The 57,671-nt window shown below is 67.4% G+C and carries 44 protein-coding genes, 1 tRNA gene and 1 pseudogene (2 of these 46 cut by a window edge); 22 read left to right on the top strand and 24 right to left on the bottom strand.

The window, feature by feature from the left end; translation table 11 throughout:
* Positions 1–664, bottom strand: the 5' portion of a protein-coding gene (locus LO787_RS20725) for a S41 family peptidase (RefSeq protein ID WP_232492871.1). 440 nt of this gene lie to the left of the window's left edge; the window shows 664 of its 1,104 coding nt (coding positions 1–664); the start codon lies at positions 662–664; its stop codon lies off the left edge, out of view.
* 143 nt (positions 665–807) lie between these two features.
* Here LO787_RS20725 and ispG point away from each other — a divergent pair, with 143 nt between their 5' ends.
* On the top strand, positions 808–1,938 hold the full coding sequence (gene ispG, locus LO787_RS20720; protein WP_232492870.1) for a flavodoxin-dependent (E)-4-hydroxy-3-methylbut-2-enyl-diphosphate synthase: 1,131 nt from the start codon (positions 808–810) through the stop codon (positions 1,936–1,938).
* A 76-nt stretch (positions 1,939–2,014) separates the two neighbouring features.
* Here the strand turns inward: ispG and LO787_RS20715 are convergent, their stop codons facing one another.
* From LO787_RS20715 to rpoB, 3 genes are all read right to left on the bottom strand, one after another.
* The gene (locus LO787_RS20715) at positions 2,015–2,584 is read right to left on the bottom strand and encodes an opacity protein (protein ID WP_232492869.1); all 570 of its coding nucleotides are present in this window, start codon (positions 2,582–2,584) and stop codon (positions 2,015–2,017) included.
* Between the two features lie 404 nt (positions 2,585–2,988).
* Positions 2,989–7,275: a DNA-directed RNA polymerase subunit beta' gene (gene rpoC / locus LO787_RS20710; RefSeq protein WP_232492868.1), complete on the bottom strand. Its 4,287-nt coding sequence runs from the start codon at positions 7,273–7,275 to the stop codon at positions 2,989–2,991.
* A gap of 77 nt (positions 7,276–7,352) precedes the next feature.
* Positions 7,353–11,519 carry a DNA-directed RNA polymerase subunit beta gene (gene rpoB, locus LO787_RS20705; RefSeq protein ID WP_232492867.1) on the bottom strand — a complete coding sequence of 1,389 codons (4,167 nt, stop codon included), beginning with the start codon at positions 11,517–11,519 and terminating at the stop codon, positions 7,353–7,355.
* 495 nt (positions 11,520–12,014) lie between these two features.
* Between rpoB and LO787_RS20700 the strand changes: the two genes are divergently transcribed.
* From LO787_RS20700 to LO787_RS20685, 4 genes are all read left to right on the top strand, one after another.
* A complete protein-coding gene (locus LO787_RS20700; protein ID WP_232492866.1) occupies positions 12,015–13,217 on the top strand; it encodes a hypothetical protein in 1,203 nt (400 codons plus the stop codon).
* A 223-nt stretch (positions 13,218–13,440) separates the two neighbouring features.
* Positions 13,441–13,602 (top strand): hypothetical protein, encoded by a 162-nt coding sequence (locus LO787_RS20695; RefSeq protein ID WP_232492865.1) that lies wholly within the window; start codon positions 13,441–13,443, stop codon positions 13,600–13,602.
* Between the two features lie 11 nt (positions 13,603–13,613).
* Entirely contained in the window at positions 13,614–14,147 is a 534-nt protein-coding gene (locus LO787_RS20690) for a DUF2975 domain-containing protein (protein ID WP_232492864.1), read from the top strand.
* Positions 14,147–14,383 carry a helix-turn-helix domain-containing protein gene (locus LO787_RS20685; protein WP_232492863.1) on the top strand — a complete coding sequence of 79 codons (237 nt, stop codon included), beginning with the start codon at positions 14,147–14,149 and terminating at the stop codon, positions 14,381–14,383. The genes LO787_RS20690 and LO787_RS20685 overlap by 1 nt, the downstream gene beginning before the upstream one ends.
* Before the next feature lie 31 nt (positions 14,384–14,414).
* Here the strand turns inward: LO787_RS20685 and LO787_RS20680 are convergent, their stop codons facing one another.
* The 5 genes from LO787_RS20680 to gluQRS form a co-directional block, all read right to left on the bottom strand.
* Complete coding sequence (locus LO787_RS20680; protein ID WP_232492862.1) at positions 14,415–14,729, bottom strand: hypothetical protein; 315 nt, start codon at positions 14,727–14,729, stop codon at positions 14,415–14,417.
* Positions 14,730–14,974: 245 nt separating this feature from the next.
* Entirely contained in the window at positions 14,975–15,844 is an 870-nt protein-coding gene (locus tag LO787_RS20675) for a 3-hydroxyacyl-CoA dehydrogenase family protein (protein ID WP_232492861.1), read from the bottom strand.
* Between the two features lie 60 nt (positions 15,845–15,904).
* Entirely contained in the window at positions 15,905–16,507 is a 603-nt protein-coding gene (locus LO787_RS20670; protein WP_232492860.1) for a cob(I)yrinic acid a,c-diamide adenosyltransferase, read from the bottom strand.
* A gap of 3 nt (positions 16,508–16,510) precedes the next feature.
* Complete coding sequence (locus LO787_RS20665) at positions 16,511–16,744, bottom strand: HIG1 domain-containing protein (protein ID WP_232492859.1); 234 nt, start codon at positions 16,742–16,744, stop codon at positions 16,511–16,513.
* Entirely contained in the window at positions 16,741–17,583 is an 843-nt protein-coding gene (gene gluQRS, locus LO787_RS20660; RefSeq protein WP_232492858.1) for a tRNA glutamyl-Q(34) synthetase GluQRS, read from the bottom strand. Before gluQRS ends, LO787_RS20665 begins: the two co-directional genes overlap by 4 nt.
* Positions 17,584–17,739: 156 nt before the next feature.
* Here gluQRS and LO787_RS20655 point away from each other — a divergent pair, with 156 nt between their 5' ends.
* A complete protein-coding gene (locus tag LO787_RS20655) occupies positions 17,740–18,348 on the top strand; it encodes an HNH endonuclease (protein WP_232492857.1) in 609 nt (202 codons plus the stop codon).
* 3 nt (positions 18,349–18,351) lie between these two features.
* On the opposite strand, the gene LO787_RS20650 is transcribed toward LO787_RS20655, so the two are convergent.
* Together LO787_RS20650 and LO787_RS20645 are read right to left on the bottom strand one after the other, a co-directional pair.
* Entirely contained in the window at positions 18,352–18,846 is a 495-nt protein-coding gene (locus LO787_RS20650; RefSeq protein ID WP_232492856.1) for a flavin reductase family protein, read from the bottom strand.
* Positions 18,847–19,031: 185 nt separating this feature from the next.
* Positions 19,032–20,324: a dicarboxylate/amino acid:cation symporter gene (locus LO787_RS20645; RefSeq protein ID WP_232492855.1), complete on the bottom strand. Its 1,293-nt coding sequence runs from the start codon at positions 20,322–20,324 to the stop codon at positions 19,032–19,034.
* Positions 20,325–20,513: 189 nt separating this feature from the next.
* Here LO787_RS20645 and glmM point away from each other — a divergent pair, with 189 nt between their 5' ends.
* The 3 genes from glmM to thiD are packed head-to-tail and all read left to right on the top strand — an operon-like array spanning position 20,514 to position 22,894.
* Entirely contained in the window at positions 20,514–21,857 is a 1,344-nt protein-coding gene (glmM, locus tag LO787_RS20640; RefSeq protein ID WP_232492854.1) for a phosphoglucosamine mutase, read from the top strand.
* Positions 21,857–22,084, top strand: coding sequence for a DUF1272 domain-containing protein (locus tag LO787_RS20635; RefSeq protein ID WP_232492853.1), 228 nt, complete (start codon positions 21,857–21,859; stop codon positions 22,082–22,084). Before glmM ends, LO787_RS20635 begins: the two co-directional genes overlap by 1 nt.
* A gap of 60 nt (positions 22,085–22,144) precedes the next feature.
* Entirely contained in the window at positions 22,145–22,894 is a 750-nt protein-coding gene (thiD, locus tag LO787_RS20630; protein ID WP_232492852.1) for a bifunctional hydroxymethylpyrimidine kinase/phosphomethylpyrimidine kinase, read from the top strand.
* A gap of 118 nt (positions 22,895–23,012) precedes the next feature.
* Here the strand turns inward: thiD and LO787_RS20625 are convergent, their stop codons facing one another.
* Together LO787_RS20625 and LO787_RS20620 are read right to left on the bottom strand one after the other, a co-directional pair.
* Positions 23,013–23,180, bottom strand: coding sequence for a hypothetical protein (locus tag LO787_RS20625; protein ID WP_232492851.1), 168 nt, complete (start codon positions 23,178–23,180; stop codon positions 23,013–23,015).
* Between the two features lie 239 nt (positions 23,181–23,419).
* Positions 23,420–24,295, bottom strand: coding sequence for an LOG family protein (locus tag LO787_RS20620; protein ID WP_232492850.1), 876 nt, complete (start codon positions 24,293–24,295; stop codon positions 23,420–23,422).
* Between the two features lie 92 nt (positions 24,296–24,387).
* Here LO787_RS20620 and LO787_RS20615 point away from each other — a divergent pair, with 92 nt between their 5' ends.
* Positions 24,388–25,452, top strand: coding sequence for a S66 peptidase family protein (locus LO787_RS20615; protein ID WP_232492849.1), 1,065 nt, complete (start codon positions 24,388–24,390; stop codon positions 25,450–25,452).
* Here LO787_RS20615 and LO787_RS20610 read toward each other — a convergent pair.
* Positions 25,449–25,805 (bottom strand): hypothetical protein, encoded by a 357-nt coding sequence (locus LO787_RS20610; RefSeq protein ID WP_232492848.1) that lies wholly within the window; start codon positions 25,803–25,805, stop codon positions 25,449–25,451. The two genes, LO787_RS20615 and LO787_RS20610, sit on opposite strands and share 4 nt — an antisense overlap.
* A gap of 370 nt (positions 25,806–26,175) precedes the next feature.
* Between LO787_RS20610 and LO787_RS20605 the strand changes: the two genes are divergently transcribed.
* The 6 genes from LO787_RS20605 to LO787_RS20580 are packed head-to-tail and all read left to right on the top strand — an operon-like array spanning position 26,176 to position 36,792.
* Positions 26,176–26,535, top strand: coding sequence for a hypothetical protein (locus LO787_RS20605; RefSeq protein ID WP_232492847.1), 360 nt, complete (start codon positions 26,176–26,178; stop codon positions 26,533–26,535).
* Positions 26,535–27,290 (top strand): cellulose synthase operon protein YhjQ/BcsQ, encoded by a 756-nt coding sequence (locus tag LO787_RS20600; protein WP_232492846.1) that lies wholly within the window; start codon positions 26,535–26,537, stop codon positions 27,288–27,290. The genes LO787_RS20605 and LO787_RS20600 overlap by 1 nt, the downstream gene beginning before the upstream one ends.
* Complete coding sequence (gene bcsA, locus LO787_RS20595; protein WP_232492845.1) at positions 27,287–31,756, top strand: UDP-forming cellulose synthase catalytic subunit; 4,470 nt, start codon at positions 27,287–27,289, stop codon at positions 31,754–31,756. The genes LO787_RS20600 and bcsA overlap by 4 nt, the downstream gene beginning before the upstream one ends.
* Positions 31,753–35,313 carry a cellulose synthase subunit BcsC-related outer membrane protein gene (locus LO787_RS20590; protein ID WP_232492844.1) on the top strand — a complete coding sequence of 1,187 codons (3,561 nt, stop codon included), beginning with the start codon at positions 31,753–31,755 and terminating at the stop codon, positions 35,311–35,313. Before bcsA ends, LO787_RS20590 begins: the two co-directional genes overlap by 4 nt.
* Positions 35,310–35,771: a cellulose biosynthesis protein BcsD gene (gene bcsD, locus LO787_RS20585; RefSeq protein ID WP_232492843.1), complete on the top strand. Its 462-nt coding sequence runs from the start codon at positions 35,310–35,312 to the stop codon at positions 35,769–35,771. The genes LO787_RS20590 and bcsD overlap by 4 nt, the downstream gene beginning before the upstream one ends.
* Positions 35,761–36,792 (top strand): family 8 glycosyl hydrolase, encoded by a 1,032-nt coding sequence (locus tag LO787_RS20580; protein WP_232492842.1) that lies wholly within the window; start codon positions 35,761–35,763, stop codon positions 36,790–36,792. The genes bcsD and LO787_RS20580 overlap by 11 nt, the downstream gene beginning before the upstream one ends.
* 42 nt (positions 36,793–36,834) lie before the next feature.
* Here LO787_RS20580 and LO787_RS20575 read toward each other — a convergent pair whose 3' ends face one another.
* The 4 genes from LO787_RS20575 to LO787_RS20560 all read right to left on the bottom strand — a co-directional run bounded on the left by LO787_RS20575 (position 36,835) and on the right by LO787_RS20560 (position 42,411).
* Positions 36,835–38,094 carry an MFS transporter gene (locus tag LO787_RS20575; protein WP_232492841.1) on the bottom strand — a complete coding sequence of 420 codons (1,260 nt, stop codon included), beginning with the start codon at positions 38,092–38,094 and terminating at the stop codon, positions 36,835–36,837.
* A 138-nt stretch (positions 38,095–38,232) separates the two neighbouring features.
* A complete protein-coding gene (locus LO787_RS20570) occupies positions 38,233–40,221 on the bottom strand; it encodes a TonB-dependent receptor domain-containing protein (protein WP_232492840.1) in 1,989 nt (662 codons plus the stop codon).
* Between the two features lie 95 nt (positions 40,222–40,316).
* Positions 40,317–41,222 carry a LysR family transcriptional regulator gene (locus LO787_RS20565; protein WP_232492839.1) on the bottom strand — a complete coding sequence of 302 codons (906 nt, stop codon included), beginning with the start codon at positions 41,220–41,222 and terminating at the stop codon, positions 40,317–40,319.
* Between the two features lie 76 nt (positions 41,223–41,298).
* Positions 41,299–42,411 carry an ROK family transcriptional regulator gene (locus LO787_RS20560; RefSeq protein ID WP_232492838.1) on the bottom strand — a complete coding sequence of 371 codons (1,113 nt, stop codon included), beginning with the start codon at positions 42,409–42,411 and terminating at the stop codon, positions 41,299–41,301.
* A 117-nt stretch (positions 42,412–42,528) separates the two neighbouring features.
* Here LO787_RS20560 and LO787_RS20555 point away from each other — a divergent pair, with 117 nt between their 5' ends.
* From LO787_RS20555 to LO787_RS20545, 3 genes are read left to right on the top strand one after another with little or no spacing between them, the layout of a single operon-like run.
* Positions 42,529–45,024, top strand: coding sequence for a TonB-dependent receptor (locus LO787_RS20555; protein WP_232492837.1), 2,496 nt, complete (start codon positions 42,529–42,531; stop codon positions 45,022–45,024).
* 22 nt (positions 45,025–45,046) lie between these two features.
* Positions 45,047–46,204, top strand: a complete 1,158-nt coding sequence (locus LO787_RS20550; protein WP_338045435.1) for a YdcF family protein — start codon at positions 45,047–45,049, stop codon at positions 46,202–46,204.
* A gap of 14 nt (positions 46,205–46,218) precedes the next feature.
* Positions 46,219–47,202 carry a phospholipase C/P1 nuclease family protein gene (locus LO787_RS20545; RefSeq protein ID WP_232492835.1) on the top strand — a complete coding sequence of 328 codons (984 nt, stop codon included), beginning with the start codon at positions 46,219–46,221 and terminating at the stop codon, positions 47,200–47,202.
* 113 nt (positions 47,203–47,315) lie between these two features.
* On the opposite strand, the pseudogene LO787_RS20540 reads toward LO787_RS20545, so the two are convergent.
* Positions 47,316–48,434 (bottom strand): annotated as a pseudogene (locus LO787_RS20540) (MFS transporter); the annotation flags it as partial.
* Between the two features lie 239 nt (positions 48,435–48,673).
* Positions 48,674–48,747 (bottom strand) — tRNA-Gln (locus tag LO787_RS20535).
* Positions 48,748–48,901: 154 nt separating this feature from the next.
* On the opposite strand from LO787_RS20535, the gene LO787_RS20530 reads away from it, so the two are divergent.
* Together LO787_RS20530 and LO787_RS20525 are read left to right on the top strand one after the other, a co-directional pair.
* Positions 48,902–50,266, top strand: coding sequence for a Ppx/GppA phosphatase family protein (locus tag LO787_RS20530; RefSeq protein WP_232492834.1), 1,365 nt, complete (start codon positions 48,902–48,904; stop codon positions 50,264–50,266).
* Positions 50,263–50,937, top strand: a complete 675-nt coding sequence (locus LO787_RS20525; RefSeq protein ID WP_232492833.1) for an RlmE family RNA methyltransferase — start codon at positions 50,263–50,265, stop codon at positions 50,935–50,937. The genes LO787_RS20530 and LO787_RS20525 overlap by 4 nt, the downstream gene beginning before the upstream one ends.
* Before the next feature lie 261 nt (positions 50,938–51,198).
* Here the strand turns inward: LO787_RS20525 and rplL are convergent, their stop codons facing one another.
* From rplL to mutS, 4 genes are all read right to left on the bottom strand, one after another.
* Positions 51,199–51,576 carry a 50S ribosomal protein L7/L12 gene (gene rplL, locus LO787_RS20520; protein WP_232492832.1) on the bottom strand — a complete coding sequence of 126 codons (378 nt, stop codon included), beginning with the start codon at positions 51,574–51,576 and terminating at the stop codon, positions 51,199–51,201.
* A gap of 86 nt (positions 51,577–51,662) precedes the next feature.
* Entirely contained in the window at positions 51,663–52,175 is a 513-nt protein-coding gene (gene rplJ / locus LO787_RS20515; protein ID WP_232492831.1) for a 50S ribosomal protein L10, read from the bottom strand.
* Positions 52,176–52,476: 301 nt separating this feature from the next.
* A complete protein-coding gene (locus LO787_RS20510) occupies positions 52,477–52,668 on the bottom strand; it encodes a hypothetical protein (protein ID WP_232492830.1) in 192 nt (63 codons plus the stop codon).
* 150 nt (positions 52,669–52,818) lie between these two features.
* Complete coding sequence (mutS, locus tag LO787_RS20505) at positions 52,819–55,437, bottom strand: DNA mismatch repair protein MutS (RefSeq protein ID WP_232492829.1); 2,619 nt, start codon at positions 55,435–55,437, stop codon at positions 52,819–52,821.
* A gap of 115 nt (positions 55,438–55,552) precedes the next feature.
* Between mutS and LO787_RS20500 the strand changes: the two genes are divergently transcribed.
* Positions 55,553–57,671 carry the 5' portion of an NADP-dependent malic enzyme gene (locus tag LO787_RS20500; protein WP_232492828.1) on the top strand. 143 nt of this gene lie beyond the right edge of the window, so 2,119 of the gene's 2,262 nt are visible here — the first part of the coding sequence; its start codon is at positions 55,553–55,555; its stop codon lies off the right edge, out of view.

Genomic DNA, 57,671 nt, shown 5'->3' with positions numbered 1-57,671 from the left:
ACGGTATCTCGGCAGCCGGGGAAGCCTCTTCCCGCTCGGTCGCCTGTGTCGTCTCCATGGTGACGAGGCGCGTCGGCCTGGCGAAAAGCCAGGGCAGGATCACGTCCATCTGCTCCAGCCCGCCGCCGTGGTGCGAACGCAGGTCGAAGATCAGCGCGCGGGCGGTGGCATGCTCGCGCATGAAGGCGGCGACCTTCCCGGTCACTGCCGCATCGTCGGGGAACTCGTTGAGCCGCACGTAGGCGATGCCGGGCGCGATCCAGCCGGGCTGCTCGATCGGCGGGTATTCCGGCGGTTGCGGAGCGGCGCCCTCCGGCGGGTGGGGGCGCGGGACGAAGACGCGCAGGTGGCCGTCGGGCGCGCTCGCCTGAAGGTCGCGCGTCATCGCAGCGGCGGCGTCCTCCCTCGGCAGCGCGGCGTAGCGGCCCGAGGCCACACCCTCGCGCAGAGCCTCGGCATAGCGCCTGCCCTGCTCAGGATAGATGTAAAGCCGCTCCAGCTTGTCGGCCAGTTCGCAGGCGGCGGCATCGCTGCCCTCGGGCGCGGGCTTGGCGCAGGAGCGATCCGCCGCGAGCGCCGGAACCGCCACCGTCGCCGCTCCCGCAGCCAGTGCGGCGACGATGGCCATGGGGCTGAGGACGGTCTGGGCGAAGCTCTGGGGCACGGTCGGGATCTCTCTCGTTGTCTCGGCCAGTCTATTGCCCGAATGCGGCGCGACGGGCCAATGCGCCCGCCGATCCGCCGATGACGTTCGTCGAGATGGAAAGCGGCTTCAAACCGTCACTCCAAGCGCCTATAGAGGCACGCATGTCCTCCGTACGTCCCTGGCGCGATATCGAGCGCCGCAAGAGCCGCCAGATCATGGTCGGCAGCGTCCCCGTCGGCGGCGATGCGCCGATCACGGTCCAGACCATGACCAACACCCTGACGTCCGACGCGAAGGCGACGATCGAGCAGATCCGCCGCTGCGAGGATGCCGGGGCCGACCTCATCCGCGTCTCCTGCCCCGATGTGGAGAGCACGGCGGCGTTCCGCGAGATCGCACGGGAAGCCCGCGTGCCGCTGATCGCGGACATCCATTTCCACTACAAGCGCGCGCTCGAAGCAGCGGACGCGGGCGCGGCGTGCCTGCGCATCAATCCCGGCAACATCGGCTCGTCCGACCGCGTCGCCGAAGTGGTGCGCGCCGCCAAGGCCAACGGCTGCGCGATCCGCATCGGCGTCAACGCGGGCAGCCTCGAAAGGCACCTCCTCGAAAAGTACGGCGAGCCCTGCCCCGAGGCGCTGGTCGAATCGGCGATGGATCACATCAAGCTGCTGCAGGACCACGACTTCCACGAATACAAGGTCGCGGTGAAGGCCAGCGACGTGTTCCTCGCCGTCGCCGCCTATCAGGGGCTGGCGGACGCGGTGGACTGTCCGCTGCACCTCGGCATCACCGAGGCGGGCGGCCTGATCGGCGGCACGGTCAAGTCCTCGATCGGCATGGGCATGCTGCTGTGGTCGGGCATCGGCGACACCCTGCGCGTCTCGCTCTCGGCCGAACCGGAAGAGGAAGTGCGCGTCGGGTTCGAGATGCTCAAGGCCCTCGGCCTGCGCACCCGCGGCGTGCGCGTCGTCTCCTGCCCGAGCTGCGCACGTCAGGGCTTCGACGTGATCCGCACGGTAGAGGCGCTGGAAGAGCGCCTGCAGCACATCAAGACGCCGCTCTCGCTCTCGGTGCTGGGCTGCGTCGTCAACGGGCCGGGCGAAGCGCGCGAGACCGATATCGGCCTCACCGGCGGCGGCAACGGCAAGCACATGGTCTACCTCTCGGGCGTGACCGATCACACCGTGCAGAGCGAAGCCATGCTCGACCACATCGTATCGCTGGTGGAAGCCAAGGCGGCCGAGATCGAGGCCGCCAACGAGGCACAGGCCGCCGTCGCGGCAGAGTAACGCCGCACCATCCGCGCACGAAAAAGCGCCTCCGGATCGCTCCGGGGGCGCTTTTCTTTTTGCTATCGACCGTCGATCAGAAGTGGACGACCGCGCCCGCCATCGGACGGATGCTGTCGAAGTCGTAGGTGTCGACCTCGAAGCGCAGGCGCACGCCGCTGTTGCCGGTCACGCCACCAAGGCCGATGTCCTTCGGGCCGACTTCCACACCGACGCCGTAGATCCAGTCCTTCTGGTCCGAATAGGCGCGCTTGCCGTTGACCCATTCGTACCCGCCGGAAGCGTAGATCATGCCGCTTTCACCGGCACGGGCGCCGACGCGGCCCTTCACGCCGTATTCCCAGTCGATATCGCCGAAGCCCTTGGCGACGTTGCCCTCGACGCCGACGAAGGCCGGGCCGATCGGCACGTTCACGCCCGCGACGCCCTGGATCAGCGCGCCGTTCATCTTGCCGCCACGGGGGGAGCCGAACTCGCTGCGCTTGTCGTAGCTGTCATAGCCGCCCATGATGCCGATGTAGGGCTCGATGCCGAATGCACGGGTGCCGTCGGGCGCGGTGGCCTCGGTGCTGTCTGCCTCCTGCGCGAAGCTGGCGGCGGGGATGGCGGCGATCAGGGCTGCCGCGCAGAGTGCAATCTTCTTCATTTCCGTACTCCAATCATGACGGGCCGGGGGGAGGCGCCGCCAGTTCCTTGCGAGCGATCGGGAGGCGCGGCATCGGTGCCGTGTCCGCAAGGGACAGGCACGCGGCACCGCAGCGCCGTGCGGCAACGAGGACTGTGCATGTCGGGGATCACGACATGGGAGGGCGGCTGTCGCGCTGCCGATCCGCCTTGGCGGAAAAGACCCATGCTCCTGATTAACAACAGTTCGTTTGTGTCAGCTACCTTCGATCATCTCATGCAGGGAACCCGGCACGGACAGGTGCGGTTCCGCTCAACTCGTCGATGCCGACCGATGTGTGACATTCATGCAACGAATAGCGGATGCAAAAAGGCCCCGCCGGATCGCTCCGACGGGGCCTTTTTCGTCAGCCGGGATGGCGAGGCTTATTCGGCCTCGTCGCCCTTCAGCAGGTAGTCGCCGGCGTCCGCGTCGGTGCCGTGGGTCTCGCCCTCGACTGCCGCGAGCGGGCTGTCGCCGAGGTCGTCGCGCACGTCGCGGGCCAGTTCGGCCTTGTGCTCTTCCTCGGCCGTGTTGGCGAGGATCATGGCCTCCTGCATGCGGCGGGTCGCCGCACGGAGGGCCGCGTCACGGCTGGAAGCCGCAACACGCACGCGGTTCATGCCCGCGCCGGTACCCGCCGGGATGAGGCGGCCGACGATGACGTTTTCCTTCAGGCCGATCAGCGAGTCCTTCTTTCCTTCGACCGCCGCCTGCGTGAGCACGCGGGTGGTTTCCTGGAACGAGGCCGCCGAGATGAACGAGCGGGTCTGGAGCGACGCCTTGGTAATGCCCAGCAGCACCGGCTTACCGACGGCGGGGCGCTTGCCCTCCGGCAGCTTGCCGTTGATCTCGGCCATCTCCTCGTAGTCGACCTGCTCGGCCGCCAGCAGCGTGGTGTCGCCGCCATCGGTGATCTCGACCTTCTGCAGCATCTGGCGAACGATCACCTCGATGTGCTTGTCGTTGATCTTCACGCCCTGCAAGCGGTAGACTTCCTGGATTTCCGCCACCAGGTACTCCGCCAGCGCTTCCACGCCGAGGACTTCCAGGATGTCGTGCGGATCGGGCGAGCCCGAAACCAGGTTGTCGCCCTTCTTGACCCAGTCGCCTTCCTGAACGTCGACGACCTTCGACTTCGGGATCAGGTACTCCACCGGATCACCCTCTTCCGGGATGATCGCGATCTTGCGCTTGGCCTTGTAGTCACGGACGAACTCGACGCGGCCCGAGACCTTGGCGATGACCGCGTTATCCTTCGGCTTGCGGGCCTCGAACAGTTCGGCGACGCGCGGCAGACCACCGGTGATGTCGCGGGTCTTGGCGGCTTCGCGGCTGGCACGAGCAACGATGTCGCCCGCTTCGACCGCCTGGCCGTCCTCGACCGAGAGCGTGGTGCCTGGCGCCAGCATGTAGCGCGCGGCTTCGCCCGATGCGTCGTCGAGAAGGGTGATGCGCGGACGCAGGTCTTCCTTCTTCTTGGCGCGGGCCGTCGAGCGGTCCTCGGTGACGACGCGGCTGGTCATGCCGGTGGCGTCATCGACGTGCTCGGTCAGCGTGCGGGTGTCGATCAGGTCCTGATACTTCACGATACCGGAAGTTTCGGTGATGATCGGCAGCGTGAACGGATCCCACTCGGCCAGGCGTTCGCCCTGCTCGACCTTGGCGCCGTTCTTGTGCAGCAGCACCGTACCGTAAGGCACGCGGTGCAGAGCGCGTTCGCGGCCCTCGGTGTCGAACAGCACGATCTCGCCGTTGCGCGCCAGCGACAGCAGGCGGCCACGCTTGTCGACGATCGTCGGGATGTCGCGATATTCGACATGGCCCGCGCTGATCGCTTCGAGGTGCGAGGTTTCGTTCAGCTGCGCCGCACCACCGATGTGGAAGGTACGCATGGTCAGCTGCGTGCCCGGCTCACCGATCGACTGCGCGGCGATGACGCCGACAGCTTCACCGATGTTCACCGGCGTACCGCGGGCGAGGTCACGCCCGTAGCACTTGCCGCAGACGCCCTGCGTCGCTTCGCAGACCAGCGGCGAGCGGATGCGCGCGTTCTGCAGGCCGGTGGCCTCGATCGCGGCAACCGCCGGTTCGTCGAGGAGCTGGCCCTTGACGGCGATGGTGTTGCCTTCCTTGTCGACGATGTCCTCGGCCAGGGTACGGCCCAGGATACGCTCGCCGAGCGAGGCGATGGTCGAACCACCCTGCACGATCGAACGCATTTCCAGCGCGCGCTCGGTGCCGCAGTCATCGACGACGATGACGCAGTCCTGCGACACGTCGACCAGACGGCGGGTCAGGTAACCCGAGTTCGCCGTCTTGAGCGCGGTGTCGGCCAGACCCTTGCGGGCGCCGTGAGTCGAGTTGAAGTACTCAAGGACGGTCAGACCTTCCTTGAAGTTCGAGATGATCGGCGTTTCGATGATCTCGCCCGACGGCTTGGCCATGAGGCCGCGCATACCGGCAAGCTGCTTCATCTGGGCCGGGCTACCACGCGCACCCGAGTGGCTCATCATGTAGATCGAGTTGATCTGCGCCATGCGGCCGGTTTCGGGATCGACGGGCTGGGCCTTGATCTCGTCCATCATGGCGTTCGCGACCTGGTCGCCGCAACGGCTCCAGGCGTCGATCACCTTGTTGTACTTCTCCTGCTGGGTGATGAGACCGTCCTGGTACTGCTGCTCGTAGTCGGCAACCAGTTCCTTGGTCTCGGCCACCAGAGCCACCTTCGAGTCCGGGATGATCATGTCATCCTTGCCGAAGGAGATGCCCGCCTTGAACGCGTTGCGGAAGCCGAGCGACATGATCGCGTCGGCGAACAGCACCGTGTCCTTCTGGCCGGTGTGACGGTACACCTGGTCGATGACGTCACCGATTTCCTTCTTGGTGAGAAGGCGGTTGACGACGTCGAAGGGCACCGTGTGCGACTTGGGCAGGCACTCGCCCAGCAGCATGCGGCCCGGAGTGGTCTCGAAGCGCTTCATGTACTGCTGGCCGTTCTCGTCGGTCTGCGGCACGCGGGCCTCGATCTTCGAGTGGAGCGTCACCGCGCCGACATGCAGCGCCTGGTGAACTTCGGCCATGTCGGCGAACTTCATGCCCTCGCCCGGCTCGCCGGTGCGATCCAGCGACAGGTAGTACAGGCCGAGCACCATGTCCTGCGAAGGCACGATGATCGGCTTGCCGTTTGCCGGCGAGAGGATGTTGTTGGTCGACATCATCAGCACGCGCGCTTCCAGCTGGGCTTCCAGCGAGAGCGGCACGTGGACGGCCATCTGGTCACCGTCGAAGTCGGCGTTGAACGCCGAGCAGACGAGCGGGTGCAGCTGGATCGCCTTGCCTTCGATGAGGACCGGCTCGAACGCCTGGATGCCCAGACGGTGCAGCGTCGGCGCGCGGTTCAGCATGACCGGGTGCTCGCGAATGACTTCGTCGAGGATGTCCCAGACTTCCTTGCGCTCCTTCTCGACCCACTTCTTGGCCTGCTTCAGGGTCATGGACAGACCCTTGGCGTCGAGGCGGGCGTAGATGAAGGGCTTGAACAGTTCGAGCGCCATCTTCTTGGGCAGGCCGCACTGGTGCAGCTTGAGCTCCGGACCGGTCACGATGACCGAACGGCCCGAGTAGTCGACGCGCTTGCCCAGAAGGTTCTGGCGGAAGCGGCCCTGCTTGCCCTTGAGCATGTCGGACAGCGACTTCAGCGGACGCTTGTTGGCGCCGGTGATGACGCGGCCGCGGCGGCCGTTGTCGAACAGCGCGTCAACGGCTTCCTGCAGCATGCGCTTTTCGTTGCGGACGATGATGTCCGGCGCGCGCAGCTCGATCAGGCGCTTGAGGCGGTTGTTGCGGTTGATGACGCGACGGTAGAGGTCGTTGAGGTCCGAGGTCGCGAAGCGACCGCCGTCCAGCGGAACCAGCGGGCGCAGTTCCGGCGGAATGACCGGCACGACGTCGAGGATCATCCACTCGGGGCGGTTGCCCGAATCGATGAACGATTCCACGACCTTGAGGCGCTTGATGATCTTCTTCGGCTTGAGTTCCGACTTGGTCGTCTCAAGTTCCTGAAGCAGGTCCGCACGCTCCTGCTCGAGGTCGAGCGCGATGAGCATCTGCTTGACCGCTTCCGCACCGATGCCGGCCGAGAAGGCGTCTTCGCCATACTCGTCCTGCGCGTCGAGCATCTCGTCTTCGGTCAGGAGCTGGTACTTCTCGAGCGGGGTCAGGCCCGGCTCGATGACGATGTAGCTCTCGAAGTACAGGACGCGCTCAAGCAGCTTGAGCTGCATGTCGAGCAGCAGGCCGATGCGCGAGGGCAGCGACTTGAGGAACCAGATGTGCGCGACCGGGGCGGCCAGCTCGATGTGGCCCATGCGCTCGCGGCGCACCTTGGTGACGGTGACTTCGACGCCGCACTTTTCGCAGACGACGCCCTTGTACTTCATGCGCTTGTACTTGCCGCAAAGGCACTCGTAGTCCTTCACGGGGCCGAAGATGCGGGCGCAGAACAGGCCGTCACGCTCGGGCTTGAACGTGCGGTAGTTGATGGTTTCCGGCTTCTTGATCTCGCCGAAGGACCAGGAGCGGATGCGCTCGGGGCTCGCCAGACCGATCTGGATCTGGTCGAACGTCTCGGGCTTGGCCATCTGGTTCGTGAACTTGGTCAGGTCGTTCATAGTTTTATCCCTCTAGAGGGTGAATTCTTCTGCGGGCGGGGAGGAACGGGCAAGGCCGAAGCCCCGCCCGAAATCCCTTACTCCGCCGCGAGCGCCACGCCGTCGTCGTCCTCGTCGTTGTCGAGCGAGGAGAGTTCGACGTTGAGACCCAGCGAGCGCATTTCCTTGACGAGAACGTTGAAGCTCTCGGGAATGCCGGCCTCGAAGGTGTCGTCGCCCTTGACGATCGCTTCGTAGACCTTGGTGCGGCCGACCACGTCGTCCGACTTCACCGTCAGCATTTCCTGCAGGGTATACGCCGCGCCGTAGGCCTGGAGAGCCCAGACCTCCATCTCACCGAAGCGCTGGCCACCGAACTGCGCCTTACCGCCCAGCGGCTGCTGGGTGACGAGCGAGTACGGACCGATCGAACGGGCGTGGATCTTGTCGTCGACAAGGTGGTGCAGCTTGAGCACGTACTTCATGCCCACCGTGACCTTGCGGTCGAAGCGGTCGCCGGTGCGGCCGTCGAACAGGTCAACCTGACCCGATTCGTCGAGGCCCGCCAGCTTGAGCATGTCGGACACGTCCTTTTCCACCGCGCCGTCGAACACCGGCGAGCCCATCGGCACGCCCTTGCGGACGGAGTCGGCGAACTCGACGATCTGGTCGTCGGTACGGCTGGCGATGTCGGCCGCGTAGTTGTCACCGTAGATCTCGGTGAGCATCTCGCGGACGGCCTCGGGCGGCTGGCCTGCGACCGGGTTCGGATTGGCGGCACGCCATGCGTCCAGCGCCTCGCCGATGCGCTTGCCCAGACCGCGTGCGGCCCAGCCAAGGTGCGTCTCGAAGATCTGGCCCACGTTCATGCGCGAAGGCACGCCCAGCGGGTTCATGACGAAGTCGACGGGGGTGCCGTCTTCCAGGAAGGGCATGTCCTCCAGCGGCAGGATGCGGCTGATGATACCCTTGTTGCCGTGACGGCCGGCCATCTTGTCGCCCGGCTGCAGCTTGCGCTTCACCGCGACGAAGACCTTGACCATCTTGAGCACGCCCGGAGCCAGCTCGTCGCCGCGCTCCAGCTTCTCCTTGCGGTCCTCGAACTTCTCCTGGATCGCCTTGACGGTCAGGTCGTACTGGGTCTTGACCGCTTCGAGCTGGCCCTGAACGTGGTCGTCGGCGACCGCGAACTTCCACCACTCGTGACGCTCGACCTCGTCCAGCACCTCGTCCGTGATCTCGACGCCCTTCTTGAGGCCCTTGGGCGCGGCAGTCGCGACCTGGCCGAGGAGCATGTCCTTCAGACGGTTGTAGGTGGCGCGGTTGAGGATCGCGCGCTCGTCCTCACGGTCCTTGGCGAGGCGTTCGATTTCCTCGTTCTGGATCGCGCGGGTACGGTCGTCGACCTCGATGCCGTGACGGTTGAAGACGCGCACGTCGACGATGGTGCCCGAAACGCCCGGCGGCAGGCGCAGCGAGGTGTCGCGGACGTCCGAAGCCTTCTCGCCGAAGATGGCGCGCAGGAGCTTCTCTTCCGGCGTCATCGGGCTTTCGCCCTTCGGCGTGATCTTGCCGACGAGGATGTCACCCGGGTGCACTTCGGCGCCCACGTAGACGATGCCCGCTTCGTCGAGGTTGCGCAGGGCTTCCTCGCCGACGTTCGGGATGTCGCGGGTGATGTCTTCCGGCCCGAGCTTGGTGTCGCGGGCCATCACCTCGAACTCGTCGATGTGGATCGACGTGAACACGTCGTCCTTCACGATGCGCTCGGAGATGAGGATGGAGTCTTCGTAGTTGTAGCCGTTCCAGGGCATGAACGCGACGAGCACGTTGCGGCCCAGCGCCAGCTCGCCGAACTCGGTCGACGGGCCGTCGGCGATGATCGTGCCGGCCTCGACCAGTTCGCCCACCTTCACCAGCGGACGCTGGTTGATGCAGGTCGACTGGTTCGAACGCTCGAACTTCTGCAGGCGGTAGATGTCGACGCCCGACTTGCCGGGCTCGATGTCGCCCGAGGCGCGGATGACGATACGGGTCGCGTCGACCTGGTCGACGATGCCCGCACGCAGGGCCGAGATCGCGGCGCCCGAATCGCGGGCCACGGTCTCTTCCATGCCGGTGCCGACGTAAGGCGCATCGGCCTTGACGAGCGGCACGGCCTGACGCTGCATGTTCGAGCCCATGAGAGCGCGGTTGGCGTCGTCGTTTTCCAGGAACGGAATGAGCGAGGCGGCGACCGAAACGAGCTGCTTGGGCGAAACGTCCATCAGCGTGATCTGGTCGCGCGGGCTCATCACGAATTCGCCGTTCTGGCGAGCCGAGACGAGTTCCTCGACGAACGAGCCGTCACCGGTCAGTTCGGCCGAAGCCTGCGCGACGGTGTGCTTCTGCTCTTCCATCGCCGAGAGGTAGACGACGTCCTTGGTCACCTTGCCGTCGATCACCTTGCGGTACGGCGTCTCGATGAAGCCGTACTTGTTGACGCGGGCGAAGGTCGACAGCGAGTTGATCAGACCGATGTTCGGGCCTTCCGGCGTCTCGATCGGGCAGATGCGGCCGTAGTGGGTCGGGTGAACGTCGCGGACTTCGAAGCCGGCACGCTCACGGGTGAGACCGCCCGGCCCGAGCGCCGAGACGCGGCGCTTGTGGGTGACTTCCGAGAGCGGGTTGGTCTGGTCCATGAACTGCGAGAGCTGCGAGGAACCGAAGAACTCACGCACTGCGGCCACGGCGGGCTTGGCGTTGATGAGGTCGTTCGGCATGACCGTCGACACGTCCACCGACGACATGCGCTCTTTCACGGCGCGCTCCATGCGGAGCAGGCCGACGCGGTACTGGTTCTCCAGCAGCTCGCCCACCGAACGCACGCGACGGTTGCCGAGGTTGTCGATGTCGTCGATCTCGCCCTTGCCGTCCTTCAGGCCGACAAGCTCCTTCACCACGGCGAGGATGTCCTCGACGCGCAGGGTGGTGACGGTGTCCTCGGCGTCGAGGCCGAGGCGCATGTTCATCTTGACGCGGCCCACGGCCGAGAGGTCGTAGCGGTCGGCGTCGAAGAACAGGCCGTCGAACAGGGACTCGGCGGTCTCCTTCGTCGGCGGTTCGCCCGGACGCATGACCTTGTAGATCGCTTCCAGACCCATGTCGCGACCTTCGGCCTTGTCGGCCTTCATGGTGTTGCGGATCCAGGGACCGGTGTTGACCTCGTCGATGTCGAGCAGTTCGATCTGGTCGAAGCCCGCCTTGTCGAGCGCCTCGAGGTTCTCGGGCGACACTTCGTCGCCGGCCTCGATGTAGATGCGGCCGGTCGACTCGTCGATCAGGTCGCGCGCCGAGTAGCGGCCGAAGATTTCCTCGGTCGGGAGCAGCAGCTCTTCCAGACCGTCCTTCTGCGCCTTGTTGGCGGCGCGGGGGCTGATCTTGGTGCCGGCGGGGAACACGACCTCGCCCGACTTGGCGTCGACGATGTCGAAAGTCGGCTTCGCACCGCGCCATGCCTCGGCGGCGTAGGGCAGCTGCCAGCCGCCGCTGCCGCGCTTCCACGACATCGTCGAGTAGAAGTGGTTGAGGATCGCCTCGCTGTCGAGACCCAGCGCGTAGAGCAGCGAGGTCACGGGCAGCTTGCGCTTGCGGTCGATGCGGACGTTGACGATGTCCTTGGCGTCGAACTCGAAGTCCAGCCACGAACCGCGGTACGGGATCACGCGGGCGGCGAAGAGGTACTTGCCCGAGGCGTGGGTCTTGCCGCGGTCATGGTCGAACAGGACGCCCGGCGAGCGGTGCATCTGCGAGACGATGACGCGCTCGGTGCCGTTGATGAAGAAGGTGCCGTTCTCCGTCATCAGGGGCATGTCGCCCATGTAGACGTCCTGCTCCTTGATATCGAGGACCGAGCGGGTCTCGGTCTCGGCGTCGACCTCGAACACGATGAGGCGCAGCGTGACCTTCATCGGCGCGGCGTAGGTGATGCCGCGCTGGCGGCATTCGGTCACGTCGTACTTGGGCTCTTCCAGCTCGTAGTGAACGAAGTCCAGCTCGCTGGTGCCCGCGAAGTCGCGGATCGGGAACACCGAGCGCAGGGTCTTCTCGAGGCCCGAGACGTAGCCCGTCGAGGGATCCGAGCGGAGGAACTGCTCGTAGCTCTCACGCTGGACTTCGATCAGGTTGGGCATCTGGACGACTTCGTGGATGTCGCCGAAGATCTTGCGGATGCGCTTCTTCGCAGTGCGCACCAGCGGAGCGGTGTCGATGGGCTTGGTGGCCATGAGCTGGTCTTTGCCTCTTCGTGTGAGGACCGATTCGCGGACGGAATCGACCCCGTAAAAATTCGTCGTCGCGAGTGACGTCGCCCGTCGTGAAACGGACCATCCGGAACGCAGTAAAGGCCGCTGGCGCGCGGATTCCCGATACCGAGAGCCCATGCGGCCTGCAGCCTGCCACGTCGGATGATATCCCGACCGCTTCCTTCCCGGGCGTGTCCCCGCGCATGGACCCGCCTTGCTCGAAGCGATCGAGCGAGGCCGCCATATAGGAGCCCGCCCCCATGATGTCAAAGGGCCTGTCGAACGCATGTACGGCATGCCGCCGACCAGCGCTGCCGGAGCACCCTTCGGCGAGCGGCCCCACGTTAATCTGGCGTAAATCTCCAGAATACCGCGCTAAACTAGGCAAGCATCAACTCGTCGCAAACTTGCAGTCGACTTGTCCTGTATTTCGCAGGTGCGAAATGACCTTCGGGCTTCGGGCGCATTGCTTCTCGCATGATGAACGTAGCTGTCCCCCGCCCGCCCCGCGCCCTTACGGCGATTGCCGCCGTTCTCGCGCTTTCCGCAATCCCCGCTGCGGCCCCTGCCGTCGCGCAGGAAGTCCAGCCCGCGACGACGCCCTCGCTTTCGCTGCCGCAGGACGTCAACACCGGCTCGCCCGCGACTGCGCAAAACAGCACCACGCCCGCGACGCCGACCGTGACGCTGCCGCCGGAGTCCACCGCGCCGGTCAATACGCCGACCGACACCGCGACGACCGCAGGCACTTCGCCGCAGTCGACCCCTGCCGCCCCGGCGATCCCGGCTGCCGCGCCGACCGCACAGCAGGCTCCGACGACGCAGCAGACCGTCGTGCTGCCCGATGCCGCGCCGCCCGCAACGCCCGATGAGGCGGTGAGCGAACCCGCGCCCGCCCGCACCGCGAGCCGCACGCAGGCCGCACCGCGCGCCGAGCGTAGCCCCGTTCGCCCGAGCGTGCCCACCGCGCAGGACGCCGGAACCGCCGCCGATGGCGCGCTGGCCCGTGGCGCCGTGCCGCCCGCTAGCCCGGCCCCGGCCCGCGCCGAGGCTCCGCTCGCAAACCCCACCGCTCCGCCGCCGCCCCCGGCGCCCGCAACGTCTGACGACGGCAACCTGCCCGTCGCCGAGATCGCCGGCATCCTTGCCGCGCTCGGCATCGCGGGTGTCGGCGTCGTCGCCATGACGCGTCGTCGCCGCAACGATCCAGTCTACGAGGAAGCGGCCTACGCGCCGACGCCGGTCGAGCCGGTCGGCGCAATGGAGCCGGTGCCGCCGCCCGCCCCGGTGGTCGAGGCCGTGGAACCGGCCATGCCCGAACCCGCAGTGGTCGAACGCGCTCCGGCAGCTCGACCGGCCACCCCCGCGCCTTTGGCCGGAACCGGCATGGGCGCCACCGCGATCCTCGCCGCCGCGCCGCTGCCCGAGACGCCCGAGGAGCGCTACGAGCTGCTCGACCGCATGGCCGCCGCCGAGCCGGACGAAGGCAATCCGTTCACCTCGCGCAAGGGCCGTCTGCGTCGCGCCCGCCTGCAGCTCCAGCATCGCGAGCATATGGAGGCGGAGCGTCCGCAGGCAACGACCGACCGCTCCTTCGACTTCCGCACTTACAAGCCCACTACCAAGCAGGCTCCCGGGTCTTCCACCCCTGCAACCGACCGGGAGCTAACCAAGGCCTGAACTGCCGGCCGTCACGCCCGGCGATAGCTCAGGCCCAATTGGGGGCGGTTCCACAAGGAGCCGCCCCCTTTTTTATGCGCGGCGCCCAGAGCACCGCGCTGCGCACCATACCAGGCACCGCCCTGCCTCCATCGGCGACATATCGTTTTTCGATATTATCGATTGACGATAAGGCGAATCGCATTTATTGAATTTCGATATGACGCATATCGGAGAACGACAAATGCAACGAGCCTTACGGATTTCCAGTTCACGCGTCGCCGGTATCGCTGCCGGTCTTGCCGTGATGGCCCTCATCCCCGCCCTGCCCGCACTCGACGTGCAGGCGGCCCGCAGTCCCGCAGCGGTCGTGCTGGTCGTCGGCCACGCGCCGGCGATGATGTGAGGAGAGCGACGATGCGTTCGATCACCCGCGATCCCCTGCTCGCCATCGCCCGTGGCGTGGTTTTCTTCTCCATGGGCCTATGCGTGCTCGTCGGTGCGATCATGACGGTCCTGGCCCCGTTCATGGTCTTCGGCCGGTTCGACATCATGGCCAAGGCCTCGGGCGACGTGGAGGGGCTCACCAGCCAGACCTTCCTCGCCATCGGCGCGGTCATGCTGCTCGTCGCGGTCGGCGCGGTGCTGGGGTTCCTGTTCCTGCGCCACCTGCTGCGGATCATCGACTCCGTCGGCCTCGGCGACCCGTTCGTGCCGATCAACGCCACGCGGCTTGCGGCGATGGCCTGGCTGACGCTTGCCATAGAAGCACTCACCTTCCCGATCGGCGGTCTGGCGCTGTGGATCGCGCGCGCCTTCCCCGAAGGCCATTCCGACCTTCAGGTGGGCTTTTCGATGAGCGGCCTGCTGCTGGCGGTGATCCTGTTCATCCTCGCCCGCGTCTTCCGCAAGGGTGCGGAAATGCGCGCCGACCTGGAAGGCATGGTGTGATGGGCGACGAAACCGAAGGAGCCAATATCGTGGTCCGTCTCGACGATCTTCTGCACCAGCGCCGCATGACGCTGACCGAACTGGCCGAGCGCATCGGCATCACCCTCGCCAACCTGTCGATCCTCAAGACCGGCAAGGCCAAGGCGATCCGCTTCTCGACGCTGGAAGCGATCTGCCGCGAGCTTGAGTGCCAGCCCGGCGATCTGCTGGGGTACGAGGCCGGGGCGGGTCAATAGCCCGCCTCTCGCCATCCTTCACGAACCGGCGTCAGGAATCGTCGTCGGAGAATTCATCGTCAGCGGCGTTGTCTTCGCCGTAGCGGTTCTCAAGGTCGTCCATCGTCTCCTCGCCGTCGTAGGCGGACATATCGATGGTGCCGCTCGAATCCATCTGGTTCATGCGGTCGACCAGATCGACGACATCGTCCTCGTCGCGAATGCCGCCCTTGACCTTCTCGGTATCCTGCAGCCCGAACCCGGTGGACGAGCGGCCCTGCGCCAGTTCGGCGAAAGTCTGGGCCTGCTCCTCCTCGTCGTCCTGTTCAGGATTTTCCGTTTCGGCGTCTTCGGGGCGGTCGATCATCGGGGTATCTCCTATGCCGGGTGAACGGCCGGAGAGAGTGACGGGTTCCGCCGCGCTTACCCTTTCATCATCATCCTGCCCTTTCGTCATTGCGACCCCGGCGCAGGCCGGGGGAAGCAATCCACGGTGGGCCCGTGACGCTGGATTGCTTCGCTGCGCTCGCAATGACGAGAGGAAAGGGCGCAGGAGGCCTGTGCGCTCCTGCGCCCCTGTATCTTGCCGCTGTATCTCTCCCCGCTATCTCGTCAGCGGCTCGGGACCGGCGTCTCGCCCGAGTAGTCGTAGAAGCCCTTGCCGCTCTTGCGGCCGTACCAGCCCGCCTCGACGTACTTCTGGAGCAGCGGCGCGGGGCGGTACTTGGGATCGCCGGTGGTCGAGTGGAACACCTTCATGATCTCCAGCAGGGTGTCGAGGCCGACGAAGTCCGCCAGCGTCAGCGGGCCCATCGGGTGATTGAGGCCGATCTTGCAGCCCGCGTCGATATCCTCGACCGAGCCGATGCCCGCGCCGAGGACGAAGATCGCCTCGTTCAGCATCGGGCACAGGATGCGGTTGACGACGAAGCCGGGCTCGTCGCCCGCCAGCACCACGGTCTTGCCCAGCTTCTCGCCGAACGCCTTCATCCTCTCGATCGTGTCCTGCGAGGTGGCGAGGCCGGGGATCACTTCGACGAGGCCCATGAGCGGCACCGGGTTGAAGAAGTGCAGCCCGCAGAAGCGCGCCGCATCGGGCGAGCTGGCAGCCATGCGGGTGATCGGGATCGAGCTGGTGTTCGACGCCATGATGGCATTGGCGCCCAGCACCTTACCGGCGGCCTCGAAGATCTTGTGCTTGATGTCCTCGCGCTCGGTCGCGGCCTCGATGATGAGGTCGCAGCCGGACATCGCGGTGTAGTCGGCGGCGGGGGTGATGCGGGCGAGCAGCGCGTCGGCATCGGCCTGCGAGATCTTCTCCTTGGCGACCAGCTTCGCCAGCCCCTTGGCGATCCCGGCCTTGCCCTTCTCCGCATTCTCCAGGCTGACGTCCGTGAGGATCACGTCCATGCCCTTGCTCGCCACGGTCTGCGCGATGCCCGAACCCATGATGCCCGCGCCGATGATGCCGACTGACTGCACTGCCAAACTCCCTTCGATGATTTAACCGAGCGCTTAACATCTCGGCATCGGGGAGGGAACCTAGCGATTCTGTCCCGGCACCCAAAGCACGTCGTCGGCGCCGTCACGATTGAGCGCCCGGGCGAGGACGAAGAGGTAATCGCTCAGCCGGTTGAGGTAGGCGAGCGCGGCGGGGTTGACCGCATCGGTGGCGGCGAGCGCGGTGGCGCGGCGCTCGGCCGCCCGGGCGGAGGCGCGGGCGACATGGACGCGCGCCGCCGCCTCGCTCCCGCCGGGCAGGATGAAGCTGCGCAGGGGGGAGAGGTTGTCGTTGATCGCGTCGATCGCGTGCTCGAGCCATTCGGCCTGCGAGGGGACGATGCGCAGGGTCATTTCGCCGGGCGCGAAGTCCTCGTCCTCCCCTGCGGGCGTCGCGAGGTCGGCTCCGAGGTCGAAGAGGTCGTTCTGGATGCGCACAAGCACTGCTCGGTGTCGCCCGGTGCCGTTCGGTGCGTGCTCTGTGCCGTTCAGTGCGCATGCGGCGAGGCCGATCGCGCTGTTCGTCTCGTCCACGGCACCGATCGCCTCCATGCGGGCGGCGTATTTCGGCAGTCGCGATCCGTCGACGAGGCCGGTGGTGCCGTCATCACCCGTGCGGGTGTAGATCTTGTTTAGCTTTACCAAGACCTAGCGCGCCATTGCCAGAAGAAGAGCACAGACGAGTACGGCGGCCGCCTGGTACTTGATACGGTTGAACATCATCTTGTTCTGCAGGATCTGGTTCGGCGAAGGCCCCGTTTCATTGGGATCGCGATGCAGATCGTCCCGCGTACTGTTCATGAACGCGATGATACCACGCACAAGACTGACGATGACCATGACCACCAGCACGATGATAACGGGAACGAGAATATAGCTCATGCCCCGTGGTCTACGCCCTGCGACAGCGAAAGGCCAGCGGGCAAGCGCCCTTCGCGCAATGCCTCGGCGATGGCGCGCCCGTCCTCCCCGGCCCGGCGACGGTCGCTAAGTGACGGAGAACCGCGCCTTTTCGCCAGCTTCCGCCCGTCCGCCTCGACCAGCAGCGGGTGATGCAACCAGGTCGGCACCGACAGGCCGAGCAGCGCCTGGAGCAGCCGGTGGACGTGGCTTGCGGGGAACAGGTCCATGCCCCGCGTGACCAGAGTGATCCCGTCCGTGGCATCGTCCAGCGTCGCCGCGAGGTGGTAGCTGGCGGGCAAGTCCTTGCGCAGCAGCACGACATCGCCGAAAATCTGCGGGTTTGCGACCTGCGGACCCGCATGCTCGTCCACCCATTCGAGCGGCCCGGCAAGGTCCATGGCCTTGCCCACGTCCAGCCGCCACGCCGCATTGACGGGATCGACCGCGCGATGGCGGCAGGTGCCGGGATAGACCGGCCCGTCCGGCCCGAACGCGGTTGCAGCGGCGGTGATCTCGGCCCGGGTGCAGATGCAGGGATAGAGCAGACCCATGGATTTCAGCCGTTCTCCAGCCGCCGCATGGCTCTCCAGCCGGTGCGACTGGAACACCGGCTCCCCGTCCCATTCGAGCCCCAGCCATTCGAGATCGCGGAAGAACTCCTCGACGAATTCCGCTCGGCTGCGCTCGCCGTCGATATCCTCGATCCGCAGGATGAACTCCCCGCCCCGTGCCCGCGCCGTGTCGTGGGCGACAATGGCCGCGTAGGCGTGACCGAGGTGCAGCGGGCCGTTGGGACTGGGGGCGAAGCGGGTGCGCATCGGCCACGTCCTAGCGCCGGCAAGCCCATCCGCAAACACGCCTGTGGATTGCGCATGTGCCTTGCGAATCCCATATCTTGACGCAGACTCGCTCAAGTGCTGGAAATAGCGCATGGACTGCCATCAAACCGCAATCCCGGCCTGCGACAGGAGGCCATGCTCAAGTCGGAGCTGATCGAGCGCGCGGCCCGGTTCCGCAGCGCGGAGGGTGATCCCTCCCGAAGTCTTTCAGACTGCCCTGCCCTTGTCCTGAACGCGGACTATACGCCGCTTTCCTACTACCCCCTCAGCCTCTGGCCCTGGCAGACCGCCATAAAGGCCGTGGTTCTGGAGCGGGTGGACATCATCTCCAGCTACGAACGCGCGGTGCATTCGCCGAACTGGACGATGCAGATTCCCTCGGTGATCGCGCTGCGCCAGTACGTGAAGCCGAGCGAGTTTCCCGCCTTCACGCGCTTCAACCTGTTCCTGCGAGACAGGTTTTCCTGCCAGTACTGCGGCAGCCCGCACAACCTGACGTTCGACCATGTCGTCCCGCGCCGCCTCGGCGGGCGGACAAGCTGGGAAAACATCCTCACCGCCTGCGCGCCCTGCAATCTGCGCAAGGGCGGGCGCACGCCGAAGCAGGCGAACATGCCTCCTCTCGTCCCGCCGATCCGGCCGACGAGCTGGCAGTTGCAGGAACGCGGGCGCGGCTTCCCGCCCAACTACCTGCACGAAACTTGGCGCGACTGGCTCTACTGGGACATCGAGCTGGAGGAATAGGGCTCAGAAGCCCAGCATTTCCGGGCGAAACAGGCGACGGCGCGACACACGCCTGCCTGAGTGCATGAACACTCCATCCCCCACATAATGAAGGAAGTCAGGCTCTCCCGGCTCGAAACGGGCGCTGATGTGCATGACTTCGAGGATGAACAGGTTGTAGCGATCGACCGCCCGGTCGTCCCGCATGCGGCACTCGATATGGGCATGGCACTGCGGCAGGATCGCCGCATCCACCTCCTCGGCTTCGGCGCGGTCAAGGCCGAGTTCAGCGAACTTGTCGATCTGCTCGCCCGAGCAATTGCCCGCACGCGCGACGGTGTCGAGCATGTCCGCCGTTGGCACGTTCAGGACACACTCGCCCGTGGCGCAGAGCATTTCGAAACTGCGACTTCCACGTGAAACAACGCAGGACACAAGCGACGGGCTGCTCTCCAGAACCTGATGCCAACCCAGCGTCATCACGTTGTCGTTGCCCGCGTCGCGGGTCGTCAGGAGCACTACCGGCCCGGGTTCAAGGAACCGTCGAGCGTGCGAAACGGGGAGGCTTCGCAACGCTTCCGGCTGGGCGAAAGCGTCGTGGGCGAGCGATGCCGATGTGACCAAGGCGGGGGGCTCCTCTGGCTGGCTTACACCCTGTCAGCGAATTACATCCGATCCGGTTGCATCTCTGTGCGACGAAGCGTTCAGTGAATAGTTTCAGTCGTTTCCGCCGCATTGTGTCCTTCAGCATCGACGCTTGCATCGACTGCCGTCGTCACTGCGACGTCCATCGTGACGTTGCCCACGGTGCGCATGAGATCGGGCAGCACCTCCACGGCGACGAGGATGCCCAAAGGCCACAGCGGCACGCCCATGGCTGCGGCAATCGGTCCGATGGACGACACGAAACTGATCGTGCCGGGAAGCGATACCGCGCCGAACGTGGTGGCAAATGCTACGAACGCGCCGGCGGCAAGCGCGCCAGTGGTTAACTCGAAACCGGCAAGCTTCGCCGCATAGACCGCCACCGCCATGTTCATCGCCGGTCCGGTGGCACGGAAAAGCGTGACGGCGAGCGGCAGGACGAACTCCGCCGTTGTGGAGCTCACGCCCAGCTTGCGGCTTGAAGCCAGCATCGCGGGAACCGTCGCGATCGAGGACTGGGTGGAGATCGCCACCACCTGCGCCGGCAGGATCGCGGCGGCGAAGGCGGGCAGGCTGCGCTTGCCGCCGAAAACCGCAATCAAGTAGCCCGCGATCATCACCACGGTGCCCACGGCGACAACCAGGACGATGTAATGCGCCAGCGCCCCCAGCGCCGCGCCGCCGCTGCGCACGCCCAGCGTCAGGCCGAGCGCGAAGACGCCGATCGGCGCGAGCATCAGCACCCAGCCGATCACCACCATCATCGCGCCCGCCAGCCCCTCGAACAGCACCGCCAGCGCGCGGCGCGGTTCGTCGGCGAGGCGGGTGGAGGCGAGCGCGAAGAGGCCGACGAAGACGATCACCGGCAGCATCGCGCTCGCCGCCGCTGCGGAGATCACGTTGTCGGGCAGCAGCGAGGCAAGGAATTCCGAGATTCCCGGCGCCTTGCCCGGGTCGGCGCCGTGGGGAAAGCTGACCCCGGCGGGCACCGGGAACAGGTCCAGCAGCACCGGCATCGCCACTGCGCCGAGCGTGGCGCTGAAGGCGAGGAAACCGACGATGATGCCCAGCGTGCGTCGCGCCATCGCCCCTGCTTTTGCCGCGGCGACCGTCTCAACGATGCCCGAGAACAACAGCCCGGCGACGAGCGGCAGGATGGTCATCTGCAGGCCCTGCAGCCACAGCGAACCGATCGGCCCCGTCACCTTCAGCGCCGCATCAGCGAGGGGTTTACCCGCCAACAGCAGCCCGATCACCAGTCCGGCGACGAGCCCGACAAGGGTGAGCGTTCCCGGCACGCGGATCTCGGGGATGCGCGAAGCGCTCGGCGGGGCAGGAGGGGGAGGAGTCATGCGGGCCGACAGATAGGCGGCGGCGCACCGGTTGGCAATTTGGCGTTGCTCAAGCCGCCCGATAGAGCGCGACGAAAATCCCCGTTCGACGGAATCCTAACCAGACTGTAAGGCAGCGTTCAGTAGGCGGTAACGCCTCGGGTTGCAGAGCGCGGCTGGAGATTCGGGCTTCGCGCAAGAGGACACGGAATGGGTAAGCAGTTCTTCGGCACCGACGGTATTCGCGGCCGCACCAACCAAGGCGCGATGACCGCCGCCATGGCGATGAAGGTCGGGCAGGCTGCCGGCACGCGCTTCCTGCGCGGCACGCACCGGCATCGCGTGGTGATCGGCAAGGACACGCGGCTTTCGGGCTACATGCTGGAGAACGCGATGGTCGCGGGCTTCACCAGTGTCGGGATGGACGTGGTGCTGCTCGGCCCGATGCCGACACCTGCCGTCGCGCTGCTCACCCGCGAACTGCGTGCCGACGTGGGTGTGATGATCTCCGCCAGCCACAATCCTTATGAGGATAACGGGATCAAGCTGTTCGGTCCCGACGGTTTCAAGCTGTCCGACGAGGACGAACTGGCGATCGAGGCCATGCTAGTGGGCGAGGAGCTTGCCCTCGCCGCATCGCCCGAAATCGGCCGTGCGCGGCGCGTTGACGATGCGCGGGGGCGGTATATCCATGCGGTGAAGGCCTCGCTGCCCTCGACCGTGCGGCTCGACGGGCTGAAGATCGCGGTCGATTGCGCGAATGGCGCCGCCTATCAGGTCGCACCCTCGGCTTTCTGGGAGCTTGGGGCGGAGATCGTCGCGGTCGGCGTCTCCCCCAACGGCAAGAACATCAACGAGCGCTGCGGCTCCACGCACGTCGAATTGCTGCAGGAAACCGTGGTTTCCGCAGGTGCCGACATAGGCATCGCGCTCGATGGCGATGCGGATCGGCTGATCGTGGTGGACGAGAAGGGACAGACCGTCGACGGCGACCAGATCATGGCGCTGATCGGCAGTCAGCTTGCCGCGCGCGGGGAACTTCGCGGCGGCGGCGTGGTCGCCACGGTGATGTCGAACCTGGGGCTTGAACGGTACCTAAACGGCATTGACCTGACACTGGAACGCACCGCGGTGGGCGACAGGCATGTCCTTGAGCGCATGAGGAGCGGCGGGTTCAACGTCGGCGGCGAACAGTCCGGCCACATGATCCTGCTCGACCATGCGACCACCGGCGACGGCACCGTCGCCGCGCTGCAGGTGCTCTCCGCGCTCGTCCAGTCGGGCAAGCAGGCGAGCGAACTGCTCCACCTGTTCGACCCCGTGCCGCAGCTTCTGCGCAATGTCCGCTTCGGCGGCGGGAAGCCACTCGAAACCGACAGCGTCAAGGCGGCCATCGCCGATGCCGAGGCTTCGCTCAACGGGCGCGGTCGTCTGGTTATCCGCCCCTCCGGGACCGAGCCGGTCATCCGCGTCATGGCCGAGGGCGACGATGCGGGCGAAGTGGAGGCCGCCGTCGCATCCATCTGTCACGCCGTAGAGAAGGCCGCCGCCTGATGCCCCTGGAAATGCGCCCCGATTGCGAACGCTGCGGCACCGACCTTCCGGCCGAGGCCCCCGGCGCGTTCATCTGCTCGTTCGAGTGTACCTACTGCGCGGAATGCGCCGATGCGCTCGACGACATGTGCCCCAGTTGCGGAGGGGAACTGGTGGACCGCCCGACGCGGGCGAAGCGGCACCACGATTCCGCGCCGCCGTCCAAGGTTCGCCACTACAAGGGGTGATCTGGGGCTATTTGTGCGAGGCTCGACACCGCCCGCCCTGTGCGGGTATGGAGCGCGGCCATGAACCAGCCTCCCCGCATCCTTTCCATCGCCGGATCCGACAGTTCCGGCGGCGCCGGCATCCAGGCCGACATCAAGACGATCACGCTGCTGGGCGGCTATGCCATGACCGCGATCACCGCGATCACCGCGCAGAACACCACGGGCGTCACCGATGTCGTCGCGCTTTCCGCGCAGATGGTCGCGGCGCAGATCGATGCGTGCGTCAGCGACATCGGCGTCGATGCGGTGAAGATCGGGATGCTGGGCAGCCCGGAGATCGCCTCGGTCGTCGCCGATCGGCTGGAGAACCTCGGTGTGCCGATCATCTTCGACCCGGTGATGGTGTCCACCGCCGGTTCGGTGCTGGCGGACGACGCCACGATCGCCGCATTCGAGCGGCTGATGGGCATCGCCTGCCTGACCACCCCGAACTTCAACGAACTGGCGGCTCTGGGCGGTGACGCGGCGCTGACGGCCAAGGGCGTGGCCTATATCGCCAAGGGCGGCGACGCGCCGGGCGACGTGGTGGAGGACCGGCTGGTCCTTCCGGGCCAGGAGCCGGTGATCTGGACCGCGCCGCGCGTCGAGACGCGCCACACCCACGGCACCGGCTGCACGCTGTCGAGCGCGATCGCCACGTTCCTCGGGCAAGGGGCTCCGCTGGCCGAGGCGATCGAGGATGCGCGAGACTTCGTGCGCGCCGCGCTGCTGGCCGCGCCGGGCTTCGGCGAAGGGCACGGGCCGATGGGGCACCACGCCGTCCGCTGAGGCGGTCTTACCTTCGTCATTGCGAGCGTAGCGAAGCAATCCAGAGCGCGGGACACACCGCTCTGGATTGCTTCGCTACGCTCGCAATGACGAACGGAGGGGACGGGCAAGGACCATTTCAGTTCAGCGTCGTGCGGTTGCGGCGCAGCGCGGTATCGGCAAGCAGGCCCACGGCAGCCATGGCGCCACCGGTGAGGCCGGCAGTGCTGAGGGCGACGATGACGGGCTGCGCATAGTCTGCGAGGGACCGGGCGCGATCGTTGAGGGGCTGGATGAACTGGCTCATGGCGGTGATCCTGTGCGGGGGCTTCGTGTGAGAACGCCTATGCGCTCATCCCGCCTTCCAGTGCACTCGGATAAGTTCGCTTATTGTGTTCGAAGAATCCGAACAGTGACGGTTTTCCCACCCATTCAGGTACTTCGTTGCCGTTGAGCGACGGCGACGCTTCATCTCCGCTTCATCGTGTTATCATTGCGACCCCGGTCCAGGCCGAGGTCGCAATCAAGATGACGGGCTACCGTCCCTTACCCGCAGTCGAGTCCGTAGAAGTCGCTGACGTGGCTCCAGCCTTCCTCGGCGGTCTCGCACCAGCGGAACAGCTCCAGGTCCTTGGCGTTGATGACGCCTTCCTCGGCCAGCGCCTCGAAGTTGACCACGCGCTCCCAGAACTCGCGGCCGTAGAGCAGGATCGGGATCGGCTTCATCTTGCCGGTCTGGATCAGCGTCAGCAGTTCGAAGAACTCGTCGAAGGTGCCGAAGCCGCCCGGGAACACCGCCACCGCGCGGGCGCGCAGCAGGAAGTGCATCTTGCGGAGCGCAAAGTAGTGGAACTGGAACGAGAGGCGCGGCGTCACGAAGCGGTTGGGCGCCTGTTCGTGCGGGAGCACGATGTTGAGGCCCAGCGATTCCGCGCCGACTTCCGCCGCACCGCGATTGGCGGCTTCCATGATCGACGGCCCGCCGCCCGAGCAGACGACGAACTGGCGCATGCCCTTCTCGACGATGGCGCACTGGCTGGCGAGGCGGGCGAGCTTGCGCGCCTCGTCATAGTACTTCGCCTTGGCGGCGAGACGTTCGGCGACGACCTTCTGCTCGTCCGTCGCGGCGGCGGCGAGCACCGCGTCGGCCTTCTCGGGCGAGGGGATGCGCGCTGAGCCGTACATCACCAGCGTGGAGCCGATGTTGGCTTCCTCGAGCAGCATCTCGGGCTTGAGCAGTTCCAGCTGGAAGCGGACGGGGCGAAGCTCGTCGCGCAGCAGGAAATCGGTGTCGCGGAAGGCGAGCTGGTAGGCCGGGTGGCCGGTCTGGATGGTATCGGCCTGCTTCTCGGCGAAACCGGCTTCCTGCTCGGCCTTGTAGAAACGGCGTTCGGTGACGTCTTTGTCTTCTTTTTCGGTCATTGGCTCTTCATAGGCATGGCGCGGGGCGCGCGTCGAGAACGGATATGTCCGGACCGTGTTGCACGCATGGGTACAGCGGCTAGGTTGCCGCCATGATGAACGGAACGGCGATCACGCGGCGCGGCGCTCTGGTGGGGATTGGCGGCGGGCTCTGTGCCCTGCCTGCTCTGGGCGCCGTTGCACGCGGGAAACCGCCGATCACGACGCAGGATATGGTGCGCCCGCCAAGGCTTCGCAACGGCGACGTGCTCGGGCTGGTGGCGCCGGCCGGGTTCGTGGCGGACCGTTTCGGCCTCGACGAGATCGGCGCGACGGTGCGGGCCATGGGCCTCGAACCGCGCTTCTCCCCGCACCTGACCGCGCGCGACGGCTACCTTGCGGGCTCTGACGAAGTGCGCGCCAAGGATCTCACGGCGATGTTCGCCGACGAGAGCGTGCGCGCGATCATGGCGGTGCGCGGCGGCTGGGGCTCGGCGCGCCTGCTGCCGCTGCTGGACTTCGCGGCGATCCGCAAGGCGCCCAAGCTCTTCGCGGGGTTCAGCGACAACACCGCGCTGTGCCTCGCGCTGGCGCACAACGGCGTCGCCTCGATCCACGGGCCGACCGCCGCGACATCGTGGCCGCCGTCGTCGTGGGAATCGTTCCGGCAAGTCGCTTTCGAGGGCGCGCTCGCCAGCTATTCGGTGCCCGCCTATGCCGGGCCGAACCTTTTCGGACGCGGCCCGGCGGTGAAGATCTTCCACCGCGGCAAGGCACGCGGGCGGCTGCTCGGCGGCAACCTTGCGGTACTGAGCGCGCTGGTCGGCACGCCTTGGCTGCCCGACTTCGACGGCGCGATCCTGTTCCTGGAGGAGACCAACGAGGCCGAGTACCGGATCGACCGGATGCTGACGCAACTGGCGCTCTCGGGCATTCTCGGCAAGGTCGCGGGCGTGATCTTCGGGCAATGCACGCATTGCGAGAACCCGGACGGCGGCTATTCCAACCTCACCGTCTACGAAGTGATGGACCGCCGCTTCGCCGCGCTGGGCGTCCCCGCCTTCCAGGGGCTGATGATCGGGCACGTCGCTGGGCAGGTCAGCGTACCGGTGGGCGTCATGGCCGAGATGGACGCCGATGCGGGAACGCTGCGGCTGCTGGAACCGGCGGTGGTCTAGGGAATCAGGCGCAGGGGCGCTAGCGCGCTCCCACCGCCGCTGAGGCCGTACTGCGCCACCAATTCACCGAACAGGCCATCGCCCAGCGGCTCCAGGAACTCCAGACCCGCGCAGTGTTCGTTCGCCCAGGCGACGAAGGCCATCGCGGGCCGACAGCCGGGGAGCGTCAGCGAAACCACTTCCTCGGACTCCAGCAACCCCACGCCCTCGACCCGCGCGCCGAGCGGGGTCAGATCCTTGAGCATGACCGTCGTGCTGGCAACACCGCGCCGGAACCGGGCGAGCATCTCCACCCGACGGCGCGAATGGCGACGGTCGGACGGGCGGTCCGGCGACGGATCGATCCGGGGCATATCCCCGGTCCGGGGCTCTTCCGGGCGGGCCAGGAACTCCGGCATGGGTGGCGTATCCTTCCAGCAGCGTTAACCGGTTTCAGTGAGTGTCCTTCATACCCGGCAAATCCTTGCCGCACCGCTCTCCAAGCGCCTGCGTATTTTTCCGAATCACATATTGGCGTGCCCGTTTGTCTGGTTATAAGGCATGGTTAATCTGCAAAGGATTGCACCAACTGGCGCCGGATCGAGCCCGTTTTCCTGAGTTTTCCGCCCGAAACGGCGGCGATCCGTGCTTTGCAGAGGCGTTGAATCGACGAGCCGCAAAACCCCGAACACCCTTTCTTAACCATTCTTTGGGCAGAATTTACGTGTTCATACAGGGGTTCTTATGCGCATCGATGCCAGAAATCTGCTCGACCGGCTTGGGAAGAACGACTTCGCCTACAAGGAATTCGAGGATCGCTTCAGCGAACTCGAACTCTGGCCGATCCTCGAAGCCTTGCTGCGCGATCCGCGCCTGCAGGCGATCGACCAGACCGAAGTCGCCATCGCCGCGTCGCCGGAACCGGCTCCCGCAGACATCGTCGAAACCTACTCGGGCGAGAGCTTGAGCTCGCTGTTCAGCCGCTACGGGCGCGGACCTGCCGCCGCCGACACCCCCGCCGACCGGCGCGGCGGCGGGCAGCAGCAGGACGTGCGCGCGATGCTCCGCCACTTGTCCGACCTCGGCTCGCAGGGGAAGATCTGATGCCCGTCATCGTCACCCACAGCCTGAAGGGCGGCTCCGGCAACACCTTCATCGCCGCGCACACCGCGATGGCGCTGTCCGAAGCGGGCGCCGACGTCACCGTGCTGACGATCGCCAAGCGCGACACGATGCCGCTGCACTTCGGCCTCCAGCCCGCGATGTCGCTGCCCTCGCTGTTCGCCCCGGCAGAGGATTCGGTGTTGGTCGCGGGCATCGACCTGCGCAGCCTGACCACCGCGCCCGAGGACAACGACTTCGTCCCCGCCCTGCGCGACCTCGGCTTCCTGGAGACCGGGCAGGACAAGGTCATGGTGATCGACGTCCCCTCGGCCGACTTCGCCTTCGCCCGCCGCGTGATCCCGCACGCCAGCGCCTCGGTCTGCGTGCTCAACGCCGCGCCGGACATGCTGGCGCTGATGCCGCAGGTGCTCGACGAGGCCAGCCCCGAGGCCATCGCCGCGACCCGCTTCGTCATCAACGCGCTGGACGAGACGCGCCGCCTGTCGCGCCATTCATCCGCGTTCATCCGCGAACTGGTGGGCCAGCGCCTGCTTGGCCGCGTCCGCCTGGATGAATCGGTGCCCGAGGCGATCGCGATGCTCCAGCCGCTCGCCAAGTACGCGCCCTCCAGCGCCGCGCTGGCCGACGCCAAGGCGATCGGCACCGCGCTGGTTCCCGCGCTCGAGACGCCCGGCCGCCCGTGGGTGGCGCGTGGCTCCTCCGCTCCCTCTTCCTCGTCGAGCCGCGCTGCATGATCGAGAAGCTCTCCGCCCGCGTGCTGGACAACCGGCTCGCCCGCTATGCCTCCGTCGCCGCGATCATCGGGATCGCCGCCGTCGTGATCGGCGTGCCGCTGGACGGTACCGCGCAGTGGGTCTGCGCGGGCGTCACGATGGCCGGAGCGCTGGTCATGCGTCGCATCAAGGGCCGCATGGGCGCGGTCGCGCTCGGCATCCTCGCGGTGCTGGTGTCGACCCGCTATCTGTTCTGGCGCACGACGCAAACGATCGAGTTCAACACCCCGCTGGAATTCCTGTTCGGCGGTGTGCTGTACATCGCGGAGCTCTACGCCTGGGTCATCCTGCTGCTCGGCTTCCTCCAGACCACCTGGCCGCTCGACCGCCCGGTGATCGAGCCCGAGGGCGAGCCCGACACCTGGCCGACCGTCGACATCTACATCCCGACCTACAACGAGAGCCTTGAGATCGTGCGCAACACGGTCTTCGCGGCGATGGACCTCGACTATCCGGTCGATCGCTACCGCGTCTTCATCCTCGACGACGGCAAGCGCCCCGATTTCCGCGCCTTCGCCAAGGAAGCCGGCTGCGGCTACATCACCCGCGACAACAACCTGCACGCCAAGGCGGGCAACCTCAACGCCGCGATGAAGAAGACCGACGGCGAACTGATCGCGATCTTCGACTGCGACCACGTCCCGACCCGCGCGTTCCTGCAGCTCACCGTCGGCTGGTTCCAACAGGATCCGCGCCTCGCGCTGCTCCAGACCCCGCACCACATGTATTCGCCCGATCCGGTCCAGCGCAATCTGGCGCAGACCATGGGCGACATGCCGGGCGAAGGCGACCTGTTCTACGGCCCGGTGCAGGGCGGCAACGACTTGTGGAACGCCACCTTCTTCTGCGGTTCCTGCGCGATCATCCGCCGCGAAGCGCTGATGGAGACGAACGGCTTCGCGGGCGAGACCGTGACCGAGGACGCCCACACCGCGCTCAAGCTGCAGCGCACCGGCTGGAACACCGCCTACATCTCGGCGCGCCTCTCCGCCGGTCTCGCCACCGAGCGCCTCGTCCTCCACGTCGGCCAGCGCATCCGCTGGGCGCGCGGCATGACGCAGATCCTGCGCATCGACAATCCGCTGCTCGGCCGCGGCCTGACCTGGCAGCAGCGCCTTTGCTACCTGAACGCGATGATGCACTTCCAGTATCCGCTGCCGCGCATCGTGTTCCTGACCAGCCCGCTCGCCTACCTCATCTTCGGCCAGAACATCATCCAGGCCTCGGCCTCGCTGATCTTCGCCTACGCCCTGCCCCACCTGTTCTGCTCGTCGGTCGCCAACGAGAAGACGCAGGGCGGCTGGCGTCGCCCGTACTGGGGCGAGGTCTACGAAACGATCCTTGCCTTCCACCTCGTCAAGCCGACCGTCATGACCTGGTTCCAGCCGCGCAAGGGCAAGTTCAACGTGACCGACAAGGGCTCGCTGCTCGACCAGACCTACTTCGACTGGGCCATCGTCAAGCCGCACCTGATCTGCATCGGCTTCGTGATCCTGGGCATCACCATGGCGGTCGTGAAGTGGGCGTTCTTCCCCTACATGTTCAACATCCAGACCGATACGCTGGTGCTGAACGTGGCCTGGGCGCTGTTCTCCCTCGCCATCCTGCTCGCCGCCGTCTCGGTGGCGCGCGAGACCCGGCAGGAGCGCGTGGACATCCGCATCCCGGTCCAGCTTCCCGTCACCGCCTACCTCGCCTCGGGCCACACGGTCCCGGCCGAGACCATCGACATCTCGATGGGCGGCGCGGCGCTGAGCCTGCCGGAAGAGCTGCCGACCAAGGACCGCACGGTGCGCCACATCACCATGGCCATGGGCGACGAGGTTCTCTCGATCCCGGTCACTACCATGCGCACGAACGCCACCAACGCCTTCGTCCGCTTCGAAAAGCTCGACATTCTCGCCGGCCGCCATCTCGTGCGCGCCGTCATGGGCCGCGCCGATGCGTGGCAGCCGTGGGGCCCGCCGGCGATGGTCGGCACCGCACGTTCCTTCGGTGACATTCTTAGGGTGGACATGCTCACGTTGAAGCGCCTGCTGCGTCTGAACTTCGCCGAACGTCGCCAGATGAAGGCCGCCAACGCCGCCAAGCGCGCCGCGCTGGCCAAGGCCGAGAAGGAAGCCGAGAAGGCCGCCAAGGGCAAGGACGGCAAGTCCGGCCTGCCGCTCGCCAAGGCGGCGATGCTGGCCGGAGCCGTCGCGATCGGCGCCGCTGGCCTGTTCTTCGGCACTTCCGAAGTCCACGCGCAGCCTGCCGCCGCCGCAGCTGCGACGCCCGCCGCTGCCGCAGCTCCCGCAGCGACCGGCGGCATGTCGGAGCGCCTGACGCTCAAGGATCTTCGTGTCGCCCAGCCGATCCGCCTGCGTGGCACGCAGGGTGAAATGGGCATCCCCTTCGGCATGCGGCAGGACCGCGTCGCCACCGGCGCCGTGCTGCGCCTGCAGATGGCCTGGTCGCCCTCGATGCTGGACGACCTCAGCCAGCTCGTCGTCATCGTCAACGGCGAAGTCGCGCAGACCGTGCCGCTGACCCGCGCCAACGCCGCCGGTCAGGTCATGGAGATCCCGGTCAACCCGGCGCTGCTGCTGCCCGGCGACAACCAGCTCAACCTGCGCCTCGTCGGCCATTATGCGCGCGACTGCGAGGATCCGTTCCACTCCTCGCTCTGGGCCAACATCTCGAACACGCGCTCGTGGTTCGACTTCAGCTACCAGCCGCTGCCTTACGGGCCGGACCTGTCGCGCCTGCCGCTGCCGTTCTTCGACAAGGGCCAGAACGTGCCGCTGCGCATGCCCTTCGTCTTCGCGACGCAGCCGCGCGCCGGTGAACTTCAGGCCGCCGCCGCCACCGCCAGCTGGCTGGGCGCGCTCGCCAGCTATCGCGGCTTCACCTTCCAGCCGGTCGTCGGCTCGATCCCGCGCGGCAACGCCATCGTGTTCCTCAAGGGCACGCAGGGCATCGCCGGCCTCGACATCGCACCTGCCGGCGGCCCCGTCGCCGCCGCCGTGCGCAACCCCAACGACCCCAACGGCACCCTGCTCGTCATCATGGGCCGCAACGACGAAGACCTGCGCATCGCCGCCTCGGCAGTCGCGCTCGGTCGCGGCGTGTTCGGCGGCCAGCGCATGAGCTTCGACGGCGTGCGCATCCCCACCTGGCCTCGCTACGGCGCGCTGCGCTGGCTCTCCACCGACAAGCCGGTCGAACTCGGCTCGATCATGGAGCCTTACGCGCTGCAGGGCATGGGCCTGCCGCCGGGTCCGTTGACCACGCGCTTCCGCGTCTCGCCCGACCTGTTCTTCTGGCCCCGCGAAGGCGGCAAGCTGAACCTCGGCTATCGCTATCCGGTCGCCCAGTGGCTCGACCGCCGCGCCTCGCGCCTCGACGTCTCGATCAACGGCCAGTACCTCAAGACCCTGCCGCTCGGCGCGGCCTGGTGGAGCGAACTGTTCGGCGGCAAGGGCGCCAAGAGCGCGGATTCCGACGCCACTCTCGTCCTGCCCCGCTACAACCTGTTCGGCCAGAACGAGCTGACCTACGACTACAACCTCATCATCGCCGACAAGAAGAAGTGCACCGGCACCCTGCCCGATAACGTGCGCGTCTCGGTCGATCCCAAGAGCACCATCGACCTCACCAGCGCCTACCACGCGATCATGATGCCCGACCTCGCGACGTTCGCGGGCGCCGGCTTCCCCTTCACCGCCAGCCCCGACCTGTCGCAGACCACCGTGGTCGTCGCACCGAACCCGTCGATGGCATCGGTGCAGGCGTTCCTGACGCTGATGGGCCGCTTCGGGGACTCGACCGGCGTTCCGGTGACGGCGGTGACGGTGACCTCGACGATCGACGGTGACGCGCTCTCCAGCCAGGACGTGCTCGTCATCGGCGGCACCGGCCTTGCCGAAGCGGACATGTTCGCCGACGCCCCGGTCCGCTACGAGAACGGCCGCCTGCGCGTCTCCGAACGCTCGCCGATGCAGTACATCACCGCGCTGTTCGGCGGCTCGCAGGAGACCGACCCGATGGCCGCCGCGCCCGTCGTCTACAACGCGCAGGGGTTCTCCGGCATCGTCAGCTTCCGTTCGCCCTATGCCTCCGACCGCACCGTGGTCGCGCTGCTGGCGGACGACGGCGCGGCGCTTCCGGCGCTCGTCGACGGCATGGCCGACGTCAAGATCAACGCCTCGATCCAGGGCGACCTCGCCGTCACGCGCGGCGACGGCATGACCAGCTTCGCCCTCAGCGAGCGCTACTGGGTCGGCTCGCTGCCGATCTGGATGAAGCTCGCCTATTACGTCAGCCAGCGTCCGATGATGCTCGGCCTCTTCACGCTGGTTCTGGCGCTCCTCCTTGCCGGTCCCGCCTACATCTTCTTCCGCCGACAGGCCCAGAAGCGGCTTGCCCGCCAGGACGACCACGCATGACGATGACGCGTACCTCGAAACTGGGCGTCGCCCTGCTGCTCTCGACTGCGCCGGTGTTCCTTGGGGCAATGCCCACTGCCGTCGAAGCCCAGAGCGCAGGCGTCGATGCGCTGGTCAAGCAGGCGCAGTACTGGCGTTCCAAGGGGCGTGAGGATCTGGCCCAGCAGGCGCTGAAGCGCGCCCGCGCCCTCGATCCGAACAACCCGGCGCTCAGGACCGCTGCGGCCCCGAAGCCGGCCCCGGCCCCCGCGCCCAAGCCAGCCCCGAAGCCCGCACCCAGGGCCGTCGCCGCCAAGCCTACGCCCGCACCGACCCGCACCGCCGCCGCGACCCCGCGTCCGGCCGCGCCCAGGGCAACGCCTGCGCCGACCCCGGCCCCCGCCCCGGTCTCCGCCGCCGACCGCGCGGGCCGCGCCCGCGTCGCCGGTTTCGATGCGCTCAACGACGGCAACTTGTCCTCCGCGACCGCCTCGTTCCAGCGCGCGCTCGGCGTCAACCGGCGCGACCCCGATGCGCTGGGCGGCCTCGGTCTCGTGCGGCTGCGCGAAGGCCAGTTCGCCGAAGCCGCCAGCCTGCTCGAACAGGCATCGGCGAACGGCAAGGCCAGCCAGTGGGCCGAGGGCCTCGCCTCCGCGCGCTTCTTCGCAGGCGTGGACGAGGCGAAGGGCCTGATCGCCCAGAACCGCCTCGCCGATGCGCAGGGCCGCGTCGAGGGGCTGGTCCGCTCGGGCTACAAGGAACCCGGCCCGGCGCTCGAACTGCTGGCCGACATCTACGAGCGGCAGGGCCGCTACGCCGACGCCGCCGACCTCTACCGCCAGGCGGCGCAGGGCGGCACCACCGCCGACGACAAGCGCCTCCAGCTGCGCGCCGCGCGTGGCCGCGCCCTTGCCGCTGCCGAGCGCGGGGATGACTTCGGTGCGGTGCGCGAATTCCAGCAGGGCCTCGTCCTCGACCCCAGCGACCCGTGGATCCGCTACGAATTCGCCCAGTTCCAGATCGAGCGCGGCCGGGTGCCGGAGGCGGAATCGCTGATCCGCTCGCTCGCCTCCAGCGGCAACGCGGACTCGCTTTACGCCGCCGCGCTGCTCAACAACGACCTTGGCCGCGCCAGCGAGGCCGACCGCCTCGTCACCATGATCCCCGAGGCGCAGCGCACCGCGCCGATGCGCAACCTGGCGATCAGCGTGAAGACCGATGCCGCGATCGCCCGCGCCAAGGCGATGGGGGCAAGCGGACAGGGCGCGCAGGCGGTGAACGCGCTGCGTCAGCTTGGTGCGATGGCCTCGATCCCGGCAGGCAAGCAGGCCGCCGTCGCCAATGCGCTGTTCGACCTCGGCGACACGCAGGGCGCCGCTGAAGTCGCTGCCAACGCCGCCAACGGCCGCATCGACAACATCGCGGACTATGAGGGCCTGATCGGCGTGCTCACCCGCACCGGTCGCGACGACCTTGCCCAGCTGGCGCTCCAGCGCGCCTCGCAGATGGCGGGCACCAGCGCGGACGGGCAGAAGGTCTATGCGCGCATCAGCGCCGGGATGATGGTCGGGCAGGCCGACGCTGCACGCCTCGGCGGGCGCTATGCGGAAAGCTTCGACATTCTCCAGCAGGCCTATGGTGCCGCGCCGGACAATACCGAGATCATGTCGGGCCTCGCCCGCCTCTACCAGACCGGCGGCATGCCCGCGAAAGCCGCGCAGACCTACCAGCTGGTCCTGGCAAGGAAGCCCAACGACAAGGACGCGCTGCTCGGCCTCGCCGATACCGCGCAGGCCGCAGGCGACCGCAACCTCTCGGAGCAGGCGCAGCGGCAGGTCATGCGCCTCTACGGGCAGGACTACCGCGTGCGCATGGCCCTCGCCAACGTCGAGCAGGCACGCGGGAACGACCGCGCCGCCGTCGGCCTCCTCAAGGACGCACGCGAACTCTACGCCCGCCAGAGCGGCGGCGTGGCGATGGGCGGCAATCCCTTCGCCGGGATGAATGCGCCCGGTGGCATGGGCGGCGGCAGTTCCAACCCCTTCCGCAACCAGATGCAGGCCGCGCCACAGCAGGTGAACCCCTTCGCGCTCGGTGGCGGCACCCGCCTGCCGACCGCCTATCCGCAACAGCAGCAGAGCGGTTTCGGCTATGCCGCGCCGCAGGGCAACTTCGGCGGCCAGCAGGCGAGCGGTTTCGGCGCAGCGCCGGGCCTCGCCAGCGGCCAGAGCGGCTTCGGCGGCTACGCCGGGACGCAGGCCCCGCAGGCCGCGAGCTACGCCGCGCCTGACCGCTATGCCTCGCCGGTCGGTTCGTCGGCGCCCGCGACGGGATGGGCGGCACCCGTGGACAACGGCGGCTTCGGCGGCAACTCCTACGGCGGCCCGCAAGTTCCAGTCGCCTACACCGGCGATCCGGTGATGACCCAGATCCAGTCGCAGATCGACCAGCTGGCGCAGGACACCGGCCCGCGCGTCGATGTCCAGACCGGCTATCGCGGCCGCTCCGGCGAGACGGGCCTGTCGAAGCTCGACGAGATCAAGGGCTCGGCCAAGTTCTCGACCGGCGCCGCCGGTGGCCGCGTCTTCGTGAAGGGCGAGGCCGTGGTCATCGACGCGGGCCGTCCGACCGGATCGGGTCTCGCCCGCTTTGGCCGCAACGCCACGCCCGAAGCACAGGGCATCGTCGCCGAGCAGCCCTCCGCTCTCGTCAACGCCGACAGCCAGAACGCCTCGGGCGTCGCCTTCTCGGCGGGCTACGAGAGCGACGCGATCCAGCTCGAAGGCGGCACCACCCCGGTCGGCATGGGCAAGACCAAGTTCGCGGGCCGCGCCGCCGTCAGCCCCAAGATCGGCCAGAACGTGCGCGCCACCGCCTTCGTCGAGCACAAACCGGTGACCGACTCGATCGTCTCCTACGCGGGCACCCGCGATCCCGTCACCGGCGAGAGCTGGGGCCAGGTCATGCGCACCGCAGGCGGCATCGGCCTCAGCTACGACGAGAACGGCTCGGGCGTTTACGGCGAGGGGCGCTACTATCGCCTGCGCGGCCACAACGTCACCCGCAACGTCGGTTTCGAAGCCAACGTCGGCGGCTACCTCGAAGCCTACCGCGACCAGCATTCGCGCGTCACCGTGGGCCTCAACGTGAACTACCAAGGCTACGACAAGAGCCAGAACTACTTCACGTTCGGCAACGGCGGCTACTTCAGCCCGCAGAGCTTCATCTCGGTCGGCTTCCCGGTGAGCTACACCATGCAGGACGAACGCTGGGACGTTTCGGGATCGTTCACGCCGGGCTTCCAGAGCTACAAGGAAGACCAGAGCCCGATCTTCCCGACCGACGACACCGCACAAGCCGAACTCAACGCCCTCAAGGCACAGAACGACGACGTGCGGTCCTATTACGACAGCCTCAGCAAGACCGGCTTCGCATTGTCGGCGCAGGGTTCGCTCTACTACAAGATCACTCCCAATACCCGCATCGGCGGCGAACTGGGTTACAACACCTTCGGCAGTTATGACGAGTTCCGCTCCATCCTCGGGGTGCGGCAGAGCTTCGGGAGCACCGGTAAATGAAGATGCAGGCCTTTCCCCAGCCCCGCAGCGGGCCATCCGACCATGCCGTAGGCGGCCTCGCGCTGCTGGCGATCGCCACCGCCTCGGAAGTCTGCGAAGGCATTCCCGAGGAACAGGCGCACGGCTTCTTCCTCGCCATCGGCCATCGCATGGCCGCGCTGGAGCCGCTGGAGGGCGTGAACGACGCCTCGGTGCTCTGCGCCCGCATCAACGCCTTCTGGCAGGCGCTGGACTGGGGCGAGATCGAGCTGGCCGTGGGCCGCGACGCCATCGTCGTGCGCCATCGCGACCTGCCGGTCGAGATCGCGCCGGATCGCGCGGGCCACTGGCACCGCATGCTGCTCGGCGTGCTGGAGGGAGCTTACGATTCCTGGTTCCGGGTGCTCGGCAGCGGCCCCGCACTGCGCACCGTCGCGGAGTGGAAGGGGGAGACGCTCGAGCTTCGTCATGGCCGCTGATTCCCTGTTCCGGCCGAAGGTCGATCGTCGCACATTCTCGCTGGGGGCGCTCATGGCCTTCACCGCAGCCTGCAATACCGCACCCAGCCAGGGCCGTGCCCAGCAGGTGAACGACCCGTTCTGGACCCTGTGGCGCGACCGCTTCGTCGCCCCCGAGGGCCGCGTGGTGGATACCGGCAATGGCCGCATCAGCCACTCTGAGGGCCAGAGCTACGGCATGATCCTGGCCCTGCGCGCCGGCGACCGCGAGGCGTTCGAGCGCATCGCCAAGTGGACGCAGGACACGCTGGGGCGCGAGGACATGGCGCTGCACGCGTGGCGCTACGATCCGCGCCAGCCGGTGCCGGTCTCAGACCCCAACAACGCCACCGACGGCGACCTCGTGATCGCGTGGGCGCTCGCGCTGGCGGGGCAGCGCTGGAAGCGCTCGGAATGGAGCGACCGCGCGCGGGAAATCCGCAAGGCGATCCGCGCCGAGTGCGTCATCTCCCGCTACGAGCGCAACCTGCTGCTGCCGGGCCTCGTCGGCTTCGCGGAGACCGCGCAGGTGACGCTGAACCCTTCGTACTTCGTATGGCCAGCGCTCGACCAGTTCTCCAAGGTGGACGGCGCATCGACCTGGGGCGCGGTCATCCGCGATTGCGAGGAGATCACGAAGCTGTCGCGCTTCGGTCCGCACCACCTGCCCAGCGACTGGGTATCGGTGACCGGCCGCGACGACGTCGCCCCGGCGGTCGGCAAGCCGCCGCGCTTCGGCTACGACGCAATCCGTGTTCCGCTCTACGCGGCGGTCGGCGGGCGCGCGGCGCTGGTGCAGCCGGTAGGCGACTGGTGGCGCGCCTGCCTCGGCCAGCATCGCCCGATCCCGGCGTGGATCGACGTGGTGACGGGCGAGGAGGCGAACTACGCGCTCTCCAGCGGCGGCGCAGCGGTCGCGGCGCGGCTGATCGGCACGACGGCGCCCGCGGTGCTGGACACCGACTACTTCAGCGCCTCGCTCCAGATGCTGGCGCGACTCTGAAACTAATTCCTCCCCGAGCAAGCTCGGGGAGGAATTAAGCTCTCACCCAACCCGCTCCGCACGGATCGACATCAGCCCGAACAGGCTGAGCAGCGCCGCGCCCGAGATGTAGAGCCCGACGAACAGCACCCCGCCGCTGTCCGCCAGCCCCTGCGCCACGGCGGGCGCGAAGCCACCGCCGACGATGCCGCCGACGTTGAACGCGATCGAGGCGCCGGTGTAGCGCACGCGGGCCTTGAACAGCCGAGGCAGCAGTTCGGCGATGGGGCCGTAGACGAGGCCCATGGTGAACAGCGCGACGCACAGGAACAGGCCGATCACGAACAGCGATCCCGCCGAGAACATCAGCCCCATCACCGTGCCCAGCAGCACTGCGCAGAAGCACCCGAACATCAGCACCGAGCGCGAGGTCCGCTTGTCCGCCGCATAGCCGGCGACGACGATGCCGACCGCCATGAACAGGATGGCAAAGAGCTGCACGCCAAGGAATTGCTGGCGTCCATACCCGAGCGTTCCCGTGCCGTAGCCCAGCGCGAACGTCGTCGCGAGGTAGTAGAGCGCGAAGCAGGCGATCACCGCGAACGTGCCCGCCAGCGTCTCGCGCATGTGCGTGCGGAACAGTTCGACGATCGGGATCATGCGGTGCTTCTCCTCGTCCTCGGCCGCGAAGACCGGGCTTTCGGACAGGCGGAAGCGGATCCACAGGCCGAGGCCCACCAGCACCGCGCTCAGCAGGAACGGGATGCGCCAGCCCCAGGCGGCAAAGTCGGCGTCGCTGAGGACCGAGCTGATGACGAGGAACAGTCCGTTGGCCGCGAAGAAGCCCACCGGGGCGCCCAGCTGCGGGAACATGCCGAAGCGCGCCTCATAGCCCTTGGGCGCGTTCTCCACCGCCAGCAGTGCCGCCCCGCCCCATTCGCCGCCGAGCCCGAGGCCCTGGCAGAAGCGCATGAGGCACAGCAGCGCGGGCGCGATCCAGCCCGCACTTTCATACGTCGGCAGCACGCCGATCAGCACCGTCGCGCCACCCATCAGCAGAAGCGAGGCGACGAGCGTGGACTTGCGGCCCACCCGGTCGCCGAAATGCCCGAACAGCGTCGCGCCCACCGGCCTTGCGATGAAGGCGATGGCGAAGCTGGCGTAAGCGGCAAGGTGCTGGACGGTCGGGGACTCGGCCGGGAAGAACAGCGGCCCGAAGACCAGCGCGGCGGCGGTCGCGTAGATGTAGAAGTCGTAGAACTCGACGGCGGTGCCCACGAGGCTCGCGGTCAGCACGCGGGCGTTCTGGCGATAGACGTTCATTCTTCGTGGTGCTCCCCTCGCTCGGCGTCCTGCCCTAGCGGGGCTTGCGCCGGATGACGAGAGGAACCGTCGTCCCGGCCAGAACCGGGACGACGGCCATGCGCGAGGCCACTGGCGGGCGGCCCCGCGCACGATGGCTCAGAACCGCGCGGTGACGCCCATCCAGACGCGCGCCGGATCGATCATGTAGCCGGCCTCGTCGTAGTTCAGGCGCTTGTCGAACAGGTTCTGCACGCCGGCATGGAAGGTGAAGCCGGGCGAGACCTTGTACGATCCACCGAAGTCCACGACCGTATATGATTCGACGACGAGGTTGTTGCCGCTGATCTGTGCCTCCGTCACAGCCTCCTCGCCGCGATAGACCGCGCGGGCATAGAGGCTCAGGCGGTCGTCGGGCTTCCAGTTCAGCGAGGCGCTGGCCTGCTGCTTGGGCGTGTCGTTGAGGGCCATGCCCGCGCTCGCGCCGGTCAGCTGTTCGGAATCGGTCAGTGTGCCGGTCGCATTGATGCGCAAAGTGCGGGTAAGGTTTAGATCGATGGCCGCCTCGACGCCGCGCACCTTGGCCTTGTCGACGTTGACGTAAGTCGTAGGCGGCCGGCCGATCGAGCTGAGCGGCTCGTCGACGCACCAGGCTCCGGCGGAAATGCAGGTCACGCGGGTGATCTTGTCGTCGAAGCGGGTGTCGTAGGCGGTCAGGCTCGCCTGGAAGCCCTTGCCTTCGTACATCGCCACCGCCTCGATCGTGCGCGAGGTCTCGGCTTCGAGGTCGGGGTTGCCGTAGATCGTACCGCCACGGCTGCTCTGGCCCCAGTCGGGCAGCGTCTGGCGCAGGTTCGGCGCGCGGAAGCCCTTGGAATAGCCGCCCTTCAGCGTGAACCGGTCGGTCGTGTTCCAGACGAGGTAGATGCGCGGCGTCCAGTGAACGCCGTACTGCTCGTCGTTGTCCATGCGGATGCCGCCGGTCAGGCGCAGGGTGTCGAGGATCGACAGCTCGTTCTCGGCGAACAGCGCCCAGTTGGTGCGGCTGGCCCCGGTGCGGGTCGAGCCCGAAAGCAGGTTGCCGACCGTGTCGATGAGATCCTCGTTGCGGAAGAACCCGCCGACGCTGAGCATGTTGGAGGGCAGCGGCACCGACCAGATCGACTGGGCGACGGTGTTCTTGATCCGCTTGGTGGTCTCGAGGTTCTTGGCGTCCTCGTACTGGACGTAGCTTTCCGAGTTCGCGAAACCCCAGCGGCCCGAATGGGTCAGTGCGGCGACGTAGCGCTCCTGCGTCTGGGTATCGAGCGTGCCTTCGGGGACGGTGGCGGTCACTTCCACGGTCTTCCCGGCGGTCGCCGTAACCTTCTGGCTGTAGAAACCGCCTTCGACGATGAAGTCATGGTCAGGCCCGGCGGCGAAGCCGATCTTGCCGGACAGGCTCTCGTCCCTGCGTTCGGGGGTGCCGCCGACGACGCGATCCTCGGTGCGGCGGTTCAGCGAGCCCTGCACCTGCAGGCCGACACCCTTGGTGATCGGCCCGGAGAGGTAGAAGTTGCCGTCGTAGAAGTTGCCGTAGTCGTCACCGAGCTGCATCGTGCCGTTCATCCGCACGCTGCCGCGCCAGGAACTGGCGATACGGCGGGTGATGACGTTGACGACGCCGCCCATCGCGTCCGACCCGTAGAGCGAGGACATCGGCCCGCGCACGACCTCGATGCGCTCGATCGATTCGAGCGGCGGCAGCAGGCCGCCTTCGGACGTGTTGCCGCCGTTGGTGCGCGTTTCGCGGCTGCTCAGGCGCTTACCGTCGACAAGGATCAGCGTGTACTGGGGCGACATGCCGCGGATCGAGATGTCGCGGCTGTTGCCCTCGCCGGGAGTGACGGTGACGCCGGGGATCTCCATCAGCGCGTCGGTCACTTCGCGGTAGGGCAAGCGCTCAAGGTCTTCGCGGGTGATGACGCTGATCGAGGCGGGGGCGTCCTTCACTTCCTGCTCGCGGCTTGTCGCGGTGACGACGATGGTCGATGCGGCGGTGCCGCCCTCGGCATCCGCAGCCACATCGGCGACGGCGGGAACGGCATGGAGAGCGCTGGCGAGCGTCAGCGCCGCCGCGCCGAGGCGCAGCTTGGTCTTGTTGGTCACGATACCCCCATTGATTTGTTTGCTAATGCAAATGGATTGCAAGAAGCCCTTGGCTCGCACGAGGCGGCGGGCCAACACTCAATATCGGATAGCGATTATTCGGCGGGGATCGGTGCTTCCTCGCGGCAGCACTCGAGCAGGCGGTCGCGCAGCCAGACGGCGGCGGGATCGCGGTGGCTGCGTTCGTGCCAGAGCAGCCAGTAATCGAGTTCGCCGATGGCCTCCGGTGCCGGGCGCGTGGCGAGTTCATGATGGCAGGCGCTCATCAGCCGCGAGGGCACCGCCATGACCAGATCGCCCGCCAGCAGCAGGTCAGGCGCAAGGCCGAAGTAGGGCACGCTCGCCGCCACCTTGCGGTTCCCTGCGCCGAGGAACGTCGTCACCCGGTCCAGTTCCGCATCGCTGACGGTTATGCCGAGGTGATCGTGCTCCAGAAACTCGTCGATCGGCACTTCTCCCTCGCCCGCCAGCGGATGACCGGGGCGGGTGACGCAGACGAAGCGGTCGCGGAAGAGGTGGAGGCGATGGAGTTGCGAGGGGTCGTGCTCCAGCCCGGAAATGGCGAGGTCGATGTCGCCCTGCGCCAACGAGCGGTGCGTCGCGTGGTTGAGCGGCAGTATGTCGATGGCGATGCCGGGCGCGATTTCCCGCAGCATCGGCAGGGCCGGAAGGACCACGGCCATCACGCCGAAATCCGTGGATGCCACCCGGAAACGGCGCTCCACCTGCCGGGGATCGAAGGTCTTTTCCACCAGCAGCGTGGAGGTATCAGCCACCCAGTCCGCCAGTCGCCCGACCAGTTCGTCACCCCGCCGGGTGCGGATCATCCCGCCGCCGGAGCGGACCAGCAACGGGTCGTTCAGCGCATCGCGCAGCTTGGCGAGCGAGCGGCTGACGCTGGGCTGGCTGATGCCGAGCATGAGCGCGGTGCTGCTGACGCTCTTGGTTTTCAGGAGCATCGCCAGGACGAGCAGGAGATTGGGGGAAAGCGACGGGACCATATGCAATGGATTTGCAATAGCAACACCCGCGCAATTCCGCCACTTTCCAATCCTTACAAAACGTTGCTGGCCGTGCTCAGGCCTCTCCGGAGATGGCGTGGATGGGTAACAGAGCGGCACCTAGAGTGACCAGAGAGCCCCTCAGGCCGGACACACGCACCGGTGGGCTGCGCTCGTCCATCACGGTGACCAAGTTGGCGCTGCGCAGGCGGTCGGCCAGCCCTTCGAGCACCTCATGCGGCACCGCACCCGCCAGCACGATGGCGCCGGGGTCGAGCCAAGCGAAGGCGGTGTTGGCGACCACTTCAAGCTGCGCCGCCGCGCGGTCCATCCATTGCGCCAGCACCGGGCGCTGCGCGTCGGAGGCGGGGTCGATCTCGTGGACCGAGGATATGTCGCAGCCGCTCGCCCGGAGAGTGGATATGAGGTCGAGCGGGCTGGGGCGCGGGCGGTTGCCGGGGAACAGGCAGCCGATCTCGCCCGCCACGCCGAACTGGCCGCGTACCAGCCGCCCGTCGACGATCACGCCCGCGCCGATGCCGTAGCCGAGCAGCAGCACCACCACCGTCGAGAATTCGCGCAGCAGGCCGCCCATGTAGAATTCGGCGATGGCGGCGACGTTGGCGTCGTTCTCGATCCACAGCGGCCAGCCGAGTTCGGCGCTCAGGATCTCGCGCAAGGGCGTGCCGCGCCAGCCGGGCATGTCGTCCACCACGCTCCAGCGCTCCCCCTCGGGCGAGAGTGCCGGCCCGGGCACGGCAACGCCGATGCCGAGCATCCTGCGGCCGAGGAGGTCGTGCCGGTCCACCAGTTCGTGCGTCAGCGTGCGCACGCGGCGTGCGAACTGCTTCGGATCGATCGGCGCAATCGTCTCGCGGTGGGTGGCGATGGTGGTGCCCGCGAAATCGACGAGGGCGATGTCGAGCAGCCCCTTGTGCGCCGTCGCCCCCACCGCATAGCCGCCGGTCGGCGCCAGCCGCAGCGGCACGGCGGGGCGACCACGCCCCTGCGCCTCGCCCTCGCTGACTTCCTCGACCACGCCGAGGCTCAGCAGTTCGCGCGAGATGCGGGTGAGCGCGGCGTTGCTCATCTCCAGCCGCTCCGCCAGCGCCGAGCGCGACAGCGCGCCTGCCTTGCGCAGCGCGTGGATGATCCGCCGCTGGTCCTTGTCGAATGTCGGGGTGCCCATGCGCCATCGACTAGCCAATTTATTTATTTTCACAACAATAATTAAAAACGTCACATTGCGCGTCCAGAGGCCCGCGCGTCGCCTTCTCCCGGCGACCCGAAATTCATGAGGGGCCTTATGCTCAAGACCGTTCTCGCCACCGGCGCCGCCTTCGTCGCGCTCGCTACCGCCTTCACCCCCGCCTATGCCGCCGAGGCTGCGGCCGACGCCGCCGCGCCCGATGCCGCCGCGTCCGGCGATGCCACCGGCGACGACATCATCGTCACCGGCTCGACCCGCGCCGAGCGCCGCTTCGACGTGTCCTACGCGGTCAACACGATCTCGCAGGAAGACTTCGAGAAGATCGCGCCGGTCAACTTCGCGGACCTCATCGGCCAGCTTCCCGGCTTCCAGACCGAGATCACCGGCGGCGAAGTGCAGAACATCTACCGCATCCGCGGCCTGCCCAACGACGGCGGCTTCGTCAGCTTCCAGCAGGACGGCCTGCCGCTGTTCCACGAGAACGACGGCGTGTTCTTCCGCGGCGACGCGATCCTCAAGCAGGATCTGATGACCGACCACGTCGAAGTCGTGCGCGGCGGTCCGGCCCCGGTCTACGCCAGCTACTCGGGCGCGATCATCAACGCGATCACCGTGACCGGCGAGGAGGAAGCGCGCGGCAAGGCGCAGGTGACGCTGGGCGACACCGGCCTCTACCGCCTCGACGCCTACCAGGCAGGCAAGCTGGCCAAGGACACCTACTACGCAGTGGGCGGCTTCATCCGCCACCATGACGGCTACCGCGACAACGGCTTCCCCAACGACAAGGGCGGCCAGATCCGCGCCAACATCAAGCACGTCACGGACAACGGGTTCATCAAGCTGAACCTGAACTACGTCAACGACCACAACGTGTTCTACCTGCCGATCCCGACCAATGATCCGCGCGATCCCAGCAAGTCGCTGGACCAGTACATCGACTACTTCAACGGCACGATGAACTCCCCGGCGTTCCGCCACGTCAACCTCAAGTACCGTGACGGCAACGGCCAGATCCAGAGCCGCAACGGTGACCTGTCGGACGGCCGCCACATGCGGATGCTGAACTTCGGGGTCCACTACGAAGGCGACTTCGACGGCTGGCTGGTGACGGCGGCAGCGGGCTACACGCAGGGCAAGAACGACTTCTCGGCGTTCTATTCCACCACCAACCCGGCGGACGGCACCACCTTCGCCAACAGCTACCTCGCCCGCGCGACCACCGCGTTCGGCGCGGTCAGCCGCATGGGCTACGTGCTCGCGGGCACCAACACGGTCTACGATCCCTATTCGGCATCGGGCCTCGTCATGCAGGGCCAGTACCGCGACATCCACTCGAAATTTTACTCGGGCCAGGCCAACCTCTCGGTCGCTCGCAAGTTCGACACCGGCATCGGCACCCACGACATCAAGCTGGGCGTCTACGGCAGCCTCTATGGCGAGGACAGCCGCACGCTCTACCAGAACTACCTGATCGAAGTGGCGGGCGAGCCCCGCACGCTGGACCTCGTCGCCTACAACGCGGCGGGCAACGTGATCGGCAAGGTGACGGACAACGGCGTGCTCAACTACGCCGCGACGCTCAACCAGGGTGACAGCGACGCGAAGATGTTCGCGCTCTATGCCAACGACACCTGGGAGATCGTGCCGGGCCTGCGCATCGACGGCGGCATCCGCCACGAACGCTACAACTACAAGGGCTGGGCCGCGCTCACCACGCAGGCGAACCTCGGCGATGCGACCACGCTGGCCGACGACGCCACCCGCGCCTTCACCGGCGTGATCCTGAACCAGAAGCTCAAGCCCAACGTCACCAACTGGACGGTCGGCGCGAACTACGACTTCTCGGATCACATCGGTGTATACGGCCGCGCCTCGCACCTCGAGACGCCGCCCAACGTCCAGACCGTGATGAGCATCAACCCGACGATCATCACCACCGTCGCCGACCAGTTCGAGGCCGGCCTCAAGCTCGCGTCGGGCCGCTCGTACCTCTACGTCACCGGGTTCTACACCAACTTCGACCCGCTCAACGCCTCGTTCCTCGCCTACGACCCGACCACGGGCCGCAACGACGTGAACGTGCCCTTCATCGGCGAGGCGCAGGTCAAGGGCGTCGAGTTCGACGGTGCCTGGAACGTGGTGCCCTGGTTCACGCTGAACGGCGCGCTGACCATCAGCGATCCGAAGTACAAGAACTTCCAGAGCGCGACGGGCGCCGATCCGGAACAGGCCGAAGGCAACCAGATCGTCCGCCAGCCGAAGGTCTACGGCAACATCCGCCCGAGCTTCGACTTCACCACCGGCGACACCGACGTGTCGATCTATGGCCGCTACACCTACATGGGCAAGCGCTACGTCGACCTCTACAACAACACCGCGCTGCCCGCCTACGGCACCGTGGGCGCGGGCGTGACGGTGAAGCACGGGACGTGGCAGTTGCAGGTCGTCGGCGACAACCTGTTCAACGCGCACGGCCTGACCGAAGGCAACACCCGCACCGACTCGCTGGCCGGTCAGGGCAGCGCCGAGGCGATCTACGGGCGTCCGATCTTCGGCCGCAACTTCCGCCTCGTCATCGGCAAGTCCTGGTAAGACGGGCGGAACGATGAAGCGGATGGCGGTGATGGCTGCTGCGGCGGCGCTTTCCTTCACGACGGTCCCGGCTTCGGCCGGGGCCCCCGATACCGGTATCGTAAGGGACACGGTGGCGGAAAGCCTGTCGAAGCGGCTGTTCCCGCTGCTCGACGCACTGGGGCACGATCCTGCGGCGCTCAACGCGCTGCAGGCCCGGCCCGAAGTCGCCGCCATGCTGCGCGCCCGGTACGACCGGCGCGCGGCCTGCGGCACGGACGTCGGCTGCGTGGCGCAGGCGATGATCTGGACCGACGGCGAGGCGCAAGTCCTCGCCGCCGCCGTTCCGGGACAGGGCATGGACGACGGCGCCGCCGCGCAAGCCGCGCGCGAGATCGCGGGTGTCAACGCCATCGTGCGGACCTACGGGCTCGGGCAGGTTCCCGCCTACCCGCAGATCGACGGTGCGGGCACGATCGACCCGCAGGAAGCCCGCTCGCGCCTCCAGGCCGCCGCGTGGCTCTCGCAGACGGTGCGGGCGGGATCGGTACAGGCGCTCGATCCCAGCATCGACTTCGCCCTCGCCCTCCTCGACGGCAGCGACCGCACCGATGCCATCGGCTACGAGCCGCTGCTCGGCGGGCTCAACGCTCCGGCCATGAAGCGTGCCAAGGGCCTCGACTGGAAGCGTTTCCGCTACAGCGCGATGATCGTCACCGGGGTCGGCCCGGAAGTGGACGACATGCCGCTCAGCCCCTTCGGCAAGTACCACATGCGCCTTGCCGCGCAGCGCTTCGCGGCAGGCGACGTGCCGTTCCTGATCCTCACCGGCGGCCGCGCCCACCCGCGCGCCACCCGCTTCGCCGAGGCCGAGCAGATGCGCCGCGCCCTTATCGATCGCTACGGCGTCCCCGCCGAGGCCATCGTCATCGAGCCTTACGCGCGCCACACCACCACCAACCTGCGCAACGCCACCCGCCTGCTCATGGCGATGGGCGCGCCGCTGGACAGGGACGCGCTGATCGTCTGCAATCCCGCCCAGAGCGCGATGATCGAGAACCCGGAGTTCGTGGCGCGCAACCAGCGCGAACTGGGCTACCAGCCCGGCAGGATCGGCGCCCGCGTTTCGCCCACAGAACTGGAATTCCGCCCCTCCGCCCAGTCCGCGCGCGTCGACCCGCGCGACCCGCTCGACCCCTGATCCGGAGCCTGCCGATGCGTTCCCTCCTCCTTGCCGCCGCAGCCGCACTCGCCCTCAGCCCCGCCGCTGCGCAGGCGTGGGGCGGCACCGGCCATACCGTGATCGACCGCGCCGCGATCGAGGCCATCCCCGAGGACGGCCCGATCTTCCTGCGCAAGTACGAGGACTATATCGGCGCTTCCGCCTCGCTGCCGGATTCGTGGCGCGGCAACTCGGAGAACTTCTCCAAGATCGAGGAAGACCCCAACCATGGCTGGTTCCGCGAGCAGTTCACGTTCGTGAAGCCGATCCCGCGCTCGCGCTACGAATTCGTGCTGGCGCTCTACAAGCACTACGAGAAGATCAAGGACAGCGACCCCGCCACCGCCGCGCGCACCAACGTGCGCTGGACCGGCACGCTGCCTTACGCCGCCATCGAATCCTACGACCGCCTCGTCACCTGCATGCGCTACGTGCGCAAGGCGCAGGCTGAAGGCGGCGACGTCTCGGTGCCCGAGCAGCACTGCGCCTTCCAGGTCATCCGCCTCGGCCACTACATCGGCGACGGCGCCAACCCGATGCATGATTCGATCAGCAGCGACGGCTGGCGCGGCCCCAACCCGCACAGCTTCACCACCGACCGCACCGTCCACGGCCGGTTCGAGAGCCGGTTCGTCGACGGCATGAAGCTCACCGTAGCCGACATCGCCCCGCGCATCGGCAAGCCCGGCCACGTCACCGGCGACATGTTCGACGCGGTGCTGGCCTATCTCGACACCTCGGGCGACAGGCTGGAAGCGGTCTACACGCTGGAAAAGCGAGACGGTTTCGCCAACTTTGCCGACAAGGACGTGCGCGCGATGGTCTACGAGCGCACGGCGGCGGGCGCGGCGATGCTGCGCGACATGCTCTGCCGCGCCTGGGCCGAAAGCGCGACGCCGCCCGCGACGGTCGAGCCCTCTCCGATCGACTTCGCCAATCCGAAGTTCAACCCCGAGACCGGCTCGGCACCCGACTGAGCTCTGCGGTCCAGCGCGGCGCGCACCCGTGCGTGCCGCGCATGGCCCATCCCGAAGCGCCGCAGCAGCGCTATGGCGCAGAGCGCGCCCGCGAAGGGCACCCCGATCCCCAGCGCCAGCATCCCGGCCTCCACGCCCGCCGTCTGGGCCTGTCCGGGCACATAGCCCAGACCGCCGAGCACCCAGCCGATCAGCGCGGTCGCCGCCGCCCCGCTGGCCTTCACGGCGACGAGATAGAACGCGAAGAGCCCCGTCTCCAGCCGCCGCCCATGCCGCAGCGCCACGAAGTCCACCGCGTTCGCCAGCAGCCCCCAGGGCAGCATGAAGACCGAGGCAAGCCCGAAGCCGATCACCGCCGCGCAGCCCAGCAGCGCCTCGGGCGACCTCAGGCACAGCGCGAAGAGCACCAGACCCACCGCGCTCACCCCATGCCCCATCGCCAGCAGCCGCGCCTGATCGACGCGGCTCGTCAGCGCCGTCCAGCACAGCACCCCGGCGAACTGCCCCAGCGTCATCGCCAGCATCAGCGTGGCAACGAGGTCGGGCCGCTCGACCACGTAAGTCCCGATGTAGAGCATCATCCGCCCGAAGCTCGGCATCGCGAAGCCGGTGACGAGCGCGAGCAGCCCCATGCCCATGACCAGCGGATCGCGCAGCGGCACGCGGATGCCGTCCTGCGCCGCGTCGCGCGGACTGGAACGACTCCCGCCAGACGTCAGCACGCAGGCGATCATCGTCAGCGCGAACAGTCCGCCCGCCACCGCGCCCGTCACCGCCAGCGCATCGAAGGCGCGGCTGCGCGCGGCATGCTGGACGAGCGGCGTCAGGATCATCGCGACGCACAGCGAACTCGCGGTGCTGAACAGCAGGCGATAGCCCGAGACCCGCCCGCGCGAACGGCTGTCGCTCGTCATCTGGGCCATCAGTGCGTTGTGCGGCACGTCGATCACCGCATAGGCCCCGCGAAACACCAGCATCGCCCCCGCCAGCAGCCAGCCTTCGCGCAGGCCGGAAGCGGGCATGGCATAGAGCATCGCGAAGGCCATCGCGCAGGGCACCGTCCCCGCCGAGACAAGCCAGCGATAGCCCCTGCCGCCGCGCCGCAACCGGATCACCAGCGCCGCGGCGACAAGATCGAACACGAGGTCGCCCGCCAGCGCCACCAGCATCAGCGATCCCGCCGCCGTGGCGGACAGGCCGATGAGGTCGGTCATCAGGAACAGGATCGTCATGTCCGCCCCGGCAAAGACGAGCGCCTTGCCGAAATTCCCCGAGGAATAGGCGAACAGTCGCGCTTCGCGGCCGACGACGGCCAGGGCGCGGGTGGAGCGGTGGTTCATGGGATCGTTCGAATCGCTGGAGGCCGCCCCGCGGCTAGCCCCGCTTCATGACGCTATTGCGACGAATATGTCGGCAACACGCGCGAAAACAGCCCCTGAAAGGGCATATAAAACCAGCGATTTGAGGAAGTTGGATGCCCCGCGAGGATTCGAACCTCGATAGACGGAATCAGAATCCGTAGTCTTACCATTAGACGACGGGGCAACCGGAGGGCGCCCTTTAGGAGGGGTTCTGATTCGGGTCAAGCGTCTAGATGCATAGAAATGTGCGCCCCTTGCTCCTTTGGCTGCAGGGCGTTAGCATCGACGTCAGGTGCCCGCCCGATCGGCGGGAAGACATTTGAACGAGTATCATGAATATGGCGGACCAAGATCCGCCGGTTGCCAAAGTCGAAGTGTCGGGAAAAGCCGAAGCGCCGGGTCGTCCGTCGCGGCGGCGCAAGGGCCGCAGGGGCAAGGCGAAGACGCCGGCAAGCCCCCAGCCGCCCGGCACGAAAGCCAAGGGAAAGGCGCGCCGGAATGGCAGCGCCGCCAAGACCGAGGCAGGCAAGGCGCCGCGCGCAGAGAACCAATCCGGTCGGCCAGAAGCCGCCGCTCCGCCTCCGGTTTCAGCTCCGGTATCGGGCCCGGGTTCGGGCCCAGTTTCGGGTAGGGCTCCGACGCTGCCGGTCCTCACGGGCCAGCCGTCGGGTCGGCAGGCCTATGCCGCGATCGACCTCGGCACCAACAACTGCCGCCTGCTGATCGCGCGTCCTTCGGGTGAGAACTTCACCGTGATCGACGCCTTCAGCCGCGTCGTGCGGCTGGGTGAGGGCATAGCGCAGTCGGGCCGCCTGTCCGACGCGGCGATGGAGCGCACGCTGTCGGCGCTGCGCGTCTGCGCGGACAAGCTCATGCGCCGCAACGTCTATCTCGCCCGCTCGGTGGCGACCGAGGCGTGCCGCCGCGCCGCCAACGGGCCGGAATTCATCGAGCGCGTGCGGCAGGAAACCGGCATCGCGCTCGACATCATCTCCGCCCGCGAGGAGGCGCGGCTAGCCGTGCTCGGCTGCCATGTGCTGCTGGAGGACGGCCTTGGCCCGGCGATGATCTTCGACATCGGCGGCGGCTCGACCGAACTGGTGCTGATCGAGAGCACCGGCACCGTACCGCGCATCCTCGACTGGCAGAGCGTGCCCTGGGGCGTCGTCTCGCTTACCGAAAGCTGCGGCCCGGAAGGCGACACCCAGGCCGAACGCCTCGAACGCTACCGCCACATGCACAGCCTCGTGGCGGAGAGCTTCTCGGCCTTCTCCAAGCGCGTCGGCCCGGCGCGCGAGAGCGCGTGCCAGGACGGCCCGCTGCGGCTGCTCGGCACCAGCGGCACCGTGACCACGCTCGCCAGCCTGCACCTCGAACTGCCGCAGTACGACCGGCGCATGGTCGACGGGCTGATCGTCCCCGCCGAATCGATGCGCGGGATCAGTTCACGGCTGTCCTCCATGGCGATCGAGGAACGGCGCGAACTCAACTGCATCGGGCGCGAGCGAGCCGACCTCGTCGTCGCCGGCTGCGCCATCCTCGAAGCCATCCTCGACCTGTGGCCCGCCGCGCGCCTCGGCGTCGCCGACCGCGGCATCCGCGAGGGCATCCTGCGCAGCCTGATCGCCACGCACTCGCCCGGTCCCGCATCTGGAATCCGAAACATGACCGACACCATCCGCAACGCAGTCCACGCCCGATGAGCCGCTCCGGCCGCGATCCCGGCGAGCGGCTGAAGACCGCCAAGAAGCGCTCGACCAGTTCGGCGCGCTGGCTCACGCGCCAGCTCAACGACCCTTACGTGAAGAAGGCCAAGGCTGACGGCTACCGCAGCCGCGCGGCCTACAAGCTGCTGGAACTCGACGAGAAGTTCGAGCTGTTCAAGGGCGTGGAGCGCGCCGTCGACCTCGGCATCGCGCCCGGCGGCTGGAGCCAGGTGCTGCGCCTCAAGCGCCCCAAGGCCAAGATCGTCGGCATCGACCTGCTGCCGACCGACCCGATCGAGGGCGTCACCATCTTCGAGATGGACTTCATGGCCGACGAGGCCCCGGCGGCGCTCGACGGCGCACTGGAAGGCGCGCCCGACCTCGTGATGTCGGACATGGCGGCCAACACGGTGGGCCACAAGCAGACCGACCACCTGCGCACCATGGGCCTCGTCGAGACGGCGGCAGACTTCGCCATCCAGTACCTTGCGCCGGGCGGCACCTTCATCGCCAAGGTGCTGGCGGGGGGCACGGATACGCAGCTTCTGGCGTTGCTCAAGAAGCACTTCACCAGCGTCAAGCACGCCAAGCCGCCCGCCAGCCGCAAGGACTCGTCCGAGTGGTACGTGATCGCCAAGGGCTTCAAGGGGCGCGAGGACGCGGCCTGAGACGCGGCTGGGTTGCGTCGCTGCGCTCGCAATGACGAAGTGAGATAGTTCCTCCCCGAGCTTGTCTCGGGGAGGGGGACCGCCGCCGCAGGCGGTGGTGGAGGGGGAGAGTTCGGGAAATTCCCCCTCCGTCAGCGACTGCGTCGCTGCCACCTCCCCGAGACAAGCTCGGGGAGGAACAAGGGCAAGGACAAAAGAAAAGGGCGGCGCCTTGCGGCACCGCCCTTTCCCGTATCTGCTCGGCAGGAACCGAGAAGAAGATTACTTGAGCTCGACGGTGCCGCCGGCTTCTTCGATCTTCTTCTTGATTTCTTCGGCTTCAGCCTTCGAAGCGCCTTCCTTGACGGCCTTCGGAGCGCCTTCGACCAGAGCCTTGGCTTCAGCCAGGCCCAGACCGGTGATGGCGCGGACTTCCTTGATGACGTTGATCTTCTTGCCACCGTCGCCGGTGAGGATCACGTCGAATTCGGTCTTCTCTTCAGCAGCGGCGCCAGCGTCGCCACCGGCAGCCGGAGCGGCAACGGCGACGGCAGCAGCGGCGGAAACGCCCCATGCTTCTTCGAGAGCCTTGGCGAGGTCAGCGGCCTCGAGGACGGTCAGCTGCGACAGTTCTTCAACAAGCTTGGCGATATCGGCCATGATTATAACTCCTGATCTGTGGTCCCGAAGACCGCCTCATGCGGCAACGGGATAAATCGTTAGAAACGTTCTGCTTAAGCGAGCGCTCAGGCAGCCTTGTCGGCGTAGGCAGCGAAGACGCGAGCCAGCTTGGCCGCCGGGGCGGTCTGCAGCTGGGCGATCTTGGTCGCCGGAGCCTGAACGAGGCCGATGAGCTTGGCGCGCAGTTCGTCGAGCGAGGGCATCGAGGCGAGAGCCTTGACACCTTCGGGGGTCAGAACCTGCGAACCCATCGCGCCGCCGACGATCTCGATCTTGTCGGTCGTCTTGGCGAATTCGACGACGGCCTTCGCGGCTGCAACGGGGTCCACCGAAGAGGAGATACCCGTGGGGCCGGTCAGGAAGTCGCCGATACCGACGTAGTCGGTGTCCGCGATGGCAAGCTTGGCAAGACGGTTCTTCGCAACCTTGTAGGTCGCGCCCGCATCACGCATCTTTCCGCGCAGGGCGGTGGACTGGGCCACCGTCATGCCGAGGTTGCGGGTGACGACCACCGCGCCGGCCTCGGAGAAGACCGCGTTGAGCGAGGCGACCGATTCGGCTTTCTGCGAACGATCCATGCCATACTCCTTCACAATGGCCGCAAGGGGCGAACCCCAGACGGCCGGCTACGTATTGTCCGAAGCGCCAAAGGCACTCCGGGCGAGTCCGTCGAAGGGGAAGGAGTTTCGTGCCTGAGCACGAAGTTGGCACCACGCTCCAAGGAGCCTGGGCCGGGTGATTTCCTTGTCCCCGTCTAGGCTGCGAATTAAGAGGGGAACCCTCAGCAGCGGTCTCGGACGGATGATCGGCGGGAATCACCCCGTCGGTCAGGGCGGGCCAATGACGGATGAGGCAGGGAAAGTCAAGCGCGGCGCGCGCCTAGTGGCTGCCGTTCGCCGCGCTCCAGGCCGATGCCGCCTGCTGCGCCTGCAAGACCTGATCCTGGGTCGGCGTGTCGCTGTCGTCGTCTGGCGTGGGGATGGAGCAGTATGCGGTCATCAGGATGCCCGCCGACCACAGCAGCGCGTGCCAGCGGCTGCGGAAGACATGCGCGATCTTTATGCCGAACATGCGCGCAGCATAACGCCGATCGGTTAAGACTCCGTGCCGCCCTTTCGCGGGCCCCTCACTTCGTCATTGCGAGCGCAGCGAAGCAATCCATGATGGGCGCATGGCTCTGGATTGCTTCGCTGCGCTCGCAATGACGGACGGGGAAGCGGATCAGCCTTCGGTTCCCGCCTCGCGCTTGAGGTCGTAGAGGATCTCCAGCGCATCGCGCGGCGACAGGGCATCGACGTCCATGTCTCGCAGCTTGTCGCGCAGGGTGTCGCACTGTTCCTCGCGCACATCCTGCGCGGCGGCGAACAGCGGCAGGTCGCCGAGGCCCGCCGCGAGGCCACCAGTCTCGGCGCGACCCTTCTCCAGCTTTTCCAGCACCGACTTGGCACGGCTGATGACCTTGGGCGGCACGCCCGCCAGCCGCGCGACGGCAAGGCCGTAGCTGCGGTCCGCCGGGCCTTCGGACAATTCGTGAAGCAGGACGAGTTCACCCTTCCATTCCCGCGCGCGGACGTGGTGGAGCGAGAGCGCCTCGCAGGTCTCGGCCAGCCGCGCGAGTTCGTGGTAGTGCGTCGCGAAGAGGCAGCGGCAGCGGTTGCTCTCGTGTACCGCCTCGGCCACCGCCCATGCCAGCGCGAGGCCGTCATAGGTGGACGTGCCGCGCCCCACTTCGTCGAGGATGACGAAGCTCTTCTCGCTCGCCTGCGCAAGGATGGCGGCGGTCTCCACCATCTCGACCATGAAGGTCGAACGTCCGCGCGCGAGGTTGTCGGAGGCGCCGACGCGGCTGAACAGGCGGTCGACCATGCCGATCCTCGCGGACTTGGCAGGCACGAAACCGCCCGCCTGCGCCAGCAGCACGATCAGCGCGTTCTGCCGCAGGAACGTCGATTTACCGCCCATGTTGGGGCCGCCGATCAGCCAGAGCCGGTCGTGGCTGGCAAGGCGGCAGTCGTTGGCGACGAAACGCTCGCCCTGCGCCTTCAGCGCCGCTTCCACCACCGGATGGCGCCCGCCCTCGATATCGAGCGAGAGGCCGTCGACCACCTGCGGGCGCGTCCAGCCGCCCTCAGCGGCGCGCTCGGCCTGCCCGGCGGCAACGTCGATGCGGGCGAGCGCGGCGGCGGTGCGGGCGATGGCGCGACGGGCGGCGACGGCTTCGGCCACCAGCCCCTCGAAATGCGCTTCCTCGGCGGCGAGGGCATGCCCGCCCGCCTCGGTGATGCGTGCGGCTTCCTCGTGCAGCGCCAGCGCATTGAAGCGCATCGCGCCTGCCATCGTCTGGCGGTGCGAGAAGCCGCTCTCGGGCTCCATCAGCTTGTCGGCATGGCGCTGCGGCACTTCGATGAAGTAGCCGAGCACGTTGTTGTGCTTGATTTTGAGCGAGGCAACGGCGGTCTCGTCGCGGTACTTCGCCTCCAGCGCGGCGATGGCGCGGCGGGCATTGCCCGACATGACGCGCAGTTCGTCGAGCGCGGCGTCGTAGCCGCTGGCGATGTAGCCGCCCTGCCCGCGCTCGGTCGGCGGCGTCTCCACCAGCGCGCGGGCGAAGTGATCGACGAGCGCACCGTGGCCGCCGAGATCGGGCAGCACCCGCTCCAGCAGCACCGGCAGGTCGTCCCGTCCCGACAGCCGCTCGCCGATGCGGCGCGCACCACTCAGGCCGTCACGCAGCTGGCCGAGGTCGCGCGGAGAGCCGCGTCCCGCCACCACGCGGCCCAGTGCGCGGCTGACGTCGGGCAGCGCCCGCAGCGCTGCGCGCATGTCCTCGCGCAGCAGGGCATCGCCGTGGAGCCATTCGACCAGTTCGAGCCGCTCGGCGATGGCCATGCGGTCGGTCAGGGGCGCGGAGAGATCCTCCGCCAGCTGGCGTGCGCCCGCGCCGGTGACACAGCGGTCGATGGCGTCGATCAGGCTGCCCTTGCGCCCGCCCTGCGCGGCTTCGAGAATCTCCAGGCTGGCGCGCGTGGCCTCGTCCATCGCCAGCGCGGCATCACCGGCCCGCGCCTCGGGCGGCAGCAACAGCGGCAGCGAGCCGCGGCCCACATGGTCGAGATAGGCGATGAGCCCCCCCGCCGCCGCCAGCATCGCCCGCGTGAACGCGCCGAAGCCGTCGAGCGTCGCGACACCATGGACCAGCTTCAACCGCGCATCGCCGCCGTCGGAAGAGAACTCGTGCGCCGAACGCCGGATCGCCGCTTCGGGGGCACTCTCCCAGCCGTCGGGCACCACCAGTTCGCTCGCGCCCAGACGCGCCAGCGCCGCCGCCAGCCGCTCGGGATCGCACTCCTCCAGCTCCATGCGACCGGTGGAGATGTCGCAGGCCGCAATGCCGACGATCCCGCGCACTTCGCAGGCCGCCGCCAGCACATTGGCGCGGCGCGGCTCCAGCAGCGATTCCTCGGTCAGCGTGCCCGCCGTGACGAAGCGCACGATGCCGCGCGCGACCAGCGACTTGGAGGCCCGGCCTTCCTTGCGGGCGCGCTCCTTGGCCTCGGCGGGAGTCTCGGTCTGCTCGGCGATGGCGACGCGGCAGCCCGCCTTGATGAGGCGGGCCAGATAGCCCTCCGCCGCATGGACGGGCACGCCGCACATCGGGATCGGCTGCCCCAGATGCTCGCCCCGCGTCGTCAGGGCGATGTCGAGCACCTGGGCCGCGATCTTCGCGTCCTCGAAGAACAGCTCGAAGAAGTCGCCCATGCGATAGAACAGCAGGCAATCGCCCGCTTCCTCACGCAGTGTCAGATACTGCGCCATCATCGGAGTCGCGCCGGAAGTCATACGAGCAGCGTTAGCGGCGCACCTGTCATTTTGGGAAGCGCCCGAAACCCGCCTTTCCCCTATCGCGTGAGCCTAACATCCGTTAGTGCCCCTTCCCGAAACCGGGAGGCCCACTTTGTCCGACAAGTCCAAGGTCCAGTTCACCGACCGCGAAGCCCTGTTCTACCACCAGACCCAGCGTCCGGGTAAGATCGAGATCATCGCCAGCAAGCCGATGGCGACCCAGCGCGACCTCAGCCTCGCCTACTCGCCCGGCGTCGCCGTGCCGGTGCAGGCCATCGCCGACGATCCCGCCACCGCCTACGACTACACCGCCAAGGGCAACCTCGTCGCGGTCATCTCGAACGGCACCGCGATCCTCGGCATGGGCAACCTCGGCGCGCTGGCGTCGAAGCCGGTGATGGAAGGCAAGGCCGTCCTGTTCAAGCGCTTCGCCGACGTCGATTCCATCGACATCGAACTGGCCAGCGAGGACACCGAGGCGCTGATCGAGGCCATCGCGATGATGGAACCCAGCTTCGGCGGCATCAACCTCGAGGACATCAAGGCCCCCGAGTGCTTCATCATCGAGCAGACCCTGCGCGAGCGGATGAACATCCCGGTCATGCACGACGACCAGCACGGCACCGCGATCATCGCGGCGGCGGGCCTCATCAACGCCTGCCTCATCACCGGCCGCAAGCTCGACGAGATCAAGGTCGTGGTGAACGGCGCCGGCGCCTCGGCGCTGGCCTGCACCTCGCTCATCAAGTCGATGGGCGTGAAACATGAGAACGTGCTCGTCTGCGACACCAAGGGCGTGATCTACCCGGGCCGCGAGCGCGTGGACCAGTTCAAGTCCACTCACGCGGTCATGACCGACCGCCGCACGCTGACCGAAGCACTCGTCGGCGCGGATGTCGTCCTCGGCCTGTCGGCCAAGGGCGCGATCACGCAGGACATGGTGAAGTCGATGGCGCCCGAGCCGATCATCTTCGCGATGGCCAACCCGGACCCGGAGATCACTCCCCCCGACGCCAAGGCCGTGCGCCCCGACGCCATCGTCGCCACCGGCCGTTCGGACTATCCGAACCAGGTCAACAACGTCCTCGGCTTCCCGTTCATCTTCCGCGGCGCGCTTGACGTGCGGGCGACCGCGATCAACGAGGAGATGAAGATCGCCGCCGCCACCGCCATCGCCGAACTCGCGCGCGAGCAGGTGCATGAGGACGTCGCGGCAGCCTATGGCGAAGCGCAGCAGTTCGGTCGCGACTACATCATCCCCGCTCCGTTCGACCCGCGCCTGATGGAAGTCGTGCCGATGGCCGTCGCCCGCGCGGCGATGGAATCGGGCGTCGCGCAGAAGCCGATCGAGGACTTCGAGGCCTACCGCGACCAGCTCAAGGCGCGCCTGAACCCCACCACGTCGGTACTGACGCGCGTCTACGAGCAGCTCAAGGCCAATCCCAAGCGCGTGATCTTCGCCGAGGCCGACAACGAAGTCGTCCTGCGCGCCGCGATCCAGTTCCGCGAGTTCGGCTACGGCGAACCGATCCTCGTCGGCCGCACGCAGGTCATCCATGAGCGCATGGCGGAACTCGGCGTCCACAATCCCGAGAGCTACATCATCGAGAACTCGATGGTCTCGGAACATGTCGAGCCGATGGTGGAGATGCTCTACGAGCGCCTCAAGCGTCGCGGCTTCCTCAAGCGCGACGTGCAGCGCATGTGCAATACCGACCGCAACATCTTCGCGGCGGGCCTGCTCAAGCTGGGCGCCGGTGACGCGATGATCACCGGCGTGACTCGCCCCTTCGCGCAGTCGATGAAGGAAGTGCGCCGCGTGCTCGACCCGGCGGAGGGCAAGCTGCCCTTCGGCATCCACATGCTGGTCGGCAAGAACCACACCGTGTTCATGGCCGACACCACGATCAACGAGCGTCCCACCGCCGAGGAACTGGTGGTGATCGCGAAGGAGACCGCCGCCGTCGCCCGCAAGCTGGGCCACGAACCGCGCGTCGCCTTCCTCAGCTACTCGACCTTCGGCAACCCGGCGGGCAAGTGGCTTGAGGCCACGCGCGAGGCGATCCACCTGCTCGACGAGCAGGAAGTCGATTTCGAGTACGAGGGCGAGATGGCCCCCGACGCGGCGCTGAACCCGAAGATCATGGAGCTTTATCCGTTCTGCCGCCTCACCGCGCCGGCCAACGTGCTCATCATGCCGGGGCTCCAGTCGGCCAACATCTCGGCCAAGC

Origin of the sequence: Novosphingobium kaempferiae (assembly GCF_021227995.1) — a bacterium.
GTDB classification, from domain to species: domain Bacteria; phylum Pseudomonadota; class Alphaproteobacteria; order Sphingomonadales; family Sphingomonadaceae; genus Novosphingobium; species Novosphingobium kaempferiae.
This window is presented reverse-complemented; position numbering and strand designations above follow the sequence as displayed.

Bases quoted from the DNA above. Each gene is read 5' to 3' on its own strand.
- LO787_RS20575 (WP_232492841.1), bottom strand. From the start codon at position 38,094: ATGAACGTCTATCGCCAGAACGCCCGCGTGCTGACCGCGAGCCTCGTG.
- LO787_RS20510 (WP_232492830.1), bottom strand. From the start codon at position 52,668: ATGTTCGGCATAAAGATCGCGCATGTCTTCCGCAGCCGCTGGCACGCG.
- LO787_RS20655 (WP_232492857.1), top strand. From the start codon at position 17,740: ATGCTCAAGTCGGAGCTGATCGAGCGCGCGGCCCGGTTCCGCAGCGCG.
- LO787_RS20530 (WP_232492834.1), top strand. From the start codon at position 48,902: ATGGCGGACCAAGATCCGCCGGTTGCCAAAGTCGAAGTGTCGGGAAAA.
- LO787_RS20715 (WP_232492869.1), bottom strand. From the start codon at position 2,584: ATGAAGAAGATTGCACTCTGCGCGGCAGCCCTGATCGCCGCCATCCCC.
- bcsA (WP_232492845.1), top strand. From the start codon at position 27,287: ATGATCGAGAAGCTCTCCGCCCGCGTGCTGGACAACCGGCTCGCCCGC.
- LO787_RS20685 (WP_232492863.1), top strand. From the start codon at position 14,147: ATGGGCGACGAAACCGAAGGAGCCAATATCGTGGTCCGTCTCGACGAT.
- rplJ (WP_232492831.1), bottom strand. From the start codon at position 52,175: ATGGATCGTTCGCAGAAAGCCGAATCGGTCGCCTCGCTCAACGCGGTC.
- LO787_RS20690 (WP_232492864.1), top strand. From the start codon at position 13,614: ATGCGTTCGATCACCCGCGATCCCCTGCTCGCCATCGCCCGTGGCGTG.
- LO787_RS20695 (WP_232492865.1), top strand. From the start codon at position 13,441: ATGCAACGAGCCTTACGGATTTCCAGTTCACGCGTCGCCGGTATCGCT.
- bcsD (WP_232492843.1), top strand. From the start codon at position 35,310: ATGAAGATGCAGGCCTTTCCCCAGCCCCGCAGCGGGCCATCCGACCAT.
- LO787_RS20615 (WP_232492849.1), top strand. From the start codon at position 24,388: ATGATGAACGGAACGGCGATCACGCGGCGCGGCGCTCTGGTGGGGATT.
- LO787_RS20555 (WP_232492837.1), top strand. From the start codon at position 42,529: ATGCTCAAGACCGTTCTCGCCACCGGCGCCGCCTTCGTCGCGCTCGCT.
- LO787_RS20620 (WP_232492850.1), bottom strand. From the start codon at position 24,295: ATGACCGAAAAAGAAGACAAAGACGTCACCGAACGCCGTTTCTACAAG.
- LO787_RS20580 (WP_232492842.1), top strand. From the start codon at position 35,761: ATGGCCGCTGATTCCCTGTTCCGGCCGAAGGTCGATCGTCGCACATTC.
- LO787_RS20550 (WP_338045435.1), top strand. From the start codon at position 45,047: ATGGCGGTGATGGCTGCTGCGGCGGCGCTTTCCTTCACGACGGTCCCG.
- thiD (WP_232492852.1), top strand. From the start codon at position 22,145: ATGAACCAGCCTCCCCGCATCCTTTCCATCGCCGGATCCGACAGTTCC.
- LO787_RS20645 (WP_232492855.1), bottom strand. From the start codon at position 20,324: ATGACTCCTCCCCCTCCTGCCCCGCCGAGCGCTTCGCGCATCCCCGAG.
- rplL (WP_232492832.1), bottom strand. From the start codon at position 51,576: ATGGCCGATATCGCCAAGCTTGTTGAAGAACTGTCGCAGCTGACCGTC.
- LO787_RS20545 (WP_232492835.1), top strand. From the start codon at position 46,219: ATGCGTTCCCTCCTCCTTGCCGCCGCAGCCGCACTCGCCCTCAGCCCC.
- mutS (WP_232492829.1), bottom strand. From the start codon at position 55,437: ATGACTTCCGGCGCGACTCCGATGATGGCGCAGTATCTGACACTGCGT.
- LO787_RS20560 (WP_232492838.1), bottom strand. From the start codon at position 42,411: ATGGGCACCCCGACATTCGACAAGGACCAGCGGCGGATCATCCACGCG.
- LO787_RS20635 (WP_232492853.1), top strand. From the start codon at position 21,857: ATGCCCCTGGAAATGCGCCCCGATTGCGAACGCTGCGGCACCGACCTT.
- LO787_RS20680 (WP_232492862.1), bottom strand. From the start codon at position 14,729: ATGATCGACCGCCCCGAAGACGCCGAAACGGAAAATCCTGAACAGGAC.
- rpoC (WP_232492868.1), bottom strand. From the start codon at position 7,275: ATGAACGACCTGACCAAGTTCACGAACCAGATGGCCAAGCCCGAGACG.
- LO787_RS20590 (WP_232492844.1), top strand. From the start codon at position 31,753: ATGACGATGACGCGTACCTCGAAACTGGGCGTCGCCCTGCTGCTCTCG.
- ispG (WP_232492870.1), top strand. From the start codon at position 808: ATGTCCTCCGTACGTCCCTGGCGCGATATCGAGCGCCGCAAGAGCCGC.
- LO787_RS20605 (WP_232492847.1), top strand. From the start codon at position 26,176: ATGCGCATCGATGCCAGAAATCTGCTCGACCGGCTTGGGAAGAACGAC.
- LO787_RS20700 (WP_232492866.1), top strand. From the start codon at position 12,015: ATGATGAACGTAGCTGTCCCCCGCCCGCCCCGCGCCCTTACGGCGATT.
- LO787_RS20625 (WP_232492851.1), bottom strand. From the start codon at position 23,180: ATGAGCCAGTTCATCCAGCCCCTCAACGATCGCGCCCGGTCCCTCGCA.
- LO787_RS20610 (WP_232492848.1), bottom strand. From the start codon at position 25,805: ATGCCCCGGATCGATCCGTCGCCGGACCGCCCGTCCGACCGTCGCCAT.
- LO787_RS20525 (WP_232492833.1), top strand. From the start codon at position 50,263: ATGAGCCGCTCCGGCCGCGATCCCGGCGAGCGGCTGAAGACCGCCAAG.
- rpoB (WP_232492867.1), bottom strand. From the start codon at position 11,519: ATGGCCACCAAGCCCATCGACACCGCTCCGCTGGTGCGCACTGCGAAG.
- LO787_RS20600 (WP_232492846.1), top strand. From the start codon at position 26,535: ATGCCCGTCATCGTCACCCACAGCCTGAAGGGCGGCTCCGGCAACACC.
- gluQRS (WP_232492858.1), bottom strand. From the start codon at position 17,583: ATGCGCACCCGCTTCGCCCCCAGTCCCAACGGCCCGCTGCACCTCGGT.
- glmM (WP_232492854.1), top strand. From the start codon at position 20,514: ATGGGTAAGCAGTTCTTCGGCACCGACGGTATTCGCGGCCGCACCAAC.
- LO787_RS20665 (WP_232492859.1), bottom strand. From the start codon at position 16,744: ATGAGCTATATTCTCGTTCCCGTTATCATCGTGCTGGTGGTCATGGTC.
- LO787_RS20565 (WP_232492839.1), bottom strand. From the start codon at position 41,222: ATGGTCCCGTCGCTTTCCCCCAATCTCCTGCTCGTCCTGGCGATGCTC.